The organism is Paenibacillus sp. SSG-1, from assembly GCF_002224835.1.
GTDB classification, from domain to species: Bacteria; Bacillota; Bacilli; order Paenibacillales; family Paenibacillaceae; genus Paenibacillus_AQ; species Paenibacillus_AQ favisporus.
This window is the reverse complement of the sequence record NZ_MBRK01000001.1, coordinates 6268906-6315471: the sequence shown is the minus strand read 5'-3', so window position 1 is coordinate 6315471 and position 46566 is coordinate 6268906. Positions and strand designations below refer to the sequence as shown.

Genomic DNA, 46566 nt, shown 5'->3' with positions numbered 1-46566 from the left:
GGCTGCGGGCGGGGAGCCAATACAGCAAGATCAACGAGAAGCAAACCTTCAGCATTGGCATTCCAAAAGAAGCGGATGTTATTACGATGGAGCAGCTTCAGGAGAAAATGGGAGCTACGGCTTACTAAGCAAGCCCCGTACGAATCACAACAGCCCGGCCAGGGTTACTGGCCGGGCTGTTTGTTTGTGTCAGGCTTTGCCCCGCAGCTTGCGGAAAAACTGGGTCAGCAGCCCAGCGCATTCCTCCTGCAGCACATCGGCAATGACCTCGGTGCGGTGGTTGAAGCGCGGCTCCTGCAGCAGGTTCATCAGCGTTCCAGCGCATCCCGCCTTGGGATCGTAGGTGCCGTAGACGACCCGTGGGATGCGGGACTGGACGATCGCCCCAGAGCACATCGGACACGGCTCCAGCGTGACGTATAGCGTGCAGTCCAGCAGGCGCCACGATTGTACGGCTATGCTGGCTTCCCGGATGGCGACAATCTCGGCGTGGGCGGTCGCGTCCTGGGACGTTTCCCTTAAGTTATAGCCCCGCCCGATGATCTCCCCGTTGCGGACGATGACCGCTCCGATCGGCACCTCCCCCAACTCCTCCGCCAATTTGGCTTGGTGGATTGCCTCGCGCATCCAGTGTTCATGACGATCATTATCCACAGACTCATCCACATGAAGCGGATGTTTTGTTTGATTTTCCAACGTAAAAGAGCCTCCCTGTACCGAATTTCGGCTTATTCAGCGAACAAGCATTCTATTGTTAACATGCTGTGCATAAATTTGTGGATAACTATTTGATTACGCACAGAATTATCCCCAATTTATTAAATGGTGCTGTGAATATGTTGATAAGTTGTGGACATGCTGCGTTATTTCGAGTTAAGCTGATCATTTTCGACAAGCTTTTCAAATATCAGCCTACAGAGTATGATGGAATAGATTATTCCAATTATCGCCAAGGCAAGATTAGAGGTGACCCGATGTGTCAATGAAGAAGAAACTGTCCCTCACCATGGCCGGTTCACTCTGTCTGATTTTACTTTTAAATATTATTCTTAGTTTGTACACAACGCAAGCCAGTTTACGCCGGGAAAGTGAACGCAAAATGCTGCTGGCCGCCAGGCAGGTGGCCGCCTCCATTGAACAGAGCCAGGAGAGCGCCGGCATGGTCGAACGCCAGATCGGGGAGCTTCTGCATGTGGCTGCCAAATTGGCTGCCAAAGAGCTGGACCCGGATATCCAGAACATTACGAACGAGCAGCTGGCCAAGCTGAGCAAGCAGGTGGGGGTCACCCATATCGCCCTGCTAGTCCGCACAGGTGATGATATTATCATTGCCAAGTCCTCGGAACCTGCTGAGCTCGGTCTCTCCACCAAAGACTGGGGATACTGGTATAAGGCGTTTAAGCAGCTCTTTGAGGAAGAACGTGTAACGATTCCGTACGGAGCGGCTGCCGACCATTTTTGGACCGGACCGTTTGAATATTCGAACTCCAAGCCGAATGTAATCGACAAATGGGGTTATTATTATGACGCCAAACGAAACTATATCATTGATCCGTATATTCGCACCGATTCTCTCCATCAGATCGGCACCCATATCCCGAGTCCGGAGGAGGTGCTCGACAAAACGAAGAAAATCAACGGGGAGATACTTGAAATCAGCTGCATCAATCCGCAGACCTTTGCGGGCGTCCGAATGTCCGGACAAGGATATGTCCATGATAAGACTAAGCTGCATAATCGGCCGATACGATACGGTACCTATACATATATCGACCTCGAAAACGACAAACAGGCTGTGGAGAAGGCAGCACAGACAGGAGCGAATGTCGTTTATGAAACGCGCATCGATGGTAAAAAGCTGTTAAAGAGCTTTATCCCTGTGAACAGTGCGTCTCAGGCATCCTACATCATCAGCATCGTCATGGATTATGCGCAAATATCCAAGGTATTGCAGAAGCAGCTTGTCTCTTATATATCGATTTCGGCCTTTCTGTTGATTTTGTTCGTCATTGTAAGTTATAAGCAGGCCGGATACTTCATTCGGCCGATCGATGCGATTCTGGGTAAAGTGAAAAACGTCGCCCAGGGGCGCTTTGATACGCCGCTCGTCATCAACAGCAAGGATGAGCTCGGATTGCTTGCCGCCAAAATCAACACGATGACCGATAATCTGAGCAGTTATACCGACCAGCTCAAGCAGGCCGTGGAAGAGAACCGCTCGGTGAAAGAGCATCTGGAGTCTGTCATCCAGCAGACGGCGGATGCGATTCATACGACGGACCTTGAGGGGAATATCATTCAGGTCAATCAAGCTTTTGAAAAGCTGTACGGCTGGTCAAGCCATGAAGTGATCGGTAAGCGGATCAATCTGATTCCCGGACATTTGGAGGGCGAAGTGCAGGCAAGACTCGACGCTTTAATGCAGGGCGAACAGCTGCCGGCAGTAGAAACGGTCCGAATCAAGAAGGACGGGACCCCTGTGGAGGTCAGCATCAGCACGTCCGCGGTCAGGGATCCGGAAGGGAAGGTCGTATCGTTCATCAGCATCTCAAGAGACATGACGGAACGCAACCGGATGGACGAGCTGCTCCGCCGGTCCGAGAAGCTGACCACGGTCGGGCAGTTGGCGGCCGGGGTGGCGCATGAGATCCGCAATCCGCTCACGACGCTTCGGGGATTCCTGCAGCTGCAGGAGTATAACAACCGGGTCGATCCGAAGCACAACCAGATCATGCTGTCTGAGCTGGAGAGAATCAATCTGATCGTGAGCGAATTTTTAATTTTGGCCAAGCCCCAGGCTGTGCACTTCCGAAATAAAAATGTTCGTGATATTTTAGAGGATGTGCTGTCGCTGCTGAGCAGTCAGGCCAATCTTCACGGGATTGAGTTCGTCATGTCCTCCCAGACGGCCGAGACGGACGTTCATTGCGAGGAGAACCAGCTGAAGCAGGTCTTTATCAATCTGCTGAAAAATGCCATGGAGGCGATGCCTGAAGGCGGTGTCATCCATATCGAACTGTTCCGGCCGGACCCGGACCACCTGGGGATTACGATTACGGATGAAGGCGTAGGGATTCCTGAGCACCAGATGGAGAAGGTAGGAGAACCGTTTTTTACCAACAAGGAAAACGGGACAGGCCTTGGCCTGATGGTCAGCCAGCGGATCGTGGAGGGCCATAAAGGATCACTTCAGATCGAGAGCGCCGTTAACAAGGGCACTCAGGTTACGTTAACGCTGCCGGCGGCACAGCCGGAGCATGGGGAAGGACCAGAACGGGAATAAACCGCACTCTTGTCCGAGGTAAACCATAATGAGATGGGGTTATAAGCTTTGAGGATTAACAAATATATCAGTGAGACCGGGTATTGTTCCCGGCGTGAAGCGGATAAGCTGGTAGAGAGCGGGAAGGTGACGATCAACGGCGTTCAGGCGGTGCTGGGCAGCCAGGCGGAGGACGGGGACGACGTCCGCATCAACGGCCGGCCCCTGCAGGCGAAGAAGGAGACGCATGTCTATATTGCGCTGAATAAACCGGTTGGGATCACCAGTACGACGGAGCAGCATATCAAGGGCAACATTGTGGACTTCGTGGGCCATTCGGAGCGGATTTTTCCGATCGGCCGGCTGGACAAAGATTCCGAGGGGCTCATCCTTCTGACTAGTGATGGCGACATCGTCAATAAAATACTGCGGGCCGAAGGCAAGCATGAGAAGGAGTACATCGTCACGGTGGACAAGCCGGTTACGCCGTCCTTTTTGACAGGCATGGCCAGCGGGGTGAAGATTTTGGGCGAAATGACCCTTCCCTGCAAGGTGACTCGGATCTCGGAGCGGGTGTTCAAGATCATTCTGACCGAGGGGAAAAATCGGCAGATCCGCCGGATGTGCAGCGCCTTCGGCTACGAGGTGCGCCGACTGCAGCGGATCCGGATTATGAATATCCATCTGGGATCCCTGGGCAAAGGGAAATGGCGCGATTTAACGCCGCAGGAAAAGGAAGAGCTTGGACAGCTGTTGAATTACCGCCTAGGATAGAGGGCAGGCCTGATACAGGGTGAGGGCTTCAACCTATAATAAAAGGCCGGAAGACCATTCCCTGAGACATGTGCCGTCTACTATCAAAAAGGCTGCTCCCTTTATCCAAAGGGAACAGCCTGTCCATTAGTTATCGCTATGCTATTTTTTATTCGTGGTTACCGGGATTTGCTCGCTGATATTCTGGTACTTCCGGATGATGGATACCTCGACGCGGCGGTTTTTAGCACGGCCGGCTGCGGTATCGTTGGAAGCCACGGGCCGGAACTCGCCGAAGGCGGTGGAGGTGAACTTGGCCGGGTCGAGCTGCTTGTTGGTGAGCAGAATCTTCAGGAAGTTCAGCGCCCGGTTGGAGCTCAGGTCCCAGTTGGACGCGTACTCGCTGTTCGAGATCGGCATATTGTCCGTATGACCGGACACGACGACGTCATACGTAGGGAACTGCTGCAGCATGCTGCTGATGGCGAGCGCCAGCTGGCGTGACTCCGGCTTCACCTGAGCGCTGCCGGAAGCAAACAGGGCGTTGTCGCTGATCGTGATCGTAAGCTGCGATTGGTTCAGTTTGGTATCCAGCTGGTTCGTCAGGCCGTTCGTTTTGATATATTGATCCAGCTGCTGCTTCAGCTTCTCCAGGTCTTCCTGTTCCTGCTTGGCCAGCTGGGCTTTCTGTTTCTTGTCATTGTTATTCGTGACGATGCTCTCTTGGGAGTCTTTTTTGCCTTGGTCCATATTTTTATCCATCGGCAAATTGGATCTGAAGTTGAGCACGCCATTTCCGGTGCTGAGGGCATTGTTGAAGGCCTGGCTCATTTCCTCGAATTTCTTGGCGTCCGTGGCGCTCATGGAATAGAGCACGATAAACAGGGCCAGCAGCAGTGTCAGCAGGTCGGCATAGGGGAGAAGCCAGGATTCGTCGGCATGCTCCTCATGCGGTTCATGTCTAGTCTTCTTGGCCACCTGAACCATCCTCCTTCTCATTCATTTGAGCGCGCTCGGAAGGGGTTAAGAAGACGGAGAGCTTCTGGCTGATCGCAATGGTGGATACGCCGGATTGAATCGACAGCAGTCCTTCCACCATCATGAGCTTGAGCTCCACTTCTTTTTTGGACAGGCGTTTCAGCTTATTGGCGATCGGGTGCCACAGGACATAGCCGGTAAAGATACCGAGCAGCGTCGCAATAAAGGCCGCGCCAATTGCGTGGGCCAGCTCGGCCATATTCTCCATCTTGGTCAGGGCGGCGATCAGGCCGACGACAGCACCAAGCACCCCGAGGGAAGGAGCATACATACCGGCTTGGGAGAAGAGCAGGGCACCTGCACGGTGACGCTCTTCCGTCGCCGCAATATCTTCCATCAAGACGTCGCGGACGAACTCCTGGTCGTTACCGTCGATAATCATGCGCATACCGTTGCGCAGGAAGGCGTCGTCGATTTCTTCGACCTTGGTCTCCAGAGCGAGGAGGCCTTCCCGGCGGGTGATGGAGGCCCACTCCATGAACAGGGTGATGAGCTCTTGACGCTGCATGAGCTTTTGTTTGACGAAGGTCATTTTTAACAGCTTGGGGAACTTCTTGATCTCAGACATCGGAAAGCCGATAAACAGCGTAGCGGCGGTTCCGGCGAGAATAATGACATAAGCGGCGGGCGTCAGCAGGCTGACGATCGGGGCGCCCTTCAGCACCATGCCGACTAGGACGGCAACCACACCGAGTATCAGGCCAACAATCGTTGAAATTTCCATTGCACACCTCATCCATGAGAAATAGAATTGAATCCTTTCGGAATCGACCGCGTTTACATCCTTGCAACATGGTCGCTTTCACAAAAAACGGTTTATATTATTTATCGACACCATTCTCTTTTTTTTTAAGGGATATTTTCCGGTATAATGAAATAACAAGGTTCATCTGTCCTACAAAATCAAGTCCGAGCACCATACCCTGAAGGGAATAATCACAGCACAAACGGGTGACGAATGGCCCACTTGAGACCCTGACACAGGGGCGCATGGAGCAGGGCATTCACCATTCACAATCATCGCTTATAGATCGTATGAGTAACTAAACTTCGATATGGAGGGAATGGCATGGGTGTTAAGCATGGTCGTGACTATGACGGCATATTGACCGATTTGACGGCAGCTGTCGGGGAAATTCCGGACAGTTATTTATTTTTTGAAATGGCGGAGCAGGATTGGATGCAGCTGGGCATCGAAGAGAAGCGTGAGGTGCATGAGGCGCTGGCGGAGGATTTGTTCTATGCGCTGGGAGCCGAACCTGTCATCACCGTTGGAAGCGGTGTCGTGATGTATGACAAGGACCATCACCGGATCAACCTCTTGATCGGCGACGAGGAGCTGACCGTAGTCTCACTGATATAGTCCCTGGGGCCGGATGGATTTTATAAACCCGTCCATGGTAAGATATTATTCGTATGTACTCTCCTTGGAGAAGCATGATTACATTCAGGGATGAATACAATGGGTAAAGGTTTTTCGCCCGAGCATACATTAATGACACATCCTGGTGAACCTCGGGGATGTTAGGTTTCAGGGAGGAACGGAAGAATGGTATATACGCAAGAAGAAGTAGAAACGCATTTGTCTAAGCTGGAAGGCTGGGAGCTTGAAGAGGGCCGCTGGATCGTGCGCAAATACGTTTTCTCCAATTTCATGAAGGGCATTTCCTTCGTGGATGAGGTTGCGGCCATTTCAGAGGCTTTTGGCCACCACCCCTTTATTACGATTGATTATAAAAATGTGACGCTGCGTTTGACTTCATGGGATGAAGGCGGGATTACGTCCCTGGATGTCAAGGAGGCCCACCAATTTAACGAACTGTTCGAAAAAATGCGTTCCGGCGAAAAAAGGTAACGAGAATAATGCAGCAAATAAAAACACGCTTTGCGATGAACGTCCCGTTCTTCCAAAGCGTGTTTCTGTATGCGTTACAACTTTTATTTCTTCTCAGCCAACCACTGGGCCACATTGGCAATCTCTTCAGCTTTCAACTTGTCCTTAAAGGATGGCATGCCGCCTTTACCTTTAGTGATAATGGTGTAAATCTCTTCAGCGGACAGTTGGCTTCCGATCTTTTGAAGGTTCGGGCCTACGGCACCCTGAAGCTGATCCCCGTGACAGCTAATGCAGCCTTGCGCTTTAATCGTAGATTCAGCCGCTGCGGCGTCCATCGTAACTTCCGGCATGGTCGGCTTCTCTTCTTCCGCCACCTGCTCTTTGCCTGGAAGCGTAAACATGAGCACAATTGCCATAACCACTGCGATCGTTAATACACCGCTCATGATCCATTTTTGCATCCGTTTTCGTCCTTTCTATGTAAACTGTCATTCTTCATTCCTTCATTATAACGGAACAAGCCATCACATCAAATAGTTTGTGTCAAAAAAGCAAACGAATCCAAACTTGGGGCCACCAAAAATACACAAATTTGTACCATTTTTATGATGATGGAATTTTCAAGTTAGACCCCTTCATAGACCATACAGTGAAACAGCTGTTCACCTTCAGGGGTCAGCTTGGGGTAGGTATCAGCGATGACAAACCCCGACTTCCCGTAAGCCCGGATGGCCCGCTTATTCCATGTATGCACTTCAAGGTCGATTTCGTCCCCAGGCCGTCTTTCACGGGCTGCGCCGACCACAGCCTGCATAAAGCTCTTACCCAGCCCCTGGCCGCATAAATCAGGCCGCATGCCAACACCAAGCCGGGTCACGCCTGCCAAGGGAAAGAACTGCGCGAACCCGCACAAGGTATGTTCAGCATCCAGGACGGACACATATTGGCTTTGCCTCACCTCAGGATCACCAAATTCGACGCCAAGCGCCTCCATCTGATCCCACGGCAGCCAGCCGTATAAATCGTATGGAGGTTCGTACACCCAGCTGCAGACGGTCTCAGCATGCTCCCGGGTCATAGGAACGATCATGAAGCTCTCATGTTGGAGGTTCATGTGCAGATCTCCCTTCCAGACCTCCCTGTAGGATTTGAACATTAGAGAAAAAATATTCCGGATTGTCCCAGATATCTGTTTAATTTCGGAATAGAGGGGTAAATGAGGAGTAGCGGGCGGGAATGGAAAGGTTACCCATTTCTGTCCGCAAAAAATCCCGCAAAAGGAGATTTCGGCAAAAATCTCATTCTACGGGATCTCGTACCCTTGCTTTACCTGCATTACTGGACGTCATCAACGTCCTCGGAATCGACGGCGGCGGTTTTGTATTTATCCGTACTCATGATTCGTTTGGCGCCAACGTAGCGGTTGACGTAGTAGCTGTCGCTCAGAGAGCTGATGATCACACCGCGAGAAGTGGAGGCATGTGCGAATTTTCCGTCGCCGACGTAAATTCCGACATGGGATACTCCGGCTCCCGATGTATTAAAGAATACCAAGTCGCCTGCTCTCAGATCACTGCGGGATACGGCCGAACCCATGCTGAACTGGGAACCAGACTGATGGGGCAGATCGATGCCCAATTGATCAAATACATACATTGTAAATCCCGAGCAGTCAAATCCGCTTGTTGTGGTTCCGCCCGTTCTGTACTTGGTTCCGATCGCACTGTCGATCACTTTATCCATCTTGGAATCCGCGAAAGCGCTTCCTGTGCCGACCGTGAGCACGATGGCGAAACTCATGACTGCTGCTGCAAGCTTCTTCTTCAAGTAAAATACCCCTTCCGGCGCCTACGAGGTTAGCTTAAGGATTCGGTAGAAGGCCCCCTATGATCCCTCTGAAGCAAGATCAATTCACCCATAACTGGTTCCCCCGCTTTCCTTAGTGTGAGGAAATTCGGCATGAACTTTTACACTATGTATCATTCCCTGTTACTTCTTATTCGTTCGCAACTTTGTGTCAGGTAAAGATTACAAAGTTGTTACTATCGCTGGGACTATTGTAACAAAGGAATCGGACTTTGGCAATTGTTTCTAACAGAAAAAGAAGATTTGTAGGAAAATTTATAGGAAATGATGTTTATTTGTTGGACGAGTGGGTAAAAGAAATGACAAGGGTGGAAAAAACAGGAGAAAACCGTGGATTTACTCGTGTAAAAAAAAATTTTTGAAATGCTGTTACCTTTTCGGTGGTTCGTACGTCTAATAAGTAACAACAAACCCGCGGGGCGATTTCGGCAAAAATCAGCGGCGCGGGTTGTTATGGATATGCATTGTTTTCGAGAGATAATCAATTGTAAACCGCAGCTTGATATTTGGCCGTACTCATGACCCGTTTGGCGCCAACGTAGCGGTTGGCGTAGTAGCTTTGGCTCAGTTTGCTGATGGTAACGCCTTTCGAAGAGGACGCGTGCGCGAATTTTCCGTTGCCGATGTAAATGCCGACATGGGAAACGCCTGCGCCTAGGGTGTTAAAGAAAACCAGGTCTCCTGCTCTCAGCTGGCTTTTGGAAACAGCGGTACCTGTTTTATACTGCGCAGCGGATACACGCGGGAGGGTTAACCCCAGCTTTTGGTACACGTAACGGGTAAAACCGGAGCAATCGAAGCCGTTCGTAGTTGTTCCGCCGGTTTTGTAAGAAACGCCGATCGTGTTGTTAACGATGTGGTTCAGAGATGAATCCGCAAATACGCTGCCGGCGCCCATGGAGAACGCAAGTGTAAGGCCCAGCGCTGCGGCTGCCAACTTCTTCTTCAAAAAGATAAACCCCTTCCAATGCCTGCGAGGTTAGCTTAAGGATTCGGTAGAAGGTCCCCTATGATCCCTCTGTAGCGAGATCAATTCACCCAAAATTGGATCCCCCGCTTCCTGGTGCCCGGGAATTCGGCTCGTGATGATTGCACCGGAAATGGACATGCTGACAAGTTACCTATAATCGTACATACCAATCAAATGAACGGACAAATGATGAAATCAGTTACAGCAAAGTCAAAATCGTTACAGCAAAGATTACAAAGTTGTTACTAAGTTCGTACTCGGATTATTTTAACAGAGGATTTATACTTTGGCAAATGGTTAACAATCATTTTACAACAAAAACCCCGCCTCTTTTCAACAGAAAGAGACGGGGTTCTTCTTTTATCAGCGGATTAAAGTGATGACAAAATTTTAACTATTCCGAAATATTTTTTTTCGTACGGTTCATTTGCTGATGCCACAAATCATATTGGGAGGAGATATTCCATAATTTAAAGATACAGCTGACCATATGGTAGCCCTGTTGGATAATCAGGGTGGCAAGCCCTGCCCAGATCAGAGAGACGCTGCTGGTAATGCCATACAAGAGCAGGCTGACCGCGCCCAGCAGAACGGATATGCCGATGACCGGCAGCGCGCTTCGCAGGCAGATCCAGAGCGAGGAGAACATGCTGGTTCCACCGGTTTTGCCAAACTGCATGAACAGAATCATCTGATGGACGATGTAGCAGTACAGAAGCCAGACTGCAATGTACGGGATGCAGTGAAGCAGCTGGGCATGGTTTTGGATCGCGCTGAGCAGGATGGGATACATCTTCGGGATCATCCAGTATAACGGAGCGGCGATAAGCACCCATTCGATCAGGTGAAAAAGAAATACCGTTTTGCCGTGCAGCTTCATGCCTTGGAAGAAAAACAGTCCGCGTTCCCCCTGATGCTCCCGGTGCAGGCCGTAGAAGATGCCCGCGTGGATAAATGGGGTCAGCAGCATGCGGAGGGCGACCATTCCCAGGAGAACCCAAAGGTAAGTATGCACGGTGCTGCTTTGCGTCAAGCTCATCTGTCCCTCTACATAATAGAGGACCTGGCTGAGTTCGGTCGGCGGGGGATCGGGATACCGCATCAGCAGCGGCACGACCGCCGAATCGATCAGACGGTACAGGAAGTAGCCCCAGAGCAGCTGGTACAGGAACATGATGATCATGACATAAAATTGGTCTTTGACGCTTTTCCAACCGTTAACAATATAGGATTTCACTGCTCTCACCTCACCAGGACAGACTTCCAAGCAGGGTTTCAATCAGCTTGGTAATGCTTACGTTCCAGCGGAGGAGCACTTTATGATCCATGTCCGCCTTCAGGTAGTTGTTCACATGTTTGTTTTCCAGCACGATCGTATAGCCGGGATCGATCATGGCCCAGGCCAGCGGGGAGCTGTATGTCAGCTTGAACTGGGTGCTGGCGTTCTTTACGTCCCAAACCTTTTTGATCTGATGCCCGTCCGTAAACGTGAACAGTATCGGCACCTGCGGCAGATCGCCGCCCTTTTTGCTGACCTTCACCAAAGAATCGTACCGGGGCTGCGCCGAATCCTTATCCTTGCGCACCGTAATTTCGTCGACCGAAAAATCGGCCATCTGGCTGCCGTATACATATTGATCGAAGAAGGTCTGCCACGACTTGCTGGTTACCTGCTCGACCACCTTTTGAAAATCCGCCGTGGCAGGATGTTGGAAACGGTATTTCTTCGCATAGGTGGACATGATTTTCTTCATGGTCTGGGCGCCGGTCAGCGTCTCCATTTCTTTCAGGACCATCTTGCCGCGGTAATACACGTTCAGTGCATATTGATTCTGCGACGTATATTTCCAGGCGTCCTGGGTCAGCGGCGCAGGCGAAGCGATGAGCGAGGACTGGATCGGCAGATTGGGGATGACGCCGTATTCCTGCTCCATCAGCTTATCCTCAGCGTAGGAGGTGAAGCCTTCGTCCAGCCAGGCCTCCTCGAACTCGTTGCTGGCGATCATGCCGTAGAAGTACTGATGGCCGATTTCATGGATAACAGTCCGCTCAAGGTCGTAACCCGGGGAGTCGTCCTTGGCCCCGAAGGCGGTAATCAGCGTCGGATACTCCATGCCGCCTGCCCCATTGCCTGCTTCGGGCGGAACGACGATAGACAGGGTGGAATACGGATACTTCCCGTACCATTTGCTGAAATATTTAAGCGCGGCCTTGGCGGCGTAGAAGTAGCGCTCCTTCAAATCCTTGTGGGCGGGATCGAGATACAGCTTGATCCGGACCCCGGGCACTTCCGCTGAAGAGAACGGCTCCTCGGCGACAATAAAGTCGGGGGATGCGGCCCAGGCAAAGTCATGTACGTCGTCGGCGTAGAACTGATAAATCTTCTCGCCGTTCTTGATCTGTGAGTTCTGTACCGGGAACCCGGTTGCGGCCACCGTGTAGTTCTTCGGCACGTGAATGCGGACGCTGTAAATGCCGAAGTCGGAGTAGAATTCCGAATTTCCGTGGTACTGGTGCAGGTCCCAGCCCTCGCTCGTCCGGCCGCGCGTTCCCACGGGCTCGTAGACGGCGATTTTGGGGAACCACTGTCCGGCCATGACAAAGTTACCGGCGGTTCCCATTCGGGCGAAGATTTTGGGCAGTTGGACTTCGAATTGCATGGTCAGCGTGATGCTTTCGCCTGGTTTCACCGGCCGCGGAAGACGCACTTTCATCAAGGTCTTGTCCTTCGTATTGCCGTCATCCGGCTGCACGTATTGAATCCGGTGCATCAGCGACAGACCGTCGGCAGTCTTCATCGCAGTCAGGGTCATGGACCCGAAGCCGTCGGCAGGCATCGTGTCATTGCGCAGCTTCCCGCCGGATTCCTTCATAAATGTCGTATCCATGGAAGCGAAGGCGTTTGGATAGAGGTGAAAATACAGCTCGTTTACCGTTTTTTTGCCGGGATGGGTCCAGGTCAGGGTCTGGGTTCCTTTAATTACCCGGCTGTCCGGATCAAGGGTCGTATCGATGTGATATTCCACCACCCGCTTGCTGAGCACCTCCGCGGTCGGCTGCTGGACGCTCTCCATCGGTGACGGAGGCTTATAAGCCGCTGGAGGCTTGGCCTGATCCGGAGCGTAGGAAGGCATGGACTCGGGCGAATCCTTAAAGACGAACCACATTGTTCCCGTAATCAGGAGTACAAGAACGAGAAAGGATAAAAAGACGAGTTTGGCGCGTGCTGGGGCCATATACGAATACCTCCCGTTGACAAGCATCTACAGCATGTATATGTTGGCTTTCCAGCGATTATTAGTTAAAATAAAATTAAGTTGGACGGGTATCCACAAATCGCGGAGGCGCAGCGCAGCGTTTCTGTTTTCAAATAGGAGGAACATCGGAAATGGACAACAAGGAACAGGTAGGCAAGAAGCCCATCGCACTGAATATCGTCAGCGGCAAGAGCAAGCACAAGATGGGCTTTGGGGCAGGCTCTATCGATCTGAACAACATTTCTCCGGTCATTATCGACCGCGGCGAAGCCGTCATCGATATCGGAGCGATGCACGCCAAGAGCAAGCCGGAGCGCCGCATTCGCTTTACGCCGAACCGGGAGGAAGTACCGAACGGCCGCCAGGTGTGGATCGTATGGGTCGCGGTGGACCGGAACGAGGATGGACAATTCTACGGCGGTGCCACGGCCAGTGAGATGTGGATCGATGAAGAAGAGAGACGGGGCTGGAAAATCCTTGCCGATCACGTGAACCGGATGGATGCCGCGCTGAAGCGGAAATTTATGCTGGACGAATTGGGATCTGAGGAAAAGACGCTGCTGAAGAACCTGCTGGTGTCGCATAATGAGCAGTGGTGGGAAGCTTCGCCGGATGAGCTGAAGAAGGCGCTGGAGGTATAGCGTAAATCGCGGGCTCTCCTCATTATAAGAACAAAGGACCTGTTCCTGCTGACGGATGTATCGATCCGTGGGCAGGGCAGGTCCTTTTTTGCATGGCATGAAGGGACAGGGAATCGTGTACAGCACGGAATTAACCCCTCAGCGAAAAAGGCAGCGGCTCAGGGGCTTTGACCGACACGTACGGATGGCCGTCGATATAAAACCGCCACGGCTTGAGGGCGTACTCCTCTGCGTAATCAATATTGATTCGTGGAGACTGGACGATCGGGAGCTCATCAGCCCGGTCGCCGGACTCAAGCCGCAGCGGGCTGTCCGCATGACGGAGCGCGCAGCCGTTCAGGCTGCGGTCGATCCGCAGCGCGCGGCACAGCTTGCCGGGACCGTTGCACAAGTTGGCGGCTTTGCCGGAGACGCTGCCCCGGTACCGGCGCATCAGCTCGGCGTCATGCCCGCTTAGCGGCTCCACCGCCCGGATGAGCACGGCCTGCGGGTCGTCCGCGTCGCCGACGACAACGTTAACGCAGTGGTACATGCCGTAGATCAAATACACGTAGGCCAAGCCCCCGGCGGCAAACATCGTCTCGGTCCGGGCGGTGCGCCGGTTGCCGTAGGCATGGCTCCCTTTGTCTTCGGCGCCGCCGTAGCTCTCGGTCTCCACGATCCGGCAGCGGATTTCTCCGTCTTCGGTCTCCCGGACCAGCGTCTGGCCGAGCAGACGGGGCGCGGCTTCCAGCGCGGTCATGGCGAGAAGCGAGGGGGAGATCAGCCGGCCGCCCTCGTTACCCGGGTTCATCATCAGGATCACCTCTTCGGGTTAGTTCATTCTATATATATAACCGGAATTCAGCGCGAAAGGCAAAAGGTAACCCCGCAAAGCATGGCTTGAATCCTTGGTCCGGTGTATCGGGCTCCCTGGGAGAGGGGCCACCAAACCGATGCACTTCGGAAGAAGGCAAAAAAGGGAGCGGCTTTACCGGCTCCCTTTTTCATATATGGTTTTCGGGCGGCACTCAGCCTAGTCTAGCCCCCAAACCTTTATAACGCGCTGCGTTTAGTCGGTCAGCCACCGCTTAAAGTCGGACCACCAGGAGTGTTCTTCGGCCTTGTTTTTCACGTCCGGCTGCTCCTTCTCTCCGCCGTGTAGCGAGCAGTATTCGGTCGGTTCCGTACCTGCGATGAATACCTCAAGCTTCTTGTGGGGACAATCGGCCGTGGCGAGCTTGCCGGATTCTTCATCAATGTAGACGCTGACGACGCCGCTCGGAATCGTGAAAATTTTGGGCGGTACGTTCTCCAGCGCCTTCTCGGTGTACTGGGCAAAAATGGGCGCTGCCCGGTGGGCGTCCGTCGTCGTAATCGTTTTGCCCTTGTCAAAACCGACCCATACGGCGGTCGCAAGCTCCGGCGTATATCCGACCAGCCAGGCGTCGGTATCGGTCGTTCCGGTTTTGCCGGCCACGGGACGCTTCATGATGGAGGATACGCGGTTACCGGTCCCGCCGGATTCAAATACGCTCTCCATCAGATGTGTCAGCACGTAAGCCGCCGCCGGATCGACGACCTGCTCGCCGGCGGGTTTGGGAGCCTCGTAGATTACCTCGCCGGCGGCATCAGTAATCTTCAGTACGGCGACCGGCGGGATCCGCTTGCCGTTGTTGCTGATCACCGCAAAGGCGGACGCCATTTCGAACGGACTGATCGGCGAGGTACCGAGCGCCAAGGAGGGGACGGACTCGAGCGGGCTGACGATGCCGAGCTTGCGCGCCGTGGCGATCACATTATCCGCCCCGATCTTCAGCATCGTATTGACCGCATAGATGTTGTCCGAGGCTGCGATGGCCTGCTCCATGTTAATCTCACCCAAATATTTGTCTCCATAATTGCTGGGCTGATACGTTTTCCGGTTGTTGTCGTAGTGAAACAGGGTCGGTTCGCTGTTAAACGTCGTGAGACCCGTCATCGTCTTTGAAGACAATGCTGTTAAATACATAATCGGCTTGAAGGAGGAGCCGGGCTGGCGCGTCTTGGCAAGCGCATGGTTGTACTGGCTCTCCTTGTAGTTCTTGCCGCCGACCATCGCTTTGACATAGCCGCTCCGCGGGTCGATCGACACGAGCGCGGTCTCCAAATCGCTGGCCGAATCCATGCCTTTGGCCACCGCCTCCTCAGCCGCGGCTTGGGCATGCGGGTCCAGGGTCGTATAAATGTTAAGACCGCCATGATCGAGCATGTCCTCGCTGATACCGAGCTGGCTGGTCACCAAATTTTTTACATAATCCCGAAAATACGGCGCCGTCAGGTTGGATTTCTGCTGTCCCTGCGGTTTGATCGCCAGCTTCTCGGCTGCAGCCTGGTCCGCCTCCTTCTGCGTAATATCGCCGGTGGCCACCATGGTGCCCAGGACGATCTTCTGCCGTTTCTTGGCGTTATTCAGATGGGTGTAGGGCGAGTAATAGGTCGGCCCCTTGGGAATCCCAGCCAGCATCGCACTTTCCGCCAGGTCGAGGTCCTTAGCCGGCTTGCCGAAATACATCAGGGAGGCTGCTTCGATGCCGTAAGCGCCGTGACCGTAGTAAATTTCGTTCAAATACATTTGAAGGATTTCATCCTTGGTATACTTCATCTCCAGCTGAGCGGTGTACATGGCTTCCTTGATTTTGCGGGACCATGTTTTTTCATGGGATAAATATAGATTACGGGCAAGCTGCTGCGTCAGGGTGCTTGCTCCCTGAACCCGGGCCATATGCTCCAGGTTGACGAGTGCCGCGCGTCCCATGCCCTCCAGGTCAAACCCGAAATGGCCGTAGAACTTGCGGTCCTCCACCGACAGGGTCGCCTTCACGAGCAGCGGTGAAATTTGATTGAGCTTGATGGGTTCGTAGCTGCGCCCGCTGGCCGAAAACGTGGCGATGATGTCGCCTTGACTGTCCAGAAGGCGCGAATTGCGGTCCGTATCGGCAAGCGGAAGGTTTTTTTGATACAGCCAGCCGAGCAGAACGCCCCCTGCGATCAGAAGGAGGACGACCATGCCGGTGAAGAGCTTTAGCATCAACAGGAACCGGTTTTTCCGTTTAGGCCGCCGCGTGAATAGGTTCGCCATGTACTGTAGCCCCTTTCCTTACTTAAAGAGAATGGAATGTATAGCCTTTCAGCGGAGCTGAACAATCTGATACTTTCATTATGGGAAATGCAGGCAGCAGATATTCACGCCGGGCCCGGGATTCACGGGAAAAGCGCTCGGCCTTCCGGTCATGCAGGGCGAGGGGGCATACAGGGCCACCTGAGGGATAAAAATCCCGTGCTGACGCGGCCTCAGCCAGGGGACGAAGCGTTAGGAAAGTGTTTCTTTACACGAATTTCTTCTATCGCGTATAATTCAAAGGATGTGTTTATACATCGGCAGTTTGGTACAATAAAGAAGATGTACGTGCTACTCGAGAACATGCGGCAGGGAAGATCAATCCCTCCTTTATCCTGGGAAGAAAGAAGGTAATGACGATGGAATTGTGGTTCACGGAGAAACAGACGCCCGCATTCGGTATTACTGCCAAAATCAAACAAACGTATGTAAATGAAAAAACCGATTTTCAGGATCTGGCCATGGTAGAGACTGAAGAGTTTGGAAATATGCTGCTACTTGACGGAATGGTCATGACGACCGAAAAGGATGAATTCGTATACCATGAAATGGTGGCGCACCCGGTGCTGAATACGCATCCGAATCCGAAGCATGTCCTCGTCGTAGGCGGCGGAGACGGCGGCGTGATCCGCGAAATCATCAAGCATTCGAAAGTGGAAAAAGCCGTGCTCGTCGACATCGACGGCAAAGTCATCGAGTACTCGAAGAAGTACCTGCCGTCCATCGCGGGCAAACTGGAAGATCCGAAGGTGGAAGTCCTGGTGAACGACGGCTTCATGCACATCCACGAGCACAAGAACGAATACGACGTCATTATGGTAGACTCCACGGAGCCTGTAGGCCCGGCTGCTCCTCTGTTTGAGCGCGGCTTCTACCAAGGCATTTATGAAGCGCTGAAGGATGACGGCATTTTCGTGGCGCAAACGGACAACCCTTGGTTTAAGGCCGACTTGATCCAAAAGGTGAACAAGGACGTGAAGGAAATTTTCCCGATCGTGCGCGTTTATGCGGCGAACATCCCGACATATCCGAGCGGCTTGTGGACATTTACGATGGGCAGCAAAAAATACGATCCGCTTGAGGTGGACGAGTCGCAAATTCCGGAGATGGACACGAAGTACTACACGCCACGCCTGCACAAGGCGGCTTTCGTATTGCCTAAATTTGTGGAAGATCTGACGAAATAGGGGGAGGCAACATCATGAAACTAGACCAAGCTTATTCGGGCAACGTATTTATTTGCAGCTCGGACGATTACGAAAATTCCAAGGCGGTCATTTACGGCATGCCGATGGACTACACGGTCAGCTTCCGTCCGGGATCCCGGTTCGGTCCGGCGCACATCCGCCAGGCTTCCGTGGGTCTGGAGGAATACAGCCCTTACTTGGATAAAAGCATTCTGGATCTCAAATACTTCGACGCCGGCGATCTTCTGCTGCCGTTCGGCAATGCAGGACGCAGTCTCGAAGTGATCGGCGAGTACGTGGGCAAACTGCTCGGCGACGATAAATTTCCGATCGGGCTCGGCGGAGAGCACTTGGTGACCTGGCCGGTCATCCAGCAAATGTACGCGAAGTATCCGGATCTGATCCTGATCCACATCGACGCGCATGCCGACCTTCGCGAGCAGTACGAGGGCGAGCCGCTGTCACACTCGACGCCGGTCCGCAAAGCAGCCGGGCTGATGGGCGGCAAGAACATCTACCAATTCGGCATCCGCTCCGGTTCGCGCGAGGAGTTCCAGTATGCCCGCGAGAACATCAACTTCTATCCGTTCGACGTGGCGGCTCCGCTTCGGGAAGCCCTGCCGCAAATGGGCAATCGTCCGGTATACGTCACGATCGACATCGACGTGCTCGATCCGTCGGCGGCGCCCGGAACGGGAACCGCGGAAGCGGGCGGCATCACTTCCAAGGAATTGCTGGAGGCGGTGCACCTGATCGCCAATTCCGAAGTCAACGTGGTGGGCTGCGACTTGGTGGAAGTGGCTCCGGTCTACGACCATTCGGAGCAGACCCAGATCGTGGCGGCGAAGCTGATTCGCGAAATGCTGCTCGGATTTGTAAAATAAAGAAACGAAAAGAAGCACCCGAGGCTAACCGGGTGCTTCTTTGTTGTGCCATCGTACGAGGATGGTGATCCGAGATAAAGATGTGAGAGCTGCAAAGCTAGTCCAAGCTTTTGCTCAGTTTGACGATTTGGTTCCAGCCGTCGTCGATGCTGATTTTCCCGAACATGATCGACTGCGTGATGTTATCATACTCCTTCGTAAAATTGGCCCAGCCGCCCTTATTCCCGGGACCCGGGTCGAACGCGGCCCCGTCCTTGGACACTTCGTTGATCAGGCCCAGTGCATTTTTGTCCACATCGGTGAACTTAGGCTTGAGCGCATCAGCGACGGTCTTGTTGACTGGGATTCCGCGGGAAGTGCCGAGGATGTCGCCGGCTTCCTGGCTGTTGACGAACCAGTCGATGAACTTCTTGGCTTCGTCTTTATACTGGCTGTTGGGGCTGACGCTCCAATACATGGAGGCTTTCAGCCATCCGCCCGCCTGTGTCCCCCGCGGCTGGGTCGTCAGCGCCATAACGCCCGGTTTCAGGGCGTCCGTTCCGCCGAATTCCGCGGCATGCGCGCCCCGGAGCAGAATTTTCTCCTGAATGAGCAAATCCATCTGCGCGTCCTGCGATTTATCCGACACCGTCACATCCGGCGGAGGCACAAGATGGTCCTTGCGCAGCTGTGCCCATTTGTTCATCCAATCTTTCCAGGTGGTTTCGTCATAGTGGAACTTCCCGTCCTTGCTCATCGAGAAGCCTTTGCCCATGCTCAATTGATAGGACATGTAGGATGCGCCGTCTGCCGTCAAATCCCGGGTCAGGTATTGGTCTTTGGCCAATTTTGGCTTCAAGTCGCGCGCCATGGCGAAGAACTCATCCCATGTCTTGGGAGGCTGAACCCCGAGGCTGTCCATGATCGTCTTGTTGTATACCATGCCCCAGGCGTTGTTGCCGAGCGGCATCGCGTACAGCTTGCCTTGATAGGTGCCGGTCTCGAGCAGGGCCTTGTCGATGTTATCCGTTGGAATGGACGAGAGATCCTCCAACCGGCCGCTGGAGGCCCAGTCGTTGAACCAGGCGGCATCCATCTGGAAAATATCCGGGGTGTTTTTGCCTGCGGACTGGGTCGAGAGCTTGTCTTGGTATCCGTCGAACGACTGGTATTCCGGCTCGAATGTGATACCCGGGTTGTTTTTGGAGTATAAATCAAGCGCTTTCAAGGTTGCGTCGTGACGGGCCTGCGAGCCCCACCACATGATCCGCAGCGTGATGGACTTGCCGTTTCCGGTGCCCGCAGCTCCGGTTTCTTCCTTCTTGACCCCGCTGCAGGCGGATAGAACGAGGGACAGCATAAGGACGGCCGCAGTGCCTGCGGCAAGACGTTGCCATGATTTTCTCATTGGTTGAACCTCCCTTAAGTAACGGAACTCTTTCTTGCTCTAAGGTACCAAGCCGAGGAACATCCGCGTAGCGGACGATCCTACAAATCGTTTCAGTATTTTACGAATATCGGTGAACTGTCGGCTGCGTTTGTCCTGTATGCTGGGCGGATCCAGGATCGGCTGGAGCTGCGTTAGGCCCGGTAGAACTCGGTCGGACTGCGCCCGGTATGCTTTTTGAACAGCGTGGTAAAGTACGGAACGTTGCGGTATCCGACCCGCTCGGCAATTTCGGCGATAAGCAGCTTTTTCTCCAGGACCATGCTCTTGGCTTTTTCCATCCGGACCCGGGTCAAATAATCGCCGAACGTCTCGCCGGTGAACTGGCGGAATAGGGTGCTTAAATAATTTTTGGAAATATAGACCTGATCGGCGACATCCTGGAGGTGGATGTTTTCGGCGTAATGCTCGTGAATGTACTGAATGATAAACTCCACCGTTTCCTTATGCTTCAGGTTCTCATTGGGAGTAAACCGGCGGCAGATCCGCTTAACCTTCTCCGCCACCCAGGCCTTCCACTGCTGCGCGTTTTCTATCAATCCCAGCTCCTTGGACAGATCCGCAGGAGGCAGCTCGTCGTCAAGCTTGTGGCCGGAATCGTACAGCGTGAAGGAGAGGATGGCAATCAGTTGTGTCCCGAGGGCTGCCAGCTCGCCGGGAGATAGCTGTGCCACGCCGCTGTCGCTGCTTGCGAAATCCTCCAGCGCCAGCAGGGCCCGCGGCTCATCGAAGGTCCGAACCGCATCCGCCATTTCCTGAAAAAATCGGACCGGCCGCACGTTTCGCGCTGCTGGATGCCGGAAGCCGGCATCGGTGTAGACGTAGACGCAGGGATGGTTTGCATCCGGCTCACGCCGCTCGGCCAGGGCCTGGAAGGCCTCTTCCGTGGAATCCGCAATAGCCGTCCAATCGTCTTTCCGGAGGCCCGCCCCGATACGCAGCTTGACCTGAAGGTAACGGTCCACTGACTCAATGATGCGCCCGGCCAGTGCCAGCACCTCGGAGCGAAACGCTTCTGCGGGCCAGGAAAGGGGCTTATGCAGCAGCAGAGTCATATGGTGACTATGCAGCTCTAAAAAGTAGCTCCTCAGTCCATCCTGCCTTGCCAGCTCCTCGACCGTATTACCGACGGCAAAGCGGAACAGGTGCCAGTCCCGGGCCGAGATGCCCTCCGTTCGCCCCTGCCGCTTGATTTCCAGGGCCAGCATCATGAACTGGGCGCCTTTCCAGCCAAGCCGGTCCAGCATCCGGTACGGCCCGGTCGGAGGGGAAAAGGTCCCGCCCGTGAGGACCGATTTCACCCATTCCCGCTCCAGGTAGGGCTCGTACTGCATCAGCCGGTCCTGAAGCTCCTGCTCCCGGTTCTCTGCCGCTCTTTTCTCCGACAATTCGGCGATTACGCGCTGCAGTACCTCACGGATCGTAGCCGGTGAGGCCGGCTTGGGCAAATAATCGTCGACCTGCAGCCGCAGCGCTTTGCGGGCATAATCAAAGTCCGAGTAGCCGCTTAAGATGATGATTTTGCCGTCAAACTGCTGCTTGCGAAGCTGCTCGATCATTTCCAGCCCGTTCATGACCGGCATATAGATGTCCGTAATGACGATATCCGGCTTGGCAGCTCTGATCAGCCGGAGCCCCTCTTCACCGTCCATGGCCTCCCCGATGGGTCGGATACCGAGCTGCTCCCAGGGAATGAGCCGCGACATCCCCCCAAGCACCTGCCGGTCGTCATCCACGATCGCGAGTCTCCACATCACTTCGTCCTCCTTCCAAATCTCGCTGCTGCGTCAGCTTGGGAAGATAAATTTCCGCCTCGGTGCCTGATCCGCCGGTACGATTCCGGAGCGATACGCCAAAGGGCGGACCGAAAAATACTTGAATACGCTCGGTTACATTACGGATGCCGTATCCGCCAGTCGGATGGCGCCTCCGGGTCTTCCAATCGTCCCGCAGGCCGACGCCGTCATCCCGGATCCGGATCCGGATGCCGCGGTCCTCTTGCACGGCATTCAGGACGATTCGGCCATGGCTGCGTCCATGGAAGCCGTGCACGATGGCGTTTTCCACGAAGGGCTGCAGGGTCAGCTTCGGAATCAGCAGCTGCCGCAGATCCTCCGGACAGTCGATCTCCCAGTCCAGACCTTGGCCCCTTTTGAACTGCTGAATTTTCAAATAGCATTCGACGTGAAGCAGCTCATCCTGCATCGGGATCAAGGATTCGCCGCCGGACAGCCCGATACGGAACATTTGCCCCATTAGTTCAAGCACCCGGCTGATCTCCTCCTGCCCGGCCTCCAGCGCCATCCAGTTCAGCTGATCCAAGGTGTTGTAGAGAAAATGGGGGTTGATCATCGCCTGCAGCGCCTTGATTTCAGCCTCGCGCTGCGCTTTGTACTGCTGTTCCAGCGATTGGTACAGCGTCTCGATCCGCTCGGTCAGCTTGCGGTAGCCGCTGAAGAGACTGCCGAATTCGTTGCGGTATTCCGTAGGCAGCGGCAGCCCCTTCTTGCCGGGATTGAATGCCTGCATCAGCTGGACCAGCTTCCGGATCGGCACCGTGAAATTCCTCGAAAGGAACAGCGTGAAGAATACCGACAGCAGGATGGCGGCCGCTCCGATCACAGCCATGGTCCATGCCAGGCGGACACTTCCGCCTGTGATGTCCTTCCATGGCGTAAGCTCCACCAGCATCCAGCTGCCGGGGGCCGTGCGGGACCAGACGGTCAGCATGTTCTTCTCCGGAAGCGAGCCTGCCGCTTCCAGCAGCTGATGCGCATGGCCGGCATCTCCGCTGACCTCCTTCAGGATGGCATCGATTTCTCCGGGAGGCGGAGCGATCCGGGTGTGCATAATCATCCGGCCGCCGGAATCGAGCAGCAGCCGGCTCGCCGAGGAATTGTCTTCAGTCAGGATATCCTGCAGAAACTTGACGCGGACGTTGATAATGAGGATTCCGCGGTTTACCCCGTCCGGCGTCGTGATTTTACGGATAAAGCTGATGACCTGCTGTTTCCCCTGCGGCGAGCCGACCTCCCGCTGTCCGATCCAGACGAAGTCGGCCTTGTCGACGGCCGGGTACCAGCTTTCCCGGCTGGCGTAAGCTAGCGGGAGGTACTGAATGTTGGCGTTCGGGTCGACTTGCAGCGGATTGCTCATATAGATCTGAAAGGAGAACATCGAGCGGGAGCTGTTCAGCATCGGCGCCAGATAATCCCGGTTCAGCTCGTCTCTGGCCGTTTTGCGGGCATAATAGTCTCCTTTCATCGTCAAATAATTGACCAGCGGGGAGTTGATGGCTACGGCGAGCGAGGTCTGTTCCACGGCGCTCATCTGGTCGGTGAGCTGTTTGTTGAGCTGCTGCAGCACCGCCTGTTGATACATAGAGGCGCTGTCCGCCTGCTCATTGGCGGAGAACCGGTAGCTGACGATCATCATGATCGTGATCAGAACCGCGATAAAAGCGGCAAAGCTGAAGAAAAACACATAATCGATACGAAACATGCGAAACGGATTCATGGCTTTTCCCCTCCTCTTGGGTGCGGCGAGGCCATAGCGTTAACGCGCTGCTATCCCAAAGCGGCCGTTCACGGCGCGCCTGAAAAGAGGCCTGCGTTAACGATACGGTCTGGAAGAAAAGCATGGAATGAGCGAGTCCCCGTGACTTTCGTTTATTGCGCTCCAGGATGACTAGCCTTTCAGCCCTGACGTAGCGATGCCCTCGACAAAATGCTTCTGCGCCAGGAAGAAGATCACGACCGGCGGCAGCACGGAGAGCAGGGACACGGCGAGCAGCTGACCCCACGGCACGGCCGACTGGGAATCGATGAACATTCGGAGCGCCAGCGGGACGGTATATTTGTCCACGGTATTCAGATAAATCAGCGGACCGAAGTAATCGTCCCAGCCCCAAATAAACGAGAAGATCATGACCGTGATCAGCGCCGGCAGGGTCAGCGGCATGACGATGCGCAGGTAAATGCCGAACCAGGTGCAGCCGTCGATTTTCGCCGACTCGTCAAGCTCCCGCGGAATGCCCCGGATGAATTGGACGATCAGAAAAATAAAGAAGGCTCCCCCCATGGCCGACGGGACGATCAGAGGCAGATACGTATTGATCCAATCAAAAGAATGGAACATCGTATACTGCGGGATGAGCGTGACCTGGCCCGGCAGCATCAAGGTCATCATCAGGATGGAAAACCACAGCCCTTTCAGCGGAAAGGTCAGCCTGGCGAAGCCGAAGGCCACCAAGCTGGCCGAGATGACGTGCAGCACCGTGGTCGCCACGTTCAGCTTGAGGCTGTTCATGAAGAAGCGTGTAAACGTATACTTGGGCAGCGCGTTCCAGCCTTCCGTATAATTCTGCCACAGCCATACTTTGGGGAACAGGGAGGGCAGGCTGATCTCGGCCGTCGATTTGAAGGAGGCGCCGATCCACCAGAGTACGGGGTAGAACATCACAAAGCAGAACACGATCATCAGAATATGAACCAGCCAATTTTGTTTTTTCAGAACGCCTGTCATTTGCGACCCTCCGTTTCCGTTTCGTAGAACACCCAATATTTAGATGCGATAAAATTAATCGCTGTGGCGATGCCGATAATGACCAGCAGGATCCAGGCCAGTGCCGAGGCGTAGCCCATCTGCAGCGAACCGAAGGCTTTGTTGTACAGGTACAGGGCAAACATTTCGGTCGAATTGACCGGACCTCCGTTGGTAACGACAAACGCCGAGGTGAACATCTGGAACGCGTTGATGATCCCCATGATCAGGTTGAACAGGATGACGGGCGACAGCATGGGCAGCGTAATCCGGATGAATTTGCGAAAAGGTGTGGCCCCGTCCACGGAGGCTGCTTCGTACAGCTCCCCGGGAATTTGCTTAAGACCAGCCAGAAAAATAATCATCGACGAGCCGAACTGCCACGCCGTCAGCAGCACCAGGGTTCCGAGGGCAGTGGAGGGCGTTCCGATCCAGTTCTTCGGGGCGATGCCGACCAGAATCACAAGATGGTTGATAAATCCGTTGAGGCCGAAAATGTTGCGCCACAGCACGGCCACCGCCAGGCTTCCCCCGATCAGGGACGGCAGATAAATGATCGTGCGGTAGAAGGAAATACCCCGGATATTCCGGTTGAGCAGCATAGCGACCAGCAGCGCCGCCAGCAGTTTCAGGGGAACCGAAGTGATTACGTACAGGAAGGTCACCTTCAGCGAATTGAAAAAGAGCCGGTCCTGCGAAATATCCTGATAATTTTTGAGCCCGATCCAGCGGGCTGGTTCCAGCAGGGAAAACTCGGTGAAAGATAAATAGAAGGATTGAATAATGGGCCACAGCTGTAAAATGAGAAAACCCAGCAGCCAGGGGGCGATGAACAGGTAGCCGGCCAGCGGGGCATTCCAGCGTCCTCTCAACGTTTTGGCAACCGTTTTCATGTTTTTTCCCGGCTGGGCCTTGTCCGCCGCCGGTATCGTTTGTGCATTCAAAATCAATCACCTCACGCCTTTTAGTAGCTCTCATTGTATCGTGGGCTGAACCTTGCCTGTAGTCGAAGGATGCACAAATTCTTTCACTATTGAATGGTGTTTGCTCCTGTTTGGCTTGCTTCGCTCTCTTGTTTTGCGCTGTGCGCAAAGCCAAAGTCGCTCACCAATCCAAACACTCGCATGCATGAGGAAGAGGACGTTTTTTTGCGAGTGGGGAATTCCCAAAGAGGGTAATGTAATCGATATGGAGGTGTCGTTATGATCATAAAAAAGCTGCTTAGAAGCTCTTCCTTGGCCGCCGCTGCGCTTATGCTGATGATGCCGGCGGGCTGGGGACTATCCCCAACGCAGACTTCGGCCGCCGCCTCGGCGCCTGCTCCCTGCGGAAGCGGCGATCACGGCCTGCTTCAGCAGGAGCAGAAACAGCATATGGAGGAAGGCGCGGACCCGCTTCATTTTACCGATATTCAGTTTCTGAACGGGTCGACGGGCCGGGCGGCAGGAACCGGGTTTATGATCGGCACATCGGATGCGGGGTGCCACTGGCAGGAAATTTACACGGGGAAGTGGAATTTTGCCCAGATTAAATTTACGGACAATGTGAACGGATGGGCCATCGCCACCCTGCCTTCCCACCAGACCACGCATCTGCTCAAGACGGTGGACGGCGGATCGCATTGGAAACCGGTGTATACGGCCAATCTGCCGTTTAACCGGCTGGAAACGCTCGGCAAGAATACGGTGTACGGCTACACGCAAAATGGCGCCTACCGGACCGAGAACGGCGGGAACAGCTGGGTGAAAATCCCTACGCCGGCCAATACGAGATATGCTACGTTTCGGGATAAGAACAACGGGTATGTCCTAGTTATAGTTCCCGGCTCTGGCTATAAAGTACTGGGCACGGCCGACGGCGGACACAGCTGGAGCACAAAGCTGAACGTGAAGTTTGACTCCCCGTACCCTGCGGGCGGACAAATTTACAGCAAGGACAATCAGGTCTGGGCGCTGTTCTATGGCGGTTCAGGCATGTCCCAGGTATCCTATTCGCTGTATGGCAGCACGGATCAAGGCGTACATTGGAAGCGTGTCATCGCCCAATCCACGGCAGGCGGAGGTCCGGCTCCCGGCAGTGGGGCCGCTGTCGTTAATCAGGGGCCGGCCCAACCAGGCGGACACCCCGGCAACATGCAGCTGATCGGCAAGGAGACGGCCTTTCTGTCCGGTGGCTCTCCGGCGGGCGGCATGGTGTCTGTCGGGGTGACTTATAATGGAGGAAAGACGTGGAAGAACGTAAAGCCGTCCATTCATGGTTACGATTCACGGATCTCCTTTACGGACGGCAAGACGGGCTGGCTTGTGGTGACCAGCGCTACCAAATCGTCGATTTATGCCACCCATGACGGCGGTGCCAGCTGGAACCGGAAGTTTGCATTTAAGGAAGCGTTGAATCCTTAGACGGAAGTAACAAGGTACGAATGAAGCTGCAGTAACAGTCATAAGGCGGGGCTGCCGATGTAAACGGCGGCCCCGCCTTTTTTCAGTTAACGCAAATTCTCCTCCCATTCTTCCCGTAGCAGTCCCATACGAATGGAATCGTAGAAAACACCGTTATACAACCGGGTTTTCCTTATGCGGGCCTCCATGGTCATTCCTAGCTTCTCTCCGACTTTGATCATTCGGTAATTTCCGGACCATGTCGTAAACCCCACCCTGACGAGGGGGAGCGTGTCAAACAGGCGGCGGATCCACATAGCCAATGCCTTGGTGCCGTAACCACCGCTCCAGTAAGCCGGATCATAGATTACGATCCCCATTTCAAGCCAATAAGATGGCTGGTGTTCCCAATAATAGCTGACCGTTCCGATGAGATCGCCATCTACTTCAATAGCCCAGAAATGATCCCGGTCGACTAGGCTGTCCTTGTTTTCCACATATTTTTCAAAGGTTACCGGCGTATGCTCATAATAGGGGGCGTCCCATTTTTTCCACTCCGGCGCCTCTTCCTTCAACGACAAGCTCCATAGCCGGTGCAAGTCGTCCTCCCTTACCGGTCTGAGGAGCACATTTTCGTCTTGGTAAACCGTCAATGTTTAAAACCTCCTGTATCATTTGAAAATATACATGCACTTTTCCATGCAAGCCGGGTCAAATCCTGCCGGTTTATTGGAGATCCTACTTTTAAGAACATGGATTAGAGATCAAGCGGCTTTCAAAAATGAGTTTCATAACGGAATACGAATCCCCGGCACTGTGAAAGCTGTACAGTAGCGGCAGTCTGCGGCAGGCACGGTTTGTATTGAATTGATACAGCGAACTGGATATAGTAGTACAATAGGAAAGAATAGATTGGAGTATTGCGTAATGCCAGATGCCAGAAAAGCTACTGTCCGTCTGCGCAGCCGTCATGACGGCCAGGAGGTCAACCAGGAGATGACGGCGCAGGTATTTGCCCGCGGACAAGCTCTGTATGTGATGTACGAGGAGCCGGAAGCGGATTTGCAGGGGCGGAAGACCAAAACGACAGTGAAAATCGGCGCAAACAGCCTGAAAATGATCCGGCACGGCGCCGTGGAGTCAGAGCATTCTTTTCAGGAGGGGCAGCGGCTTCCCGGCTTTTACCGTTCGCCTTATACGTCCTTTAACCTATCGACGGATACGCGCTCCCTCAAGATGGACCTGGACGGAATGACAGGGGAAATCAGCTGGGCGTACGATCTATATGTATACGAGGAATGCACAGGGCATTTCACCATCAGCTTTTTTATACAGGAGGATAATCAATCATGACACTCAATCCACTCGAACAGATTCACCAGCTGGTTTTAGAGGCGGTCAAGGACGCGGTGGTCGCCGCCGGGCTGGCCAGCCGTGAAGAGCTCCCCAGCATTACGCTTGAGGTGCCGAAAGATAAATCTCACGGGGACCTGGCCACCAACGCCGCCATGCAGTTGACCCGGATCGCGAAGAAAAACCCGCGCCAGATCGCCGAAGCGATCCTGGAGCATATCGACGTAAAGAAGGCGTCCATCGAGAAGGCCGAAATCGCCGGCCCGGGCTTCATTAACTTTACGCTGAACAAAAGCTATCTGTACCCCGTGATCGAACAGGTCTACGCGCAGGGCGAGGACTATGGACGCGTACAGCTCGGTCAGGGACAGCGCGTGCAGGTCGAGTTCGTCAGCGCCAATCCGACCGGCAGCCTGCACTTGGGACATGCCCGGGGAGCCGCCGTCGGCGACGCCCTGTGCAACATTTTGGACTTTGCCGGGTATGAAGTAACCCGCGAATACTATATCAACGATGCGGGCAACCAGGTCGAAAACCTGTGCAAATCGATCGAAGCCCGGTACCTGCAGGCGCTTGGACAGGATGCGGAAATGCCTGAGGATGGATACCACGGCGAGGATATCAAGGGATTTGCCAAGGAACTCGTCGCCGAGAAGGGCGAGTCCCTGTTGTCCATGGATCCGGGCGAGCGGACGGCGTTCTTCCGTTCGTACGGCCTGGAGAAGGAGCTAGGCAAAATCAAACGCGATTTGGCACGCTTCCGGGTACATTTTGACGAATGGTTCAGCGAGACTTCCCTGTACGAGAAGGGACTCGTTGAAGCATCTCTGGACGAACTGAAAGCCAAAGGCCAGGTGTACGAGCAGGACGGTGCTACTTGGCTGCGGACGACTGAATACGGGGACGACAAGGACCGTGTATTGGTGAAAAATGACGGCACCTACACGTACCTGACACCGGATATCGCGTATCACCGGGACAAATACAACCGCGGCTACGACCGCATGATCAATATTTGGGGAGCCGACCACCACGGCTATATCCCGCGGATGAAAGCAGCCATGCAGGCCATCGGCAACGATCCCGACAAATTGACCGTGCTCATCGCGCAGATGGTCAGCCTGTTCCAGAACGGGGAGAAGGTCAAGATGTCCAAGCGTACGGGGAAAGCCGTAACGATGGAGGACCTGATGGAAGAGGTCGGCATCGACGCCATCCGTTACTTCTTCACGATGCGCAGCATGGACTCCCACCTCGATTTCGACATGGATTTAGCCATTTCGACGTCCAACGAAAATCCGGTGTTCTATGTGCAGTACGCGCACGCTCGGATTTGCAGCATTTACCGTCAGGCGGAAGAGCAGGGCGTTGCGCTGCTTCCGCTGTCCGAAGTGGACCTCACGGTGCTGAACACGGAGCATGAGTATGACCTTCTCCGCAAAATCGGCGAGCTGCCGGAGGAAATCGCCTCTGCAGCGGCGGGCTACGCGCCGCACCGGATGATCCGTTACGTGTATGACTTGGCTTCGCTGTTCCACAGCTACTATAAGGCGCAGCGCGTTATCACCGAGGATGCCGCTCAAACGCAGGCGCGCTTCGCCCTGCTCGGCGCCGTGCGGACCGTTATCGCTAACGTGCTGAGAGTCGTGGGCGTATCCGCTCCGGAGAAGATGTAATTCCTTCTTCCCCATTTGAATACGCCGAACATATGAAAGGCCGTCTCCGGTATTTGCCGGAGGCGGCCTTTTTCAACAAATGCTAAATATTGTAGTTATTTGGCATGTACGTGAGCAGAAGCTCCGTTTGTCCTGAGCGGTACAGCCGCTCTCGTCTAGCTTGGATTATTTTTGCGTTTCATGCCTTCACGCAGCAGCCGGTAGGCATTGATTTCACCGGTGTGCACGACGCGGGTTTGCCCCTTTCTCGGGCGCAGCGGCGTGGCGGTTGCGACGAGGAGCTCTTTAATTTCGGCCGGCGACAGGTCGGGGTTTTGGGCAAGCAGCAGCGCGATTGATCCGCTGACATGCGAGGTCGCCATGGAGGTGCCGCTCATCTCGTGGTACTTGCCGCGCGTCCAGGAAGAAATAATTTTATCGCCCGGCGCATAAATATCGATGAGGTCGCCGCGGTTGCTGAAGCTGGCGATGCGGCGGTTCCGGTCGGTCGCTCCCACGGATATGGTCTGCCCGTACCTTGCAGGATAGTCGATGCTCCGCCGTTTCCCGTCATTGCCGGACGAGGCGACGATCGAGATCCCGGCCGTATAGGCTTTGCCGACGATGTCCAGCAGCGCCTTGCTCTTGGTCTTCATGCCGAAACTCATATTGATGATGTGCATGCGGTTGCGGACGCACCAGTCGATTCCCTGGATAATGTCCGAGACATAGGCGGATCCGTTGTTGTCGAAGGCTTTGACCGGAAAAATCATGGACCGCGGGGCGACGCCGATCATGCCGTCGGGACCGTTCGCGGCAGCAATGGTTCCTGCAATGTGGGTGCCGTGCCCGTTGTCATCGAGAGGCAGCAGATGCCGGTGCAGCAGATTGATCCCTTTGGCCAGCGACTGGCGCAGATCGGGATGATAGTAGTCGGCCCCGGTATCGATCACTCCGATCCGGATGCGGTAGCCCGTCGAAGTGGACCAGGCTTTGGGAGCCTGAATTTGCTTGACTCCGTACGGGATGCCCGGGCTTTGGTTGACTTTGTTGTTCACCAAGGTATGGACCTGCATTTGGGTGTCTTCTTCAATAATAAGATCGTCATGATACTTGGACATCAAACTGCTGCTGACCGGAAACGGAGCGATCATGGCCTCGAGGAGATCGGACACCTGGATGCCGGGCATGTTCGGATACCGAAGGTGAAGCGTCTGCAGCCGATCCTGACAGGCATAGAAATGCCGCGGTTCGCGAAACCTGATAATATTTTTTTCTCCGGACGATACGGGACTCTCCATATCTTCAAGCAGCATCTGGATAAAATCGGTGTAGTCCATGTTGGGCAGTCCCCCTCATAATGAACCCTGCTTTTGCATTGTATGAGCGGGGAGTGCGGCAGGAGTGGGAACATGCCCTTTTTTGACGAAATAGGCCCTGCCCCGATGTCAAAAGCCGGAGGCGGACATAATATAGACTGAAGAGGCCATGGGCGTCTCTTTCCAGGTCCCGTGAGGAGTTTCTCCTTCGTGGGCGGATACAGTCGGAAGGCGGAGGTTACTCCGCCTTTTCATTCGCCTTTTTTTGGGACAACCTTGCAGCCTTCCTTTATGCACTTAAAACTTGCATTTTATTTATAAATAGGTTTTACTTAGTTTTGATAATGGATATGTTGTTATAAGTAACGATATATAAGGTGAACTTTGCGTGAGAGGAAGTGTCCGTAAGTGAGTAACTCACTCCAGCTTAAAATGGATCCCGAGAAAATCCGGGAAATGCCAATGGTCGATCTGGCCTTTGCCATTTTGAAGGCGGCTAATACGCCGTTTTATTATCTCGACCTGATGAAAGAGGTAGCCAAGCTTCGCGGTTTAACGGATGAAGAAGTTAAAGAGACCGTTGCGCAGCTATATACAGAAATTAATATCGACGGCCGGTTTGCCTGCGTAGGAACGAACCTGTGGGGACTGAAGCGCTGGTATCCGATCGACCGCTCCGAAGATCCGATCAGCAGCTCCAAGCGTCCGCGCATCATTAACGATGACGACGATGATGAGGATGACGATTTCACGGACGAGGAAGATACGTTTGCTGAGGACAGCGACGATGATTTCGACCGGATCGACGAGGATCATGACGACATCTATTCCGATGACGATTCCGAGGAAGAAGTGGAAGATGACGAAGACGTGATGCTCGACGACGAGGACCTGGAAGATGAAGAGGCCGTTGAAGAGGATGAGGAAGAGGAAGAAGAAGACGACCTCGATGAGGAAGAAGATTAATTCCATTCGCAGAATCGCCAATCCTCTCTTGACACGGGACAAGGCACAGAGTAAACTATTGCATGGGCTTATGATTGAGATTTAAATATGCGTAAAATAATAAAAAGTGCCCCGTACTACGGGTGTCACTTTTTTGTTTTTTAATGCGGTATGTCATGGAAGCGGAACTCTCCTTCCACCATATTCGCGGGGGTAGATGAACTGGGAATGGAATGGAAATGATTCGTCTTTTTTAGTTCAATCTATATAATGTCGATTACCCAATTGTGCCATTTGAATTCAAATGGCGCATTGTTGTTCACAGAGAGAGAAAGCAACAAACTTGTTTCGGCCCGATTCCGATGAAAAAACGTGAATTGGGTTACGCTAAACATCATATGTCGCCTGAATTTCTGGACTTTAATAGGAGGGTTTTTACAGTGACAAAGTATATTTTTGTGACGGGCGGGGTCGTGTCTTCCTTGGGTAAAGGAATTACCGCCGCTTCACTCGGAAGGCTGCTTAAAAATAGGGGTTTAAAGGTGACGATCCAGAAATTCGATCCGTATTTGAACGTAGACCCCGGCACCATGAGTCCTTACCAGCACGGTGAAGTATTCGTAACGGACGATGGCGCCGAGACCGACCTTGATCTGGGGCACTACGAAAGATTCATCGACATCAACCTGTCCAAGAACAGCAATGTCACGACGGGGAAGGTGTACTCCTCGGTGATCAGCAAAGAACGCCGCGGGGAATATTTGGGCGGAACGGTTCAGGTCATTCCACATATCACGAACGAAATTAAGGAGCGGGTGTTCCGTGCAGGCCGCGAAGCAGGCTCTGATGTCGTGATTACGGAAATCGGCGGAACCGTCGGCGACATTGAAAGTTTACCGTTTCTTGAGGCCATCCGTCAGATCAAGAGTGAAATTGGCCGCGAGAATGTGATGTACATCCACGTGACGCTGATTCCTTACATTAAAGCTGCAGGTGAAGTGAAAACCAAGCCGACCCAGCACAGCGTGAAGGAACTGCGCAGCATCGGCATTCAGCCGAATGTGATCGTATGCCGGACGGAGCATGAGCTGTCTGCGGATATGAAGGCGAAAATCGCACTGTTCTGCGATATCGACGAAAGTGCGGTCGTGGAATGCCGCGACGCATCTACGCTTTACGAGGTACCGCTGAACCTTCGCGATGAAGGGCTTGACGAGATCGTGGTTAACTACTTGAAGCTGACGACGCCGAAGCCGGACATGACCGAGTGGGAAAGCCTGGTGGATCGCATTAACAAGCTGGAGAAAACGGTGGAAATCGCCATCGTCGGCAAATATGTCGCTCTGCATGACGCTTATTTGAGTGTGGTTGAGTCCCTTTCCCATGCAGGCTTTGACGCAAACGCCGATGTAAAAATCCGCTGGGTGAACGCGGAGGAAGTGACCGATGAGAACGTGGGCGAGCTGCTGCACGGCATCGGCGGCATTCTGGTTCCAGGCGGCTTCGGTGACCGCGGGATTGAGGGTAAAGTATCGGCGATCCGTTACGCCCGTGAGAAGCAAATTCCGTTCTTCGGCATTTGCCTCGGCATGCAGGTGTCTGTGATCGAATACGCCCGTTCCGTGCTGGGACTCGAAGGAGCAAACAGCTCGGAGATCAACCCGTCCACCGAGTATCCGGTGATCGACCTGCTTCCGGAACAGAAGGATATTGAAGATCTGGGCGGAACGATGCGCCTTGGATTGTATCCTTGCAAACTGGCCGAGGGTTCCCTGGCGATGCAGTGCTACAATGACGAGCTCGTCTACGAGAGACACCGCCATCGTTATGAGTTCAACAATGAGTACCGTGAGCAGATTGAAAAAGCGGGCTTGCGCATTTCCGGAACGTCCCCGGACGGACGGTTGGTGGAAATTGTGGAACTTCCGGGCCACCCTTGGTTCCTGGCTGTGCAGTTCCATCCGGAATTCACGTCACGTCCGAACCGTCCGCAGCCGTTGTTCCGTGAATTCGTGAAGGCTGCGCTGCAAGTAGAACGTTAATATACAGCTATGGGTCTCCCTCAGGAGGCCCATTTTTCATTTATATGAAGTTGCAGGAATTTGTATCTAGAAGGCGAATACCTTTAAATGGAGATTGCAGGAGTATGGAATTAACAGTTTAGTTAGGAATTAGGGGTATGATTCGGACGCAGCTGATTGTTGGGAGGTAAGTTGAGTGGATAACAAAAAGGTATTGATCGTCGATGACCAGAACGGTATTCGCATTTTGCTCATGGAAGTGTTCAACAGTGAAGGTTATACGACGTTTCAGGCGGCCAACGGCAAAATTGCACTGGAAATTGTGGAGAAGGAATCGCCGGATCTGGTTCTGCTCGATATGAAGATTCCCGGAATGGACGGGCTTGAAATCCTGAAGCACATCAAGGAAATGAATCCATCCATCAAAGTGATCATGATGACGGCCTACGGAGAGCTTGATATGATCAAGGAAGCGACCGAGCTTGGAGCACTCATGCACTTTACGAAGCCGTTCGATATCGATGAGATGCGGGTGGCGGTAAACATGCAGCTCAAAGACAGCCCGGTTCAATTTGGCTAAAGCGATGGAATTCTGCTGACCTGGCAGAATTCTTTTTTTTGCCCTGCCCTTCCTATATCTGCTTAATTTCAAATGCTTGTTTAGCATTTACAATATGATGTGGTATAATAGCGCTGAATGCAATGCGAATTTCGGCTTAAAACCCTTAGATCAGACAAACACTTTTTAGGAGGATTGGAACCATGCCATTAGTATCCATGACAGACATGTTAAACAAAGCACTTCAAGGGAAGTATGCGGTTGGTCAATTCAACATCAACAACCTTGAGTGGACGCAAGCGATTCTTGCTGCCGCCGAAGAAGAGAAATCCCCGGTAATCCTGGGCGTATCCGAAGGCGCGGCTCGTCATATGGGCGGATTCTATACCGTTGTAAAAATGGTGGAAGGCCTGCTTCATGATATGAAGATTACGGTTCCTGTAGCCATTCACCTGGACCACGGTTCAAGCTTCGACAAATGTAAGGAAGCGATCGACGCTGGATTTACGTCCGTCATGATCGATGACTCTCACAGCCCGATCGACACCAACATCGAAACGACGCGCAAAGTTGTTGAATACGCGCATTCCAAAGGGGTTTCCGTTGAAGCCGAAGTTGGAATGGTCGGTGGTCAGGAAGACGACGTAGTCGGATCTGTTATGTATGCCAAACTGGATGACTGCGTACGCATCGTCAAAGAAACCGGAATCGACACGCTGGCTCCGGCGCTTGGCTCTGTTCATGGACCTTACAAAGGCGAACCAAACCTCGGTTTTAAAGAAATGGAAGAGATTCGCGACGCCGTGAACCTTCCGCTCGTTCTTCATGGCGGGACAGGCATCCCGACGCATGATATCAAGAAAGCCATCTCTTTGGGCACATCCAAAATCAACGTCAACACAGAGAACCAAATCTCGTTCACCAAAGCGGTGCGTGAAGTTCTTGCTGCTAAACCGGACGTATACGATCCGCGTAAATACATCGTTCCAGGCCGTGATGCCATCAAGGCAACCGTTGTCGGCAAAATCCGCGAGTTTGGATCCAACAACCAGGCTTAATGTTACACAAGGTTTGAAGTAGGGCCCAGCCCTACAGTGTGGTTCATGATATAGAGGGCTGCCCCGCTCCGGGGCGCCCAATTGAATAGCAAGGAATGGAAAGCACACCGCTTAGCCGGTGTTTTTCCATTTCATACACCAAAATGGACACAGAACTATTTTGCGGCTGCGAAGTATGTGGGGGGAACCTTAGCTTATGGAAAAATTGATGATCAGCGGTGGACGCCCACTGCAAGGCACCGTTTCAATCAGTGGGGCGAAGAACAGCGCCATCGCGTTGATTCCCGCGGCTATTTTGGCGGAGTCCGAAGTAATACTGGACAACCTGCCGCTGCTTAGTGATGTGGCGGTTTATGCAGAAATACTGGAAGAGCTTGGGGCAAAGGTGTCTTGGGATGGCAGCCAGATGAACATCGATCCTTCGCGGATCGTATCCATTCCGATGCCCAACGGGCCGGTGAAGAAGCTGAGAGCCTCCTATTATATGATGGGTGCGCTGCTTGGCCGGTTTAAGGAGGCTGTCGTCGGTCTGCCGGGAGGATGCAATTTCGAGCCCCGTCCGATCGATCAGCATATTAAAGGTTTTGAAGCGCTGGGCGCGACCGTGACGAACGAGCATGGCGCGATTCATCTCCATGCGAAGGAGCTGCGCGGGGCAAAAATTTACCTCGACGTATCCAGCGTAGGCGCGACGATTAACATCATGCTGGCGGCTGCCAGAGCCAAAGGCTCCACAATTATCGAAAATGCGGCGAAAGAGCCTGAAATTATAGATGTGGCCACGCTTCTGAACTCCATGGGAGCCATTATTAAAGGCGCCGGCACGGAAACGATTCGTATCGAAGGCGTATCTGAGCTGCATGGCTGCCGCCATTCCATCATCCCGGATCGGATCCAGGCGGGAACATATATGATTGCCGCCGCGGCAACGCGCGGTGACGTATTGATCGACAATATTATTCCTAAGCATTTGGAAGCTGTTACAGCCAAGCTGCTGGAGATGGGGGTCCAAATCGAGGAGCTCGACGAGAGCATTCGCGTGATGGGGAGTCCATCGTATGGCCATGTCGATGTGAAAGCACTGATATACCCAGGATTTGCTACAGATTTACAATCGCCAATGACCAGTCTGCTAACCCAGGCCGAAGGCGTAAGCGTGCTCAGCGATTTTGTCTACAGCAACCGGTTTAAGCATGTGCCGGAGCTGGTCCGCATGGGCGCAAAAATTCGCGTCGAGGGCCGTTCGGCCGTCATCGAGAAGAGCCGCCTAAATGCGGCCAAAGTCAAGGCTTCCGACCTCAGAGCGGGGGCTGCGCTGGTGATCGCCGGCCTTACGGTCGAAGAAGGCGTGACGGAAGTGACCGGCGTGGAGTACATCGACAGGGGTTACGATCACCTCGTCAGCAATCTGCGGATGCTTGGCGCCGATGTTTGGCGCGAACAATAATCAGGGTGCTGTAATATTAGGAGAATGCGGGAAATAGATTGAATGAAGCTGATTTTTTCATCATGACCTGCATATCTCCTTCTAATTTGGGTAATCCTATCCTAATGAGGATTTTCATAGACTCATAGATTAGCGTCTTCATCCATTTGATGCTAAGCTCTTGTCAGGACTTATAAAATTGAATAGGTGGTTATTACATGGATTTACAAATTGCCGATTTGGAAGAAATGAAGCTGACCGAATTGTACAAACTGGCGAAGAAGTACCAGATCCCTTATTACGGTCAGTTGAAGAAGAAAGAACTGATTTTTGCTATTTTGAGAGCGCAGGCCGAACAGAGCGGACTTATGTTTATGGAAGGTGTGCTCGAGATTCTCCCGGAAGGTTACGGCTTCCTAAGGCCGATCAATTACCTGCCAAGCACCGAGGACATTTATATCTCCGCCTCCCAGATTCGTAAATTCGACCTTCGTACGGGAGACTTGGTATCAGGGAAGTGCCGCGCACCGAAGGAGAACGAGCGGTATTTCGGTTTGCTGCAAGTCAATGCGGTCAACGGGGAGAGCCCGGAGACGGCATCCGAACGGTTACACTTTCCGGCACTGACTCCTCTCTATCCGCAAAAGAAACTTGTGCTTGAAACATCCCCTAACCATTTGTCTACTCGAATTATGGATTTGCTCGCCCCGGTCGGTCTGGGACAGCGCGGTTTGATCGTTGCACCTCCAAAAGCAGGTAAAACGCTCCTCTTAAAAGAAATTGCCAACAGCATTTCCACCAACAATCCCGAGATTGAACTTTTTGTACTGCTGATTGACGAACGTCCTGAGGAAGTGACGGATATGCAACGTTCCGTAAAAGGAGAGGTGGTTGCGTCAACGTTTGATGAGCTGCCGGAGAACCACATCAAGGTTGCGGAACTGGTGCTTGAACGTGCGCTGCGTCTAGTTGAGCATAAGAAGGACGTTGTCATTTTGATGGACAGCATCACCCGTCTGGCCCGTGCTTACAACCTGGTCATCCCGCCATCCGGACGTACGCTGAGCGGCGGTATCGATCCGGCGGCATTCCATCGTCCGAAGCGGTTCTTTGGTTCTGCCCGGAACGTGGAGGAAGGCGGCAGTCTGACCATTTTGGCCACAGCGCTGATTGATACCGGTTCGCGGATGGACGATATCATTTATGAAGAGTTTAAGGGAACCGGCAACATGGAGCTGCACCTGGACCGCAAGCTGGCCGAGCGCCGCATTTTCCCGGCCATCGATATCCGCCGTTCGGGAACGCGTCGTGAAGAAGTGCTGTTAACGAAGGATGAGCTCGATACCATTTGGGCGATCCGTAAAAATATGAACGAATCCGCCGACTTCGTGGAGGGATTCTTGAAGAAATTGCGTGACTGCAAAACCAATGCCGAATTTTTGGCTTCCTTTGACGTGCATGGAGCAGGAAACGGCCATAGCCGTAGTTCCTCCTCGTCCTCGAACAGCCACAGCAGCAACCGGCGCACCTCACGCCCGTCGACGGCTTCCGTGCCGCTGACTTAAATTTAGCATAAAGAGGAGAACATCATGTATCTGGTATATGCCGATGAAAAAGGCAACGTATTTGATCATCCCACACTGTACGGTCTCGGCCGCAGCGCGGATATGATCGTGGAGATTATGGAAGATGAGCTGATTCCCCTGCCGGAAGGCGCGACGCTGGTCGGCCTCCCCAACACCCGTGCCATCGGTATGGATCCGGAAACGGGTGAGATGACGGCGCTCCCGGGAGACGCTCAGGCTGTGGGGGCACTGCTCCCGCAGGGTTATACCCGGTTATGCCTGCCCGGCTATGTGAAGACGGACAAGGAATACAAGCTGCCGCTTTTTGGTTACTCGGCTGTCGTGTGGAAAGACGGACAATTTTACACGACGGGCCGGCTGTCGGATGACCCGGAGAAGTGGAACCCGCTGAACTGCGATGTAGAGGAATTGGAACTTGGCGTGAAGCGCCTGACGGAGAAGTATCCGGAGAACCGGCTGTACCAGCATTTATCCAATTGTGCGCTCGGTTATGAATGTCTGACCGCATCCAATACCTTTTTGAATCGTTGGGAAGGGGCCGTTCCGGTATCTTACTCCTGTAATGCCGGCTGCTTCGGGTGTATTTCAGAACAACCGGATGACAGCGGATTTGTGGCGCCCCAGACCCGGATGAATTTCAAACCGAGGGTGGACGAGCTCGTTCAAATTATGCTGGAGCATTTAAAAACGCCGGAGTCGATCATCAGCTTCGGACAAGGCTGCGAAGGCGAACCATCTACACAGGCCAAAATCATCATTGAAGCGATGCGCGAGGTGCGTTCGATCACGGATATGGGATATATTAATATCAACACAAATGCCGGCCTGACGGATTTCATCCGCGGCATCGTCGATGCGGGTCTCGACCTGATGCGGGTGAGCACGATCAGCGCGCTGGACGACCATTACAACGCCTACTATAAGCCGCGTGGTTATACGCTTGCCAATGTGGAGAAATCGCTGAAGTATGCGTCGGACCAAGGCGTTTACACGTCCATCAACTATTTGATTTTCCCTGGTGTCACAGACCGCGAAGAGGAAATCGAGGCGATGGTGGAGTTTGCGCGCCGGACCAATCTGAAGCTGATTCAGCTGCGCAACCTGAACATTGATCCGGAGAGCTATTTGGAATTGATCCCGCCGGCCAAAGGCGAAATTTTGGGTATGAAGCAGGCGATTGAAATTTTCCAAGCGGAGCTTCCGGATGTGGTCATCGGGTCCTATACCCATGTTCCGCCTCCAAGCTTGATCCGCCCGAAAAAGTCGATTCTGTCTTAATCCGGCAGCGCCTGGAACGGGAAGAAACCATTGATTTATAGGCGCGTCCCTGCTATAATGAATTTATGTGTCAACATAACTCTGGGTCCGCCTGAGGCTCAGGGCAAAAAGAGGTGAAAGTCATGAAAACAGAAATTCAACCAAAATACCACGTTACTACGGTAACTTGCGCATGCGGCAACACGTTCGAAACGGGTTCGGTGAAAGAAGAGCTTCGCGTCGAAATCTGCTCCAACTGCCATCCGTTCTTCACTGGTAAACAGAAATTCCTGGATGCTGGCGGCCGTGTTGATAGATTTAAGAAGAAATACGGAATGTAATTGCTGCCTGGCAGCATAGATCCGTTATATTTTTAACAAATGACAATCCCCGGTTCGATGAACCGGGGATTTTTTCTTTAATAAAATATAATTACAATAAAATCCGATCCTGTATTCCGTAGGAAACCTTCCTTTTACGCACCATGCATGTGTTCCGCGTCTTAATTGTTCAAGTCGACCGATTGGCCGATTTTTGTCCATACGTTGGTTTTATTAAAGCCGAGGCGCCATAAGGCGATACCTTTCAGATTGTACCGTTTGGCCAGGCCAATTTTGGTGTTCACGGTGTTTTCGTTTTCGCTGGCAAGGTTAACGCCGAGAACCAGTTTGCTGGCAGGCACCTGTTTGAGCGCAAGCTGGATGGCCGCATCCACTTTGTCGTTAGGCTGTGGGTTTTTCTCATCGGTATAGGCATAAGCCATGACGATAAGCTCATCGGCCAGCGTGCCAAGCTTTTTATAATCGTATCCATGAAAAGAACCGTTCAGCGGCGGCAAGGCGATCGACAGCTTCAAGCCCTGGGCGTGAGTGGCGGCAGCTGCTTTTTGAACGAAAGCATTAAAGGATGCCTGTACAGCCGCTGCGTCCCCCGTAAGCCCGAGTCCTTCCAAGTCCAGCAGGATGCCTTGGAATCCGTTAGTTTTGGCCGTATCTACCATCTGCTGAATCAGGCTTGCCTGAAGCTCAGGTTCCTGGGTCGCCTTCGTCAGTTCCATCTTGGTATCGCCGGAAAATACCATCAAATAAGGGGTGGTGCCGGCTGCAGCAGCGGAGCTGACGAGGCTCTCCGGCGTCACATCGCCGGCCGCTTGCGGCCATTTAAAATCCTGGCCTGTCGTTGTAAACCGGCCCTGATCGTCGATGCGGCTCCAGCCAAAGGCGGTTGCGTCGAAGCTTGGAATCAGGCTCGACTCAGAAAATGATGAGATGGCGTAAAAGGCCAGCGTATACATATTTTCTTGGGGGGACACGATAGTAACGGTATGCGTGGCCTGATCCCAGTTGACGCCGGCGCCGAACTGCTGGCTGAAGAAGCTGAGCGGAATTAGGACGCTTCCTCCGGACATTTGGGGAGCTACGGTCAGCGCCGTTTTGGTCCCGTCTACGGTCGCGCTGCGGCTTCCGACGGTCAGAACGACCTTTTTCGTGGAATCCTTGCCTGTCTTTACTGCTGTGATCTGCTTGGCCGAGGCATTCCACTGCACGCTGATGCCCAGCGCTTCGGAGATGGCCCGGAAGGGCACAAGTGTCGTTCCTTGAACGACTTTGGGTGCAGCCGGGAAAGGCAGTGGATATCCGTCCAGCACGATGCTGACGGGTGCAGCGGCGCTAGCCGGCTTCTGGCCGATGCCGCTCCAGGCAGTGGCTGCAATGAGCAGGCACAATGCGGTTTTGGTTGCTTTATTCATGCGCGATGTTCCTTTCCGTTTAAAATCGTATGTGTAGGATTGGTTGTGGTATAGGACCACTATATCAATAAACGTTTGCTAGATGAATATGGAACGAGAATAATAGATTTATTTTCGAGCGTTTATCCACTTTCTGCCGGGTGGTTGCTTTTTGTACAGGCATGCGATATACTTATTTTCACCGTGCTAGATGGGGAGGTAGCGGTGCCCTGTAACTCGCAATCCGCTGTAGCGAGGTTGAATTCCTGTTAGAGGTATTGTCGATGTGAGGTTTGGTCCCTGCGTGCAATGTTGACGGTTGGGTCCTCCGCAATGAGTACTTGTGAACCTGGTCAGGTCCGGAAGGAAGCAGCCATAAGCAAGCCCACTCTTGTGCCGGAGGATAGCCTAGCCCGAGTTGTTACGCAGGGGTGCCACTCGGATCGCAATCATCAATAACAGGTGCACGGCTTAAACTTGACAATGATTTCAGCATCTTTGCCATCAGGTGGTAAAGATGCTTTTTATTTATTCCGGATGTTCTCGTGGCGGCCTTTCAGTCACGGACGCAGGCGGCGGACAGGTAAAAGCCTGCTGCAACATGCGTGTTGGACGTTTTGCATGACGCCGGATTATAGTATAATGATGAGGCAACGAACCCACGCTTAGTGGAAGTTGAAAGAGGGTAAGCGAAGTGGAACATATAGCGTTGTACCGTGCCTGGCGGCCTCAGTCGTTCCGGGACATGGTGGGACAACAGCATATCATTCAAACGCTGCAGAACGCGATCCGCGAACAGCGGGTTTCCCATGCCTACCTGTTCAGCGGCCCGCGCGGAACCGGTAAAACCAGCGCGGCCAAAATTTTGGCCAAAGCGGTGAACTGCGAGCGTGGACCTGCAGCGGAGCCGTGCAATGAATGCGAATCCTGCCGCAGAATTACTTCGGGTGCGGTGATGGACGTTCAGGAGATTGACGCTGCTTCTAACCGCGGCGTGGAAGAAATCCGCGATCTTCGCGAGAAAGTGAAGTACGCACCGACCGAAGTAAGGCAGAAGGTTTATATTATTGACGAAGTGCATATGCTGACGACAGAGGCGTTTAATGCGCTTCTGAAGACGCTGGAGGAACCCCCTCCGCACGTCATGTTTATTTTGGCGACGACCGAACCGCACAAGCTGCCGGCGACGATTATATCGCGCTGTCAGCGCTTTGATTTCCGCCGGGTATCCCTGGAGGAGCAGACGGATCGGTTAAGACAGATTTCACAGGAAGAAGGCATTGAAGCGGAGAATGAAGCCCTTCAATATATAGCAAGGCTATCCGACGGCGGGATGCGGGATGCACTGAGCATCTTGGATCAGATTGCGTCGTTTACCGGCGGTCATGTATCTTATGAACAAGTGCTGAGTATGACTGGTGGGATTGCTTCGGAGCAATTCGGCAAACTTGCACAGGCCATTCTGGAAGGTGACGTGGGCCAGGTGCTCATGCTGGTGGAAGGTTTTATGCAGGAAGGCAAGAGCGCCGATAAATGCATGGAGAACCTGCTGTATTATTTCCGCGATTTATTGATGATCCAGATGATTCCGCAGGCAGACAAGCTCACGGACCGTGTCCTTCATCCGGAAGAATACAAGGAGATGGCTTCTGCCTTTTCCCGCAAGCAGCTGTTCCAAATGATCGATACGCTCAATCATTATCAGAGTGAAATGAAATATGCTTCCCAGCCTCAGACCTTGTTCGAGGTTGCGCTGCTCAAGCTGTGCGGCATTCCCCGTGAAGCGGGAGACGGCGATCGCCCTCAGGAGGCGGCGGCCGATTCGGCTGTGATCAATCAGCTCAAGCAGCAGGTTGCCTCTCTGGAGAAGAAGCTCGAGCGCTTCATCAAGTCCGGTGCGGCTCCGGCCGCTGGTAATAGCGGACCATCCAAGCCTGCAGCTCCGCCGGCCCCGCGCATGTCGTCGGCCGCGAAGATTCCGGCGAATATGGATCAGTTTGTAGCAAGTAAGGGAAGTCCTGAATTCATGGAGATTCAACGCCAGTGGGCTCATATTCTGCAAGGAGTCAAGGAGGAGAAGGTGACGGTCCATGCCTGGTTTATGGACGGCGAGCCGGTTTCCGCGACTGATGACGCCTTGCTGGTTGCCTTTAAAAATAATATCCACCGGGAAACGACCGAGAAGCCGGCCAATAAGCAGGTGATCGAGGGTGTGCTGCACTCCGTGCTCGGCAAACCGTATCATTTGGTTACCATGATGCAGCGGGATTGGAGCGCCTCGATGGAAGGGGCTGCGCAGCCCAAAGAAGAGCTGAAGCTCGAGCATGAGCATGAATCGAAAGATCCGAATTCAAAACCATGGATTGATGAGGCGCTCCAGATGTTTGGAGAGGACCTCGTTGTCATAAAAGATTAACCGCACCTTGAAGTGCACTCAATTAATTAAAGGAGAGATGACCCATGAATAATATGAATCAAATGATGAAGCAAGTGAAAAAAATGCAGGAGCAAATGCTCAAGGCACAGGAAGAGCTTGCTGACAAAAAGGTTGAAGGTACATCCGGTGGCGGCGTGGTTACCGTGGAAATGAACGGCCACAAAAAACTGCTCTCCATTACGATTAAGCCGGAAGCTGTTGATCCGGACGACGTGGAAATGCTGCAGGATCTGGTGATGACTGCTGTGAACGATGCGCTGAGTAAAGCGGACGAAATTGCGAATGCCGACATGGGCAAATTTACAGGCGGAATGAAAATTCCTGGCTTGTTCTAAATTTAGAGCTGAAGGAGATCCTGCGCTTTGTATTATCCCGAACCGATCTCGAAGCTGATCGATGCGTTTACGCGACTGCCGGGCATCGGGCCGAAAACCGCGGCCCGGCTTGCTTTTCATGTGCTGAACATGAAAGAGGACGACGTCATTGACTTTGCCAAGGCCCTGGTCAGCGTCAAGCGGAATCTCACCTACTGTTCCGTATGCTGCAATATTACAGACACCGATCCGTGCCGGATTTGCCAGGATAAAACGCGCGATCCGTCTGTCATTTGCGTAGTGCAGGATCCCAAAGATCTTGTCGCCATGGAGCGGACCAAGGAATTCAATGGTTATTATCACGTTCTTCAGGGAGCCATCTCTCCGATGGAGGGAATCGGTCCCGATGATATTCGACTGAAGGAACTGCTTACCCGGCTTAGCGATGAGCGGGTCAAGGAGCTTATTTTAGCGACGAATCCGAATATCGAAGGGGAAGCGACGGCGATGTACATTTCGCGGCTGGTACGCCCTTTTGAAATCGTCGTGACGCGTATCGCGCATGGTCTGCCGGTAGGCGGGGACCTGGAGTACGCGGATGAGGTAACCTTGTCGAAGGCCTTGGAAGGACGGCGTCAATTGAACTGAAGTTATGCTTAGTGTTTAGCGTTTAGTTAAGTGATCATTTACAATTGAATCGTGCACTTATAGAAGGAGCCTCTTCGGAGGCTTCTTTTTTTGTTCTAAGTTTGTCCCTTTCCCGAATAAGTATGAGAATGGAGGCGGTGTGAGGCACCCGTACTTTAGCCGCCCGTAACTTTCGTGGACAAGGGAGGGGTCTGGGACATGACTTGGTTCAAGAGGAATAAATCAGGAATGTCTGCACAGCAGTACAAAGAGGAACAGGAAGAGAAGTGGATCGTTTATAATGATGTCCAAAATGCTCATGCGGAATGGGAACGCGCTAGGCTGCGGTTTGAGGAGGCGCTCGGACAAGACCAGATCGACTATGCGATTTATATGCTGGAAGCAGCGGAGCGCAAGTATCAAATGCATTTGAAGCAAGCCAAAGACATCGGCCTCAACCGAGTGCAAATGATAACAAGGGAAGCATCGGCGGCGGCCAGAGGGATGGGCACCCGGTCGATGTCCCATTAATTTAGTGGAGGTAATGTTGTATTTATAACGATTTGATTGGGAGGAGATCGATCCATGACCGTAAAAATGTTGATTTGGGGTGTGCTTGGCGTCTCGCTGTTTCTGCTTCTGTTCATCGTCTTTAAGAAAAAGCTGGGATTTGGCTGGTTGACGATGTTCGGAGCGCATTTGGTGTTGGCGGCACTGGGACTTTACCTGGTAAATTTCTCAGGCTTAATGTCCGAAGTATACATTCCGCTCAATCCAGCAACGATAGGAACGGTAACGGTGTTGGGACTGCCTGGCGTTGCACTTCTTTATGGTTTAAAAATAACTTTAATGGGGTAGTTGACGAGTGGTTGCATTCTGTGGTAAATTAATTCTCGCCCCTTTCGAAAAGGTACAAGCCTGCCGGGCTGGCAGGAAGCGAAAGAAAAAAAGAAATTAAAAAAAGTGCTTGACGAATTGCTGGGTAACATGATATATTATAAGAGTTGCTGCTGAGATAAAACAGCGGCGCTGAAAGAGAAGTTTTGATCTTTGAAAACTGAACAACGAGTGAGTATAAACGCGATGGTCTTATGACC

At 53.1% G+C, this 46566-nt stretch carries 43 protein-coding genes, 1 other RNA gene and 2 riboswitches; of the genes, 25 read left to right on the top strand and 19 right to left on the bottom strand.

What is annotated here, in order from left to right; translation table 11 throughout:
* Positions 1–189: 189 nt before the first annotated feature.
* On the bottom strand, positions 190–696 hold the full coding sequence (gene tadA, locus BCV73_RS28810) for a tRNA adenosine(34) deaminase TadA (protein ID WP_256993036.1): 507 nt from the start codon (positions 694–696) through the stop codon (positions 190–192).
* Between the two features lie 286 nt (positions 697–982).
* Between tadA and BCV73_RS28805 the strand changes: the two genes are divergently transcribed.
* Entirely contained in the window at positions 983–3283 is a 2301-nt protein-coding gene (locus BCV73_RS28805; RefSeq protein WP_318672240.1) for an ATP-binding protein, read from the top strand.
* A 48-nt stretch (positions 3284–3331) separates the two neighbouring features.
* Positions 3332–4036: a 23S rRNA pseudouridine(2604) synthase RluF gene (gene rluF, locus BCV73_RS28800; protein ID WP_089549442.1), complete on the top strand. Its 705-nt coding sequence runs from the start codon at positions 3332–3334 to the stop codon at positions 4034–4036.
* Between the two features lie 141 nt (positions 4037–4177).
* Here rluF and motB read toward each other — a convergent pair whose 3' ends face one another.
* On the bottom strand, positions 4178–4993 hold the full coding sequence (motB, locus tag BCV73_RS28795; protein WP_076176934.1) for a flagellar motor protein MotB: 816 nt from the start codon (positions 4991–4993) through the stop codon (positions 4178–4180).
* Positions 4977–5777: a flagellar motor stator protein MotA gene (gene motA, locus BCV73_RS28790; RefSeq protein ID WP_076176935.1), complete on the bottom strand. Its 801-nt coding sequence runs from the start codon at positions 5775–5777 to the stop codon at positions 4977–4979. The genes motB and motA overlap by 17 nt, the downstream gene beginning before the upstream one ends.
* Positions 5778–6122: 345 nt before the next feature.
* Between motA and BCV73_RS28785 the strand changes: the two genes are divergently transcribed.
* Together BCV73_RS28785 and BCV73_RS28780 are read left to right on the top strand one after the other, a co-directional pair.
* Positions 6123–6416, top strand: coding sequence for a hypothetical protein (locus tag BCV73_RS28785; protein WP_076176936.1), 294 nt, complete (start codon positions 6123–6125; stop codon positions 6414–6416).
* 186 nt (positions 6417–6602) lie between these two features.
* Positions 6603–6908, top strand: coding sequence for a 4a-hydroxytetrahydrobiopterin dehydratase (locus BCV73_RS28780; RefSeq protein ID WP_076176937.1), 306 nt, complete (start codon positions 6603–6605; stop codon positions 6906–6908).
* An 83-nt stretch (positions 6909–6991) separates the two neighbouring features.
* Here BCV73_RS28780 and BCV73_RS28775 read toward each other — a convergent pair whose 3' ends face one another.
* The 3 genes from BCV73_RS28775 to BCV73_RS28765 all read right to left on the bottom strand — a co-directional run bounded on the left by BCV73_RS28775 (position 6992) and on the right by BCV73_RS28765 (position 8717).
* A complete protein-coding gene (locus BCV73_RS28775; RefSeq protein WP_089549441.1) occupies positions 6992–7351 on the bottom strand; it encodes a c-type cytochrome in 360 nt (119 codons plus the stop codon).
* Positions 7352–7515: 164 nt separating this feature from the next.
* Positions 7516–8004, bottom strand: a complete 489-nt coding sequence (locus BCV73_RS28770) for a GNAT family N-acetyltransferase (RefSeq protein ID WP_089549440.1) — start codon at positions 8002–8004, stop codon at positions 7516–7518.
* Between the two features lie 221 nt (positions 8005–8225).
* A complete protein-coding gene (locus tag BCV73_RS28765; protein WP_373309650.1) occupies positions 8226–8717 on the bottom strand; it encodes a C40 family peptidase in 492 nt (163 codons plus the stop codon).
* 3 nt (positions 8718–8720) lie between these two features.
* Positions 8721–8860, bottom strand: a riboswitch (cyclic di-AMP (ydaO/yuaA leader).
* 108 nt (positions 8861–8968) lie between these two features.
* Between BCV73_RS28765 and BCV73_RS35210 the strand changes: the two genes are divergently transcribed.
* On the top strand, positions 8969–9118 hold the full coding sequence (locus BCV73_RS35210; protein ID WP_179232093.1) for a hypothetical protein: 150 nt from the start codon (positions 8969–8971) through the stop codon (positions 9116–9118).
* A 119-nt stretch (positions 9119–9237) separates the two neighbouring features.
* On the opposite strand, the gene BCV73_RS28760 is transcribed toward BCV73_RS35210, so the two are convergent.
* From BCV73_RS28760 to BCV73_RS28750, 3 genes are all read right to left on the bottom strand, one after another.
* Entirely contained in the window at positions 9238–9705 is a 468-nt protein-coding gene (locus tag BCV73_RS28760) for a C40 family peptidase (protein ID WP_089549439.1), read from the bottom strand.
* 4 nt (positions 9706–9709) lie between these two features.
* Positions 9710–9847, bottom strand: a riboswitch (cyclic di-AMP (ydaO/yuaA leader).
* 273 nt (positions 9848–10120) lie between these two features.
* Positions 10121–10963, bottom strand: a complete 843-nt coding sequence (locus tag BCV73_RS28755) for a hypothetical protein (RefSeq protein ID WP_089549438.1) — start codon at positions 10961–10963, stop codon at positions 10121–10123.
* Between the two features lie 10 nt (positions 10964–10973).
* The gene (locus BCV73_RS28750; protein WP_089549437.1) at positions 10974–12962 is read right to left on the bottom strand and encodes a M1 family metallopeptidase; all 1989 of its coding nucleotides are present in this window, start codon (positions 12960–12962) and stop codon (positions 10974–10976) included.
* Between the two features lie 152 nt (positions 12963–13114).
* Between BCV73_RS28750 and BCV73_RS28745 the strand changes: the two genes are divergently transcribed.
* Complete coding sequence (locus BCV73_RS28745; protein WP_089549436.1) at positions 13115–13624, top strand: YwhD family protein; 510 nt, start codon at positions 13115–13117, stop codon at positions 13622–13624.
* A 130-nt stretch (positions 13625–13754) separates the two neighbouring features.
* On the opposite strand, the gene BCV73_RS28740 is transcribed toward BCV73_RS28745, so the two are convergent.
* Positions 13755–14420: a DNA-3-methyladenine glycosylase gene (locus BCV73_RS28740; protein WP_089549435.1), complete on the bottom strand. Its 666-nt coding sequence runs from the start codon at positions 14418–14420 to the stop codon at positions 13755–13757.
* Between the two features lie 255 nt (positions 14421–14675).
* Positions 14676–16724 (bottom strand): transglycosylase domain-containing protein, encoded by a 2049-nt coding sequence (locus tag BCV73_RS28735; protein ID WP_089549434.1) that lies wholly within the window; start codon positions 16722–16724, stop codon positions 14676–14678.
* Between the two features lie 398 nt (positions 16725–17122).
* Here BCV73_RS28735 and speE point away from each other — a divergent pair, with 398 nt between their 5' ends.
* Both speE and speB read left to right on the top strand, forming a co-directional pair.
* Positions 17123–17950 (top strand): polyamine aminopropyltransferase, encoded by an 828-nt coding sequence (gene speE, locus BCV73_RS28725; protein WP_076176946.1) that lies wholly within the window; start codon positions 17123–17125, stop codon positions 17948–17950.
* Between the two features lie 14 nt (positions 17951–17964).
* On the top strand, positions 17965–18834 hold the full coding sequence (gene speB / locus BCV73_RS28720) for an agmatinase (RefSeq protein ID WP_089549432.1): 870 nt from the start codon (positions 17965–17967) through the stop codon (positions 18832–18834).
* Between the two features lie 97 nt (positions 18835–18931).
* Here speB and BCV73_RS28715 read toward each other — a convergent pair whose 3' ends face one another.
* The 5 genes from BCV73_RS28715 to BCV73_RS28695 form a co-directional block, all read right to left on the bottom strand.
* Positions 18932–20221: an ABC transporter substrate-binding protein gene (locus BCV73_RS28715; RefSeq protein WP_076176948.1), complete on the bottom strand. Its 1290-nt coding sequence runs from the start codon at positions 20219–20221 to the stop codon at positions 18932–18934.
* 173 nt (positions 20222–20394) lie between these two features.
* A complete protein-coding gene (locus tag BCV73_RS28710; protein ID WP_089549431.1) occupies positions 20395–22014 on the bottom strand; it encodes a response regulator transcription factor in 1620 nt (539 codons plus the stop codon).
* Positions 21989–23776, bottom strand: coding sequence for a cache domain-containing sensor histidine kinase (locus tag BCV73_RS28705; protein WP_089549430.1), 1788 nt, complete (start codon positions 23774–23776; stop codon positions 21989–21991). The genes BCV73_RS28710 and BCV73_RS28705 overlap by 26 nt, the downstream gene beginning before the upstream one ends.
* 171 nt (positions 23777–23947) lie before the next feature.
* Positions 23948–24784: a carbohydrate ABC transporter permease gene (locus BCV73_RS28700; protein ID WP_076176951.1), complete on the bottom strand. Its 837-nt coding sequence runs from the start codon at positions 24782–24784 to the stop codon at positions 23948–23950.
* On the bottom strand, positions 24781–25746 hold the full coding sequence (locus tag BCV73_RS28695) for a carbohydrate ABC transporter permease (RefSeq protein WP_089549429.1): 966 nt from the start codon (positions 25744–25746) through the stop codon (positions 24781–24783). Before BCV73_RS28695 ends, BCV73_RS28700 begins: the two co-directional genes overlap by 4 nt.
* A gap of 258 nt (positions 25747–26004) precedes the next feature.
* Between BCV73_RS28695 and BCV73_RS28690 the strand changes: the two genes are divergently transcribed.
* On the top strand, positions 26005–27204 hold the full coding sequence (locus BCV73_RS28690; RefSeq protein ID WP_089549428.1) for a YCF48-related protein: 1200 nt from the start codon (positions 26005–26007) through the stop codon (positions 27202–27204).
* 86 nt (positions 27205–27290) lie between these two features.
* Here the strand turns inward: BCV73_RS28690 and BCV73_RS28685 are convergent, their stop codons facing one another.
* Positions 27291–27836: a GNAT family N-acetyltransferase gene (locus BCV73_RS28685; RefSeq protein WP_089549427.1), complete on the bottom strand. Its 546-nt coding sequence runs from the start codon at positions 27834–27836 to the stop codon at positions 27291–27293.
* Between the two features lie 274 nt (positions 27837–28110).
* Here BCV73_RS28685 and BCV73_RS28680 point away from each other — a divergent pair, with 274 nt between their 5' ends.
* Positions 28111–28536 (top strand): YwiB family protein, encoded by a 426-nt coding sequence (locus BCV73_RS28680; protein ID WP_089549426.1) that lies wholly within the window; start codon positions 28111–28113, stop codon positions 28534–28536.
* Complete coding sequence (gene argS, locus BCV73_RS28675; protein WP_089549425.1) at positions 28533–30212, top strand: arginine--tRNA ligase; 1680 nt, start codon at positions 28533–28535, stop codon at positions 30210–30212. The genes BCV73_RS28680 and argS overlap by 4 nt, the downstream gene beginning before the upstream one ends.
* A gap of 155 nt (positions 30213–30367) precedes the next feature.
* Here the strand turns inward: argS and BCV73_RS28670 are convergent, their stop codons facing one another.
* Entirely contained in the window at positions 30368–31531 is a 1164-nt protein-coding gene (locus BCV73_RS28670; protein ID WP_089549424.1) for a S8 family peptidase, read from the bottom strand.
* 387 nt (positions 31532–31918) lie between these two features.
* Here BCV73_RS28670 and rpoE point away from each other — a divergent pair, with 387 nt between their 5' ends.
* From rpoE to rpmE, 8 genes are all read left to right on the top strand, one after another.
* Entirely contained in the window at positions 31919–32476 is a 558-nt protein-coding gene (rpoE, locus tag BCV73_RS28665) for a DNA-directed RNA polymerase subunit delta (protein WP_076176957.1), read from the top strand.
* A 419-nt stretch (positions 32477–32895) separates the two neighbouring features.
* On the top strand, positions 32896–34497 hold the full coding sequence (locus BCV73_RS28660; protein WP_076176958.1) for a CTP synthase: 1602 nt from the start codon (positions 32896–32898) through the stop codon (positions 34495–34497).
* Positions 34498–34672: 175 nt separating this feature from the next.
* Entirely contained in the window at positions 34673–35056 is a 384-nt protein-coding gene (locus BCV73_RS28655; protein ID WP_076176959.1) for a response regulator, read from the top strand.
* Between the two features lie 182 nt (positions 35057–35238).
* Positions 35239–36093, top strand: coding sequence for a class II fructose-1,6-bisphosphate aldolase (fba, locus tag BCV73_RS28650; RefSeq protein ID WP_076176960.1), 855 nt, complete (start codon positions 35239–35241; stop codon positions 36091–36093).
* Between the two features lie 196 nt (positions 36094–36289).
* Positions 36290–37540 (top strand): UDP-N-acetylglucosamine 1-carboxyvinyltransferase, encoded by a 1251-nt coding sequence (locus tag BCV73_RS28645; RefSeq protein ID WP_076176961.1) that lies wholly within the window; start codon positions 36290–36292, stop codon positions 37538–37540.
* 197 nt (positions 37541–37737) lie between these two features.
* Positions 37738–39084, top strand: a complete 1347-nt coding sequence (gene rho / locus BCV73_RS28640) for a transcription termination factor Rho (RefSeq protein ID WP_076176962.1) — start codon at positions 37738–37740, stop codon at positions 39082–39084.
* A 24-nt stretch (positions 39085–39108) separates the two neighbouring features.
* The gene (locus tag BCV73_RS28635; protein WP_089549423.1) at positions 39109–40383 is read left to right on the top strand and encodes a radical SAM family protein; all 1275 of its coding nucleotides are present in this window, start codon (positions 39109–39111) and stop codon (positions 40381–40383) included.
* Between the two features lie 122 nt (positions 40384–40505).
* On the top strand, positions 40506–40703 hold the full coding sequence (gene rpmE, locus BCV73_RS28630; RefSeq protein WP_076176964.1) for a 50S ribosomal protein L31: 198 nt from the start codon (positions 40506–40508) through the stop codon (positions 40701–40703).
* 161 nt (positions 40704–40864) lie between these two features.
* On the opposite strand, the gene BCV73_RS28625 is transcribed toward rpmE, so the two are convergent.
* Entirely contained in the window at positions 40865–42112 is a 1248-nt protein-coding gene (locus BCV73_RS28625) for a stalk domain-containing protein (RefSeq protein ID WP_089549422.1), read from the bottom strand.
* A 181-nt stretch (positions 42113–42293) separates the two neighbouring features.
* Between BCV73_RS28625 and ffs the strand changes: the two genes are divergently transcribed.
* The 6 genes from ffs (at position 42294) to BCV73_RS28595 (ending at position 46327) form a co-directional block, all read left to right on the top strand.
* An RNA gene (gene ffs, locus BCV73_RS28620) (signal recognition particle sRNA large type) lies at positions 42294–42561 on the top strand.
* A gap of 224 nt (positions 42562–42785) precedes the next feature.
* Complete coding sequence (gene dnaX / locus BCV73_RS28615; RefSeq protein WP_089549421.1) at positions 42786–44507, top strand: DNA polymerase III subunit gamma/tau; 1722 nt, start codon at positions 42786–42788, stop codon at positions 44505–44507.
* A gap of 44 nt (positions 44508–44551) precedes the next feature.
* Positions 44552–44863, top strand: a complete 312-nt coding sequence (locus BCV73_RS28610) for a YbaB/EbfC family nucleoid-associated protein (protein WP_076176967.1) — start codon at positions 44552–44554, stop codon at positions 44861–44863.
* Positions 44864–44890: 27 nt separating this feature from the next.
* Positions 44891–45490 (top strand): recombination mediator RecR, encoded by a 600-nt coding sequence (recR, locus tag BCV73_RS28605; RefSeq protein WP_076176968.1) that lies wholly within the window; start codon positions 44891–44893, stop codon positions 45488–45490.
* Positions 45491–45688: 198 nt separating this feature from the next.
* The gene (locus BCV73_RS28600) at positions 45689–46000 is read left to right on the top strand and encodes a DUF2508 family protein (protein WP_089549420.1); all 312 of its coding nucleotides are present in this window, start codon (positions 45689–45691) and stop codon (positions 45998–46000) included.
* Between the two features lie 54 nt (positions 46001–46054).
* Positions 46055–46327 (top strand): pro-sigmaK processing inhibitor BofA family protein, encoded by a 273-nt coding sequence (locus BCV73_RS28595; RefSeq protein WP_089549419.1) that lies wholly within the window; start codon positions 46055–46057, stop codon positions 46325–46327.
* Positions 46328–46566 lie beyond the last annotated feature (239 nt).

Excerpts from the sequence above, each read along its gene's own strand:
- BCV73_RS28805 (WP_318672240.1), top strand. The coding sequence starts at position 983 with ATGAAGAAGAAACTGTCCCTCACCATGGCCGGTTCACTCTGTCTGATT.
- motA (WP_076176935.1), bottom strand. The coding sequence starts at position 5,777 with ATGGAAATTTCAACGATTGTTGGCCTGATACTCGGTGTGGTTGCCGTC.
- BCV73_RS28785 (WP_076176936.1), top strand. The coding sequence starts at position 6,123 with ATGGGTGTTAAGCATGGTCGTGACTATGACGGCATATTGACCGATTTG.
- BCV73_RS28780 (WP_076176937.1), top strand. The coding sequence starts at position 6,603 with ATGGTATATACGCAAGAAGAAGTAGAAACGCATTTGTCTAAGCTGGAA.
- BCV73_RS28775 (WP_089549441.1), bottom strand. The coding sequence starts at position 7,351 with ATGCAAAAATGGATCATGAGCGGTGTATTAACGATCGCAGTGGTTATG.
- BCV73_RS28770 (WP_089549440.1), bottom strand. The coding sequence starts at position 8,004 with ATGAACCTCCAACATGAGAGCTTCATGATCGTTCCTATGACCCGGGAG.
- BCV73_RS28750 (WP_089549437.1), bottom strand. The coding sequence starts at position 12,962 with ATGGCCCCAGCACGCGCCAAACTCGTCTTTTTATCCTTTCTCGTTCTT.
- BCV73_RS28745 (WP_089549436.1), top strand. The coding sequence starts at position 13,115 with ATGGACAACAAGGAACAGGTAGGCAAGAAGCCCATCGCACTGAATATC.
- BCV73_RS28740 (WP_089549435.1), bottom strand. The coding sequence starts at position 14,420 with ATGATGAACCCGGGTAACGAGGGCGGCCGGCTGATCTCCCCCTCGCTT.
- BCV73_RS28735 (WP_089549434.1), bottom strand. The coding sequence starts at position 16,724 with ATGGCGAACCTATTCACGCGGCGGCCTAAACGGAAAAACCGGTTCCTG.
- speE (WP_076176946.1), top strand. The coding sequence starts at position 17,123 with ATGGAATTGTGGTTCACGGAGAAACAGACGCCCGCATTCGGTATTACT.
- speB (WP_089549432.1), top strand. The coding sequence starts at position 17,965 with ATGAAACTAGACCAAGCTTATTCGGGCAACGTATTTATTTGCAGCTCG.
- BCV73_RS28715 (WP_076176948.1), bottom strand. The coding sequence starts at position 20,221 with ATGAGAAAATCATGGCAACGTCTTGCCGCAGGCACTGCGGCCGTCCTT.
- BCV73_RS28710 (WP_089549431.1), bottom strand. The coding sequence starts at position 22,014 with ATGTGGAGACTCGCGATCGTGGATGACGACCGGCAGGTGCTTGGGGGG.
- BCV73_RS28705 (WP_089549430.1), bottom strand. The coding sequence starts at position 23,776 with ATGAATCCGTTTCGCATGTTTCGTATCGATTATGTGTTTTTCTTCAGC.
- BCV73_RS28700 (WP_076176951.1), bottom strand. The coding sequence starts at position 24,784 with ATGACAGGCGTTCTGAAAAAACAAAATTGGCTGGTTCATATTCTGATG.
- BCV73_RS28690 (WP_089549428.1), top strand. The coding sequence starts at position 26,005 with ATGATCATAAAAAAGCTGCTTAGAAGCTCTTCCTTGGCCGCCGCTGCG.
- BCV73_RS28680 (WP_089549426.1), top strand. The coding sequence starts at position 28,111 with ATGCCAGATGCCAGAAAAGCTACTGTCCGTCTGCGCAGCCGTCATGAC.
- argS (WP_089549425.1), top strand. The coding sequence starts at position 28,533 with ATGACACTCAATCCACTCGAACAGATTCACCAGCTGGTTTTAGAGGCG.
- BCV73_RS28670 (WP_089549424.1), bottom strand. The coding sequence starts at position 31,531 with ATGGACTACACCGATTTTATCCAGATGCTGCTTGAAGATATGGAGAGT.
- fba (WP_076176960.1), top strand. The coding sequence starts at position 35,239 with ATGCCATTAGTATCCATGACAGACATGTTAAACAAAGCACTTCAAGGG.
- BCV73_RS28645 (WP_076176961.1), top strand. The coding sequence starts at position 36,290 with ATGGAAAAATTGATGATCAGCGGTGGACGCCCACTGCAAGGCACCGTT.
- rho (WP_076176962.1), top strand. The coding sequence starts at position 37,738 with ATGGATTTACAAATTGCCGATTTGGAAGAAATGAAGCTGACCGAATTG.
- BCV73_RS28635 (WP_089549423.1), top strand. The coding sequence starts at position 39,109 with ATGTATCTGGTATATGCCGATGAAAAAGGCAACGTATTTGATCATCCC.
- rpmE (WP_076176964.1), top strand. The coding sequence starts at position 40,506 with ATGAAAACAGAAATTCAACCAAAATACCACGTTACTACGGTAACTTGC.
- BCV73_RS28625 (WP_089549422.1), bottom strand. The coding sequence starts at position 42,112 with ATGAATAAAGCAACCAAAACCGCATTGTGCCTGCTCATTGCAGCCACT.
- BCV73_RS28610 (WP_076176967.1), top strand. The coding sequence starts at position 44,552 with ATGAATAATATGAATCAAATGATGAAGCAAGTGAAAAAAATGCAGGAG.
- BCV73_RS28600 (WP_089549420.1), top strand. The coding sequence starts at position 45,689 with ATGACTTGGTTCAAGAGGAATAAATCAGGAATGTCTGCACAGCAGTAC.
- BCV73_RS28595 (WP_089549419.1), top strand. The coding sequence starts at position 46,055 with ATGACCGTAAAAATGTTGATTTGGGGTGTGCTTGGCGTCTCGCTGTTT.